The 50,794-nt window shown below is 44.2% G+C and carries 42 protein-coding genes and 1 pseudogene; 23 read left to right on the top strand and 20 right to left on the bottom strand.

Annotation, left to right across the window (positions count from 1 at the left end; translation table 11 throughout):
• Positions 1 to 112 precede the first annotated feature (112 nt).
• The 16 genes and pseudogenes from AC2TDN_RS23565 (at position 113) to AC2TDN_RS23490 (ending at position 17,187) form a co-directional block, all read left to right on the top strand.
• Complete coding sequence (locus AC2TDN_RS23565; RefSeq protein ID WP_484690377.1) at positions 113 to 655, top strand: phosphotransferase enzyme family protein; 543 nt, start codon at positions 113 to 115, stop codon at positions 653 to 655.
• A gap of 397 nt (positions 656 to 1,052) precedes the next feature.
• Positions 1,053 to 2,519, top strand: coding sequence for a zinc metalloprotease (locus AC2TDN_RS23560; protein WP_484690376.1), 1,467 nt, complete (start codon positions 1,053 to 1,055; stop codon positions 2,517 to 2,519).
• Positions 2,520 to 2,719: 200 nt separating this feature from the next.
• A complete protein-coding gene (locus AC2TDN_RS23555) occupies positions 2,720 to 3,442 on the top strand; it encodes a hypothetical protein (RefSeq protein WP_482069600.1) in 723 nt (240 codons plus the stop codon).
• Positions 3,443 to 3,723: 281 nt separating this feature from the next.
• On the top strand, positions 3,724 to 4,053 hold the full coding sequence (locus AC2TDN_RS23550) for an ArsR/SmtB family transcription factor (RefSeq protein ID WP_482069601.1): 330 nt from the start codon (positions 3,724 to 3,726) through the stop codon (positions 4,051 to 4,053).
• Entirely contained in the window at positions 4,050 to 4,472 is a 423-nt protein-coding gene (locus AC2TDN_RS23545; protein ID WP_484690375.1) for an SRPBCC family protein, read from the top strand. The genes AC2TDN_RS23550 and AC2TDN_RS23545 overlap by 4 nt, the downstream gene beginning before the upstream one ends.
• A 238-nt stretch (positions 4,473 to 4,710) precedes the next feature.
• The gene (locus AC2TDN_RS23540) at positions 4,711 to 6,966 is read left to right on the top strand and encodes an ATP-binding cassette domain-containing protein (protein WP_484690374.1); all 2,256 of its coding nucleotides are present in this window, start codon (positions 4,711 to 4,713) and stop codon (positions 6,964 to 6,966) included.
• Positions 6,967 to 7,684: 718 nt separating this feature from the next.
• Positions 7,685 to 8,053, top strand: coding sequence for a hypothetical protein (locus AC2TDN_RS23535; protein WP_484690373.1), 369 nt, complete (start codon positions 7,685 to 7,687; stop codon positions 8,051 to 8,053).
• 135 nt (positions 8,054 to 8,188) lie between these two features.
• Positions 8,189 to 8,770: pseudogene (locus AC2TDN_RS23530) on the top strand (gfo/Idh/MocA family oxidoreductase); the annotation flags it as partial.
• Between the two features lie 511 nt (positions 8,771 to 9,281).
• Positions 9,282 to 9,611, top strand: coding sequence for a PadR family transcriptional regulator (locus AC2TDN_RS23525; protein WP_482069605.1), 330 nt, complete (start codon positions 9,282 to 9,284; stop codon positions 9,609 to 9,611).
• 13 nt (positions 9,612 to 9,624) lie between these two features.
• Positions 9,625 to 10,491 carry a pentapeptide repeat-containing protein gene (locus AC2TDN_RS23520; RefSeq protein WP_484690372.1) on the top strand — a complete coding sequence of 289 codons (867 nt, stop codon included), beginning with the start codon at positions 9,625 to 9,627 and terminating at the stop codon, positions 10,489 to 10,491.
• 14 nt (positions 10,492 to 10,505) lie between these two features.
• Entirely contained in the window at positions 10,506 to 11,267 is a 762-nt protein-coding gene (locus tag AC2TDN_RS23515; protein WP_482069607.1) for an ABC transporter ATP-binding protein, read from the top strand.
• Positions 11,268 to 12,035 (top strand): ABC transporter permease, encoded by a 768-nt coding sequence (locus AC2TDN_RS23510; protein ID WP_484690371.1) that lies wholly within the window; start codon positions 11,268 to 11,270, stop codon positions 12,033 to 12,035.
• A gap of 753 nt (positions 12,036 to 12,788) precedes the next feature.
• The gene (locus AC2TDN_RS23505; protein ID WP_484690370.1) at positions 12,789 to 14,054 is read left to right on the top strand and encodes an acyltransferase; all 1,266 of its coding nucleotides are present in this window, start codon (positions 12,789 to 12,791) and stop codon (positions 14,052 to 14,054) included.
• A 156-nt stretch (positions 14,055 to 14,210) separates the two neighbouring features.
• On the top strand, positions 14,211 to 14,549 hold the full coding sequence (locus AC2TDN_RS23500) for a DUF4190 domain-containing protein (protein ID WP_484690369.1): 339 nt from the start codon (positions 14,211 to 14,213) through the stop codon (positions 14,547 to 14,549).
• Positions 14,550 to 15,094: 545 nt separating this feature from the next.
• Positions 15,095 to 16,468, top strand: coding sequence for a hypothetical protein (locus AC2TDN_RS23495; RefSeq protein ID WP_484690368.1), 1,374 nt, complete (start codon positions 15,095 to 15,097; stop codon positions 16,466 to 16,468).
• Positions 16,469 to 16,656: 188 nt separating this feature from the next.
• The gene (locus AC2TDN_RS23490) at positions 16,657 to 17,187 is read left to right on the top strand and encodes an SMI1/KNR4 family protein (RefSeq protein ID WP_484690367.1); all 531 of its coding nucleotides are present in this window, start codon (positions 16,657 to 16,659) and stop codon (positions 17,185 to 17,187) included.
• Between the two features lie 423 nt (positions 17,188 to 17,610).
• Here AC2TDN_RS23490 and AC2TDN_RS23485 read toward each other — a convergent pair whose 3' ends face one another.
• The 8 genes from AC2TDN_RS23485 to AC2TDN_RS23450 all read right to left on the bottom strand — a co-directional run bounded on the left by AC2TDN_RS23485 (position 17,611) and on the right by AC2TDN_RS23450 (position 33,978).
• Complete coding sequence (locus AC2TDN_RS23485; protein WP_484690366.1) at positions 17,611 to 23,217, bottom strand: golvesin C-terminal-like domain-containing protein; 5,607 nt, start codon at positions 23,215 to 23,217, stop codon at positions 17,611 to 17,613.
• A gap of 273 nt (positions 23,218 to 23,490) precedes the next feature.
• Entirely contained in the window at positions 23,491 to 24,699 is a 1,209-nt protein-coding gene (locus AC2TDN_RS23480; RefSeq protein ID WP_484690365.1) for an SGNH/GDSL hydrolase family protein, read from the bottom strand.
• A gap of 17 nt (positions 24,700 to 24,716) precedes the next feature.
• Entirely contained in the window at positions 24,717 to 26,933 is a 2,217-nt protein-coding gene (locus AC2TDN_RS23475; RefSeq protein ID WP_484690364.1) for an FAD-dependent oxidoreductase, read from the bottom strand.
• A gap of 101 nt (positions 26,934 to 27,034) precedes the next feature.
• Entirely contained in the window at positions 27,035 to 28,657 is a 1,623-nt protein-coding gene (locus AC2TDN_RS23470) for a response regulator transcription factor (protein ID WP_484690363.1), read from the bottom strand.
• The gene (locus AC2TDN_RS23465; RefSeq protein ID WP_484690362.1) at positions 28,657 to 30,228 is read right to left on the bottom strand and encodes a sensor histidine kinase; all 1,572 of its coding nucleotides are present in this window, start codon (positions 30,226 to 30,228) and stop codon (positions 28,657 to 28,659) included. The genes AC2TDN_RS23470 and AC2TDN_RS23465 overlap by 1 nt, the downstream gene beginning before the upstream one ends.
• A 265-nt stretch (positions 30,229 to 30,493) precedes the next feature.
• Entirely contained in the window at positions 30,494 to 32,080 is a 1,587-nt protein-coding gene (locus AC2TDN_RS23460) for an extracellular solute-binding protein (RefSeq protein WP_484690361.1), read from the bottom strand.
• 67 nt (positions 32,081 to 32,147) lie between these two features.
• Complete coding sequence (locus AC2TDN_RS23455; protein ID WP_484690360.1) at positions 32,148 to 33,017, bottom strand: carbohydrate ABC transporter permease; 870 nt, start codon at positions 33,015 to 33,017, stop codon at positions 32,148 to 32,150.
• Positions 33,018 to 33,030: 13 nt separating this feature from the next.
• On the bottom strand, positions 33,031 to 33,978 hold the full coding sequence (locus AC2TDN_RS23450) for an ABC transporter permease (RefSeq protein ID WP_484690359.1): 948 nt from the start codon (positions 33,976 to 33,978) through the stop codon (positions 33,031 to 33,033).
• Between the two features lie 500 nt (positions 33,979 to 34,478).
• On the opposite strand from AC2TDN_RS23450, the gene AC2TDN_RS23445 reads away from it, so the two are divergent.
• The 3 genes from AC2TDN_RS23445 to AC2TDN_RS23435 all read left to right on the top strand — a co-directional run bounded on the left by AC2TDN_RS23445 (position 34,479) and on the right by AC2TDN_RS23435 (position 36,673).
• On the top strand, positions 34,479 to 34,727 hold the full coding sequence (locus AC2TDN_RS23445; RefSeq protein ID WP_484690358.1) for a hypothetical protein: 249 nt from the start codon (positions 34,479 to 34,481) through the stop codon (positions 34,725 to 34,727).
• 74 nt (positions 34,728 to 34,801) lie between these two features.
• Positions 34,802 to 35,206 (top strand): CBS domain-containing protein, encoded by a 405-nt coding sequence (locus AC2TDN_RS23440; RefSeq protein ID WP_482065339.1) that lies wholly within the window; start codon positions 34,802 to 34,804, stop codon positions 35,204 to 35,206.
• Between the two features lie 462 nt (positions 35,207 to 35,668).
• Complete coding sequence (locus AC2TDN_RS23435) at positions 35,669 to 36,673, top strand: aminoglycoside phosphotransferase family protein (RefSeq protein WP_484690357.1); 1,005 nt, start codon at positions 35,669 to 35,671, stop codon at positions 36,671 to 36,673.
• 107 nt (positions 36,674 to 36,780) lie between these two features.
• Here AC2TDN_RS23435 and AC2TDN_RS23430 read toward each other — a convergent pair whose 3' ends face one another.
• Entirely contained in the window at positions 36,781 to 37,152 is a 372-nt protein-coding gene (locus AC2TDN_RS23430) for a hypothetical protein (RefSeq protein ID WP_482065341.1), read from the bottom strand.
• 147 nt (positions 37,153 to 37,299) lie between these two features.
• Positions 37,300 to 38,145, bottom strand: a complete 846-nt coding sequence (locus tag AC2TDN_RS23425; RefSeq protein ID WP_484690356.1) for an EamA family transporter — start codon at positions 38,143 to 38,145, stop codon at positions 37,300 to 37,302.
• Between the two features lie 316 nt (positions 38,146 to 38,461).
• Between AC2TDN_RS23425 and AC2TDN_RS23420 the strand changes: the two genes are divergently transcribed.
• The 3 genes from AC2TDN_RS23420 (at position 38,462) to AC2TDN_RS23410 (ending at position 41,043) form a co-directional block, all read left to right on the top strand.
• Positions 38,462 to 39,058 carry an SRPBCC family protein gene (locus tag AC2TDN_RS23420; RefSeq protein ID WP_484690355.1) on the top strand — a complete coding sequence of 199 codons (597 nt, stop codon included), beginning with the start codon at positions 38,462 to 38,464 and terminating at the stop codon, positions 39,056 to 39,058.
• Positions 39,059 to 39,659: 601 nt separating this feature from the next.
• Positions 39,660 to 40,196 carry a MerR family transcriptional regulator gene (locus AC2TDN_RS23415; protein WP_484690354.1) on the top strand — a complete coding sequence of 179 codons (537 nt, stop codon included), beginning with the start codon at positions 39,660 to 39,662 and terminating at the stop codon, positions 40,194 to 40,196.
• 208 nt (positions 40,197 to 40,404) lie between these two features.
• On the top strand, positions 40,405 to 41,043 hold the full coding sequence (locus AC2TDN_RS23410) for an HAD hydrolase-like protein (protein ID WP_484690353.1): 639 nt from the start codon (positions 40,405 to 40,407) through the stop codon (positions 41,041 to 41,043).
• 63 nt (positions 41,044 to 41,106) lie between these two features.
• Here the strand turns inward: AC2TDN_RS23410 and AC2TDN_RS23405 are convergent, their stop codons facing one another.
• Entirely contained in the window at positions 41,107 to 42,849 is a 1,743-nt protein-coding gene (locus tag AC2TDN_RS23405) for a fibronectin type III domain-containing protein (RefSeq protein WP_484690352.1), read from the bottom strand.
• A gap of 328 nt (positions 42,850 to 43,177) precedes the next feature.
• Between AC2TDN_RS23405 and AC2TDN_RS23400 the strand changes: the two genes are divergently transcribed.
• Positions 43,178 to 43,702 (top strand): superoxide dismutase family protein, encoded by a 525-nt coding sequence (locus AC2TDN_RS23400; protein WP_482065347.1) that lies wholly within the window; start codon positions 43,178 to 43,180, stop codon positions 43,700 to 43,702.
• Positions 43,703 to 43,932: 230 nt separating this feature from the next.
• Here AC2TDN_RS23400 and AC2TDN_RS23395 read toward each other — a convergent pair whose 3' ends face one another.
• The 9 genes from AC2TDN_RS23395 to thyA all read right to left on the bottom strand — a co-directional run bounded on the left by AC2TDN_RS23395 (position 43,933) and on the right by thyA (position 50,572).
• Complete coding sequence (locus tag AC2TDN_RS23395) at positions 43,933 to 44,076, bottom strand: hypothetical protein (RefSeq protein WP_482065348.1); 144 nt, start codon at positions 44,074 to 44,076, stop codon at positions 43,933 to 43,935.
• Between the two features lie 452 nt (positions 44,077 to 44,528).
• Entirely contained in the window at positions 44,529 to 45,041 is a 513-nt protein-coding gene (locus AC2TDN_RS23390) for an acyl-CoA thioesterase (RefSeq protein ID WP_482065350.1), read from the bottom strand.
• Between the two features lie 2 nt (positions 45,042 to 45,043).
• Entirely contained in the window at positions 45,044 to 46,009 is a 966-nt protein-coding gene (locus tag AC2TDN_RS23385; RefSeq protein ID WP_484690351.1) for a nucleoside hydrolase, read from the bottom strand.
• 104 nt (positions 46,010 to 46,113) lie between these two features.
• The gene (locus tag AC2TDN_RS23380; protein ID WP_484690379.1) at positions 46,114 to 46,569 is read right to left on the bottom strand and encodes an SRPBCC family protein; all 456 of its coding nucleotides are present in this window, start codon (positions 46,567 to 46,569) and stop codon (positions 46,114 to 46,116) included.
• Positions 46,570 to 46,632: 63 nt separating this feature from the next.
• Positions 46,633 to 47,490: an inositol monophosphatase family protein gene (locus AC2TDN_RS23375; RefSeq protein WP_484690350.1), complete on the bottom strand. Its 858-nt coding sequence runs from the start codon at positions 47,488 to 47,490 to the stop codon at positions 46,633 to 46,635.
• A complete protein-coding gene (locus tag AC2TDN_RS23370; protein ID WP_484690349.1) occupies positions 47,480 to 47,854 on the bottom strand; it encodes a glyoxalase superfamily protein in 375 nt (124 codons plus the stop codon). The genes AC2TDN_RS23375 and AC2TDN_RS23370 overlap by 11 nt, the downstream gene beginning before the upstream one ends.
• Before the next feature lie 144 nt (positions 47,855 to 47,998).
• Positions 47,999 to 48,934 (bottom strand): iron-hydroxamate ABC transporter substrate-binding protein, encoded by a 936-nt coding sequence (locus AC2TDN_RS23365; protein WP_484690378.1) that lies wholly within the window; start codon positions 48,932 to 48,934, stop codon positions 47,999 to 48,001.
• A 287-nt stretch (positions 48,935 to 49,221) separates the two neighbouring features.
• Entirely contained in the window at positions 49,222 to 49,749 is a 528-nt protein-coding gene (locus tag AC2TDN_RS23360) for a GNAT family N-acetyltransferase (protein WP_484690348.1), read from the bottom strand.
• A complete protein-coding gene (thyA, locus tag AC2TDN_RS23355) occupies positions 49,739 to 50,572 on the bottom strand; it encodes a thymidylate synthase (protein ID WP_484690347.1) in 834 nt (277 codons plus the stop codon). Before thyA ends, AC2TDN_RS23360 begins: the two co-directional genes overlap by 11 nt.
• Positions 50,573 to 50,794: the final 222 nt, after the last annotated feature.

The raw sequence follows: 50,794 nt of genomic DNA, 5'->3' as shown, positions 1-50,794 counted from the left end.
AAACGCTAGACAAGCTGTTGCCTTGGTCAACATCGCTACCGCTGACTTGCCACGTGTTTAAATCTTAATCCAGCTTATCTTAGCTCTCATCTGATGACAAGGTGGGGGCTATTTGACGCTTACCTTCATACGCCCTTTTTGGGGTGAGGAAAGCTTTAGGCAAGCTATGACTCGGTTATCGCAACATTATGATCGGTTCCTGATAGATACCGAATTCCAGTTGTATCAATCAGCGGCTGAAAGGATACTCTCTTGGATTAACAATCTTAGCAAAGATGATGAAAGCTATGGATTAATTCATGGCGATTTGCACCAAGGGAACATTGTATTTCATAATGGAGAACCTCGTCCAATTGATTTTGGGAGATGTGGATTTGGATACTTCCTATATGATATAGCACATGCGATTTTGGGGCTTTATCCATGGCAAAGGGAGTTACTGATTAAAGGTTATGAAAGCAAGAGGAGACTAGAAGGCGACTGGCTTCCCGCACTAGAAAGTTTTACAGTGATGGTCATGATAGAGAATTATTGTCACCATGCCCCTGATCCAAGGGAAACCGAATGGCTAAAAGAAGAACAGCCCTATGCACAAGCTATAATAAAAAAATATTTAGCAGGGGCACCGTTTCTTTTTAATCCGATAGAAATTTGAAAGAAAAAAATCCTTTTTTTACTATGGAAAAATTATGCAGATTTATTACGTTAGATACAGTATACTTAAGGTGTGTTTTCTATAATTTGAACTGGAGGTGTCAGCAATGTGCAGTATACCCCCATCCAGAACAACTCACTTATCCGACTCAATCATGTGCACCCTCAAAGAACTACCTTCCGAACTTCAGGTAAAAGCGGCAGCGAAAGCGATCGAGATTAACCCAGAGAACGCGCCGAAAGCCCACCAGGTCCTACTTTTATCACAACAGGAGCAAGCAAACCCCATCAAATTGGCTTTACTGACATTGAAGCGCTGGAGTAGAAGGGGGGTAAACCTGACCGTCGGATTCATCGGGAATCCATCTGCTGAATTGAAAGCACGGATTATTAGCCACATGAATGCATGGAACGTGACCGGAAACATCGTGTTTACGGAATCATCTGACAATCCTCAAGTCCGAATCAGTTTTGATGGTAAAGGATATTGGTCCTATACCGGGACCGATATTCTGCTGATTCCTCCTGACAAGGCCACGATGAATCTTGAAGGATTCAGTATGGATACGCCTGAATCAGAATTCCGACGTGTCGTTCGTCACGAAACTGGTCATACACTTGGCTTTCCTCATGAGCATCGCCGTCCTGAGATCGTGAATCTCATTGACTCGGAAAAGGCAATCGCCTATTTTGCAGAGCGTTATAATTGGTCTCGCGAGAAGACAATAGGACAGGTACTTACTCCACTTGACCCGCTCGTTAGTGAAACGGTGGTGGCGGACCCTAACTCCATCATGTGCTACAAATTGCCAGCGTCCATCATGAAGGATGGCATTGCTGTCGCAGGAGGCACGGACATTGACGCTTCAGATATGCAGTTAGTTGCAATTTTGTATCCCAAGTCTAATGCAAGCAAGAGCCTCATGCATACTGTGCGCAACTCGGACGGAAGCTGGCAGCCTCTGGTGGAGCTGCATAATAAATTCAATATTCAAAGTCCGATCCTTTCTGTTGCAGGTGCAAAAGGCGAAAACGGCGATACGCATTTAGCTTTCGCCACGATCTGGGGAGGACCTGAGGAAATTGGCGAATTGTGGCACACGATTCGCCACTCGGATGGCAGTTGGTCGGCGCCGGACAATCTTTCTCGGTTGCTTGAAATTCCCAAAGGTGTTGCAGCAGTCGCAGCGGCGAGCGGGGCGAATGGAACGACACAAATCATTTTTGCAACCAGCGATGGACATCTATGGCGCACGATTCGTGAAGCGCACGGGAATTGGCAGCCGATTGGCGACCTTCGAAGTGAAGTTAAGGTGCCTGGGAACGTGGTGGCTCTCAGCGGAACTAACGGTGCCGATGGGACTACGCAATATGCGTTCACTACAAATGACGGACACCTCTGGCACACCATTCGGCGTGCTAACGGAAGCTGGCAGACGCTAGGCAACCTATCGGCCGAGCTTTCAACTAAATGGTCTGGAGTAGTTACCACGATTGCAGGGGCTGCAGGTCCAAGTAACGGGGATGCGGTGTTTGTCTTCGCTACAAACCGCGCACATCTATGGCATACTCTTCGCCTTAGAAATGGCGGGAAGTGGAAGGGTTTGAATGATCTAGGAAAAGAATTGCAGGTGGAGAAACGAGTCATCGCAATAGGTGGCTGCTCCGGTTCTGACGGACAAACGCAATTCGTCTTTACTACCGAGGATGGACAGGCATGGCATACCATCCGTTATGCTGATGGAGGCTGGCAAAAGGCTGTTCCACTAAACTGGGTACTGCCAATCAGAGGCTCTATGCCAACTTTGACAGGTGTGACCGGCGACAACGGAGAGACGCACTTTATCTTTTCAACGTACCAGTAACAGAGATTGCTATGGCGGATTTGCTCCCAAGGGCTTATCCGCTATCACTTACTAATGCGCTGTCGAATGGCAGCGCATTATTTGTATGTTAATAAGGTGTGAAATCAATAATCCGGGTAACGATATATGTTCTTGTCCTCCGACAGCTATAGGGTTATAACTATATTGAAGCAATTCGTACATTTTGAGGGGTATGTTTAATGAAGAAAAGAATGAAAATAAGGGATCTGATCTATGTAAGCGGCGAGCATCAAACGAATTGTTTTTATTCGTATGGAATTGAATTTTATGAATTCATGAACGGTGTAGACAACAGGCCGGAGAATCTTTTGCTGCTTAGGCATAATTTTGATAATGCTCAATGGAATCAACACTCTAGATTTGATTATGTCATGAAGGAAGAAATTAATGAATTGATTGAGGATTCTGTTTATGACTATGGAGATTTTTGCTGGGTGGATTTTTCGAAAGAAGAGGATTTGGATGCCTTAAGCAACAATCAGATTGCTGAATTATTGTTTTTTGGTCATCTTGCTAAGCCATTACATAATATTCCAAAGATAAGATTTGCCTATTATGCACATGATGACGGCTGGTTTAACAAGCTCTATGTTACAAACCTTTATGATTATGAAACTCTTCTGGCCAGAGTGATTACTTTGAAACTTCATAAGTTAACCGGAAGAAAATTTTGCGATATACCAAAGGACATAACATCGGCACTATTAGAATGCACGAGAGATGGATTATTCATTGACTTATCGAGAGTTATTAAGAGCACAGTTCAATTAAAAATACCGATTACTACTATTGGACATTACACGGATATGGACAGAGTATACAATTTTAGGGAAGAAATAAGTGATTACAAGTTCTGGTTAGTATATTCAAAAAAGTTATGGAGATTAATCAAGGAAATCTAAATTAGCCTGCTTGGCCAAGTGGATTCTGTTTCCTATTATAGGATGAGGTTTTCATTTCGCTTCATAATAATTGACACTCATAGCTTACTGACAGAATTCATGTGGAGTTTAAAGATGTTGTTGACACGACACTGAATGGTGACCTATAATCAAAGCGACACTGAAAGGTGTCAAATTAGCGATTCACGCCTCAAGGGGCCTACGTTCAAAGAGCCGCATACGCTTAGGAGGTTGTGAAATTAACGGCTGACCTAGGTAATCATATTTTAGGAGAGGGTGTTGTGAGAGATAACGACCAGCTGCGGGATGTGTATGACGCGATTGCAGATCCAACTAGGCGCCGACTGATTCGTCTGTTAGCAGAGGCAGAGGAGATACCGCTGCATGAATTAACGGCACAGTTTCAAATGGGCCGTACAGCAGTATCCAAGCATTTGACAATACTTAAAGAGGCTGGACTGGTACTTGACCGAAAAGTCGGCAGAGAAACGAGATTTAGGCTAAACGCCTCTCCACTTAGAGAAATTCAAGATTGGGTGGCTTTCTACACCAAGTTCTGGAGTACGAATATGTTGCGCTTAAACCAACTATTGGAGGAGGAAGAAGAATGAGTTTAGTATTAACCTTGGATTTTCAATACTCGACAACGATCGAGAAGCTTTGGTCCGCCATCACCGATTCAAGCAAGCTTGCCAAGTGGGTGGTCAACATCCACAATGGTCAGCCGATGGAAAATGATTTTGTGCCTGTCGTAGGACACCGTTTTCAGTTTCGTACTCAGCCGTCCGAATATTGGGATGGCATTATTGACGGGGAAGTGCTTATCGTGGACGCACCAAACCGGGTGTCCTATACTTGGGCCAGCGGAGAGGAGAAGCACACGGTCACCTGGACGCTGCAGGATTTAGGGGACGGAAAGGTTAACCTTCATCTCGAGCAAACCGGATTCGCCAATGTTCATGGTCTCGAAGGCGCAAGGTATGGCTGGGGTAAATGGTGCGGCGAGCTTGATAAGGTGTTGGAACAATAACTGCTTTCGATACTAAAACATCTCCTTCCCCCAGGCTAAATTAATGGGTACGATTGTTGAAAACTGTTTGACCCGAATAGACATAAACCGGCTGCATTTCGTTTGCAGCCGGTTTATGTCTACTTCTCACAATCTGACAAGTTCTTGTCGTTTCGGTAAAGTTCACACTAATTGAATATGGATAAAGCTAACAATGTGAATATTAGTAGAAATTAACACGATCGGAAGGATGTTAAGAATGAGCGAATCTAATCAGGAGTTTATTGTAATCTCTGGTGCGAGGGAAAACAATCTCAAGAACGTATCCTTGCGCATTCCCAAGCGGAAGATCACGATCTTCACAGGGGTATCCGGTTCCGGCAAGTCATCGATCGTCTTCGATACGATCGCCGCAGAATCCACGCGATTGCTGAATGAGAACTTCAGCATATTCGTGCGCAATTTCCTGCCCCGCGTTCCACAGCCGGATACGGACGCGATCGAAAACCTGAGCATGGCTGTTATTGTGGATCAGAAGCGTCTGGGCGGCGGTTCCCATTCTACGATGGGAACGATTACTGATATCTCTCCCATACTCCGTCTTTTCTTCTCCCGAGTTGGTAAGCCCTATGTTGGACAAGCGCACATGTTCTCGTTTAACGATCCGCAAGGCATGTGTCCCGAGTGCAACGGGATCGGTCGCAGGCTAGGCATCGACATGAGCAAGGCGCTGGACATGTCAAAGTCGTTGAATGAAGGGGCAATTATGCTGCCGGACTATCCGGTGAACGGCTGGGAATGGAACATGATCGTTCAGTCGGGAGACTTCGATCTCGACAAGAAGCTGAGCGATTATTCGGATGAGGAACTGGATCACCTGCTGTACGCCAAGGCAAGGAAAGTTAAGATGGATTTCGCCGGCAAGGCAACAAATATAACAGTGGAAGGCGTCATTGAGAAGTTCACCAACAAATACATCAAGCAGGATGTGAAGACGAAGTCCGAGCGCACACAAAAAACGGTTGCGCCGTACATATCCGAAGGTCCCTGCTCCAGCTGCCGCGGCGCGAGACTCAGTCAGGCTGCGCTAAGCTGCAGAATCAATGGACTCAACATTGCGGAGCTGTCCTCCATGGAGGTCGGACAGCTCATCCGGGTCATTCGGGAGATTGACGATCCTGTCGCGGCGCCGATCGTCAAGTCGCTGACGGAGCGGTTGCAGCATTTGGTGGATATCGGGCTTGACTACTTGACGCTGGACCGTGAGACTGATACTTTGTCAGGCGGCGAGTCGCAGCGCGTCAAGATGGTGAAGCACCTGAGCGGCAGTCTGGTGGATGTTACTTACATCTTCGATGAGCCCAGCGTTGGCTTGCACCCCCGGGATGTTCACCGGTTAAATGAATTGCTTCAGAAGCTGCGCGACAAGGGAAATACCGTGATTGTCGTCGAGCATGATCCCGATGTGATCAAGTTGGCGGACCATATCGTCGACGTCGGGCCTCACGCTGGCAGCCGAGGCGGTACCATCGTGTATGAAGGAAGCTTCCTAGGCCTGCTGGAGGCAGGTACACTGACAGGTACTCATATGAAGCGGCCGCTCCAGCTGAAGCACGAATGCAGGCAGTCATCCGGCAAGTTGTCTATCAAGGATGCCACACTGCACAACCTGCGGAACGTGAGTGTAGATATTCCAACCGGAGTGCTGACAGTCGTAACAGGTGTCGCAGGCTCGGGCAAGAGTACGTTGATTAATGATGTATTCCTCAGCCAGCATCCGGATGCGATCGTCATCGACCAATCGGCGGTAGGAGTGTCAACACGCTCGAATCCTGCTACCTACACGGGCATTATGGACGATGTGCGCAAGGCGTTTGCTTCCGCGAACAAGGTTAATCAAGGCTTGTTCAGCTTCAACTCCAAGGGGGCTTGCGAGAACTGCCAAGGGCTTGGTGTTGTGTATACAGACCTTGCATTCCTCGACAGCGTGAAGCTGCCATGTGAAGAATGCGGCGGTAGAAGGTTCAAGGAAGAGGTGCTCGCGTACAAGCTGAACGGCAAGTCAATTGCAGAAGTGCTGGAGATGACTGTGGAGCAGGCATTGGATTTTTTTCAGCTAATAGAGGTTGTGCGTAAGCTTCAGGCGATGAGTGATGTGGGACTGAACTATATTACACTCGGCCAGCCGCTCAGCACGCTCTCGGGCGGGGAATGCCAACGCATCAAGCTGGCAAGCGAGCTGCATAAGAAGGGCAGCATCTACGTGTTGGACGAGCCGACAACCGGCCTACATATGTCAGATATCGGTCACCTTCTGGAGATCATGAACCGCCTCGTGGATGCCGGCAATACGGTGATCGTCATCGAGCACAACCTAGATGTAATCAGCCATGCGGATTGGATCATCGATATGGGACCAGATGGAGGCAGCAAAGGCGGCCAGGTGGTGTTCGAGGGCACACCTCAGCAGATCATCCATACGGAGCAGTCGATCACGGGAAAATACTTGTTGTAGATGCAGTCGAATGACATGAATATGTAACCATATAACTCCAAGCGCTGTGTGATTTTTTATTATAATATATGGTTTTGAGCTAACGAGGAAAAATTGTTGAATAACACACATAGATGAGCAGTCGCTACGGCGGCCTGCTCATTTTTATTTTGCTTTGAAGATAAGGCTCTGGAAAATAAGTGGTAAAATGATGTCTAGTAGGAGGGGAATTGATGGACAAAACACTGGTGAACTTTCTAATCCTGACAGACTATAGTTTGCATCGAACGTTTATTCTGCATGTAAGAGCCCACTTACCCGCAGAAGTTAAAGCATCGTGTTCGTAGTATTAAAGCATTTTATTAACCAGTACCTTGAAAATGAAACGGTAACAAGCCGAAAAAGCCTCCAAATCTTGACTTACATTAGCGGACATCAAGTATATGCTTTGAAAACACATAATGACCGCTAATCTAAATTAGCGGTCATTTGAAACCTGGAGGTAAGTCACGGGACCACACATTGAATAAGTGGCTTGCTGGAGCTTTGATTTGTTATGAGCCACTTGATGGACACAATTGATGTTCCCGGTATTACTCACCGGAAGCCGGAGTTGCAGACTAAGCTTAGTCAGTACGAGGGTATAAGCCAGCATTGGCTTCTATTACCACCTCGGCGGAAATAATCGTACGAAGTCGTGCTAATTTGAGTTCAAATACGCATAGGTGGTGAAATAATTTTGAGGAAACCTTGGAAAGTCGCGGTATTCGGAATTATTGGAATCGTTGTTCTTGTCGTTATACTCGCTGCTGCCTATATCAATAATATTGGATTCTATAACATTAAGCTCATGTACACATTAGGTACAACGGATAAACAAATAGTCGTGATGGATGGGGAGGGGCATTATCTTGCAAAAGAGAATCGTTCCATTGAGTCTCTTCTTAAAGAACGAATGAGCAGCGAAGGCTGGACCTATGTCGAGCAAGAAGGCTCTAATTATTTTTTTAAAAAGGGGGATGAAGAAACGAACGTTACCGTGCAGCAATGGAATCATAACTATATCATTTATCAAGTTAAAGATAACGTCGTCAATATAGCGGACTAGTACGTAATTATGTTGTACACTTTAAATAAACAAAACCCCACCATTGTTATATCAAATGGTAGGGCAGGGCTTTTGTTTATTTAATTATCAGCTTTATCAATTTCATATCCATACACTGTGTAACCTGCGCTATACCGATGCCTGGACTGCGCAGCAGAAGCAGCTTGCCCCTATTCTGCGCCACGATTCTATTTAAGCAATCAGTATAAAGGCAGGGCGAGACACTTCTCTCCTGATCTGACCAAAGAGAATATTATTATTGGTCTTCGTGAGACGGATTATGGTCGATGTGTATATCGCAGTGATAACAACGTTGTCGATCATCAAGTTGTTAACATGGAATTTGAAGGAGGTGCAACAGCGATGTTCAGCATGTGCGGGTTTACGTTCGAGCAGGAACGGAGAATTCAAATCATGGGAACAAGTGGTGAGCTTCGGGCTGAAGGGGATACCATAACGCTGTATGACTTTCTGACCCACCAGAAGACAGAGCTTACAATTCCGCCTCAAGTGACTGGTCATGGGGGCGGCGATGCTGGAATTGTTCGCAGCTTCTTAAAGGAAGTCCGGAATTATACAGGACAAGAAAGCTTGACCTCAGCAGCCGCATCGGTAAGGAGTCACTTAATGGCCTTTGCAGCGGAGGAATCACGCTTAGATAATGGCAGGATGATCGTATTATCAGACTATGCCGAGGCGTTAGCGGCAGCGAAATAGCTCCATCAACATGCATCTGAGTGATGAAGAGTTAATCAATATTTGTTGGAATATAAGAAGTTTATAAAGGTTGTTCGCCGCTGCCTCGCCAATCGCAGGAATGAGAGCGGCGGACAAGGACTGCGTAATAAAGCTTGGCATGAACAGCAGTGGAAACACATAGCCGGCCAGCTGGCCGAACACCAAGGGTGTCAGGTGACAAGAAAATAGTCCGATTGAAGTCCGCGTAAATCGTGGGCTTTTTTTAGTTATAGGACCAAATTCTCGTCATTATGCGATGTCAAAAACTTGATTCGATTACCATTTTGCGACAAGAGCATTGTCCGATTATCTACTTCTACGAAAGAAACTGCATGTGATACGTGCAGAGCTCTCAACGTTCGTTCTACCTAGTGGCATTTCATAAAGTTACTGAATGAACATGCAACATTTCAGAAAAAGTATTTTATTTATAACACTACCTTGACTGTCATGGTACTGTGTTGTATCATTTAGATGCGGAGGTGATTAAATGAGCGAGAACAAAATTACATCCGACCTGTTGCGCGGACATACCGACACGATGATCTTACGGCTCTTATCCGAAGCTGACCGCTACGGATACGAAATTGTCAAGCTGATTGCCGAGCGCTCGGGCGGCGAATATGAATTAAAGGAAGCCACGATGTACTCCAGCGTCAGACGGCTTGAGACAGAAGGCGATATCGAGTGGTATTGGGGTGATGAATCTCAGGGTGGACGTCGTAAATATTTTAGAATTACCGAAAAGGGTAAGACTGCTTACGCCCGCAATATAAGCAACTGGGAGTACGCGAAGCGCGTTCTTGAAAGCTTATTATAAGGAGAGATGATGTATGAATCAGAAATTGACGAATTATTTGAACGGCGTATTTACGCCATACGATGGAGTAAAAAGCGTCACCGAATTAAAGACTGACCTGCACTCCGATTTACAGGAGCGATTCCGTGAACTCAAAGCTGAAGGCAAGGACGATGAAACAGCGTTTAAGATGACTATTGAGAGTATCGGCGACATCGAACAAACGATCCTGGAGGTCGCCAACCTCTCACGCTCGCTGGAACGTCAGGTGGTGACAAACCTTAGCGGAAGCAACCTGGCGAAAAGCGACTTTGCAGGCGTTACGGCCCATAAAGGACAGTTTACAGGCAGCGCGTTGCACGGTTCCGACTTTTCGGGCGCAGATTTGACTGGCAGTTCGTTTAAGAGCAGCGACGTACGCGAAGCTAATTTTAACGGCGCGAATCTGACGGACTGCAGCCTATCCGCACTTGACCTGACAAATGCAAGCTTCAATAAGACGATCCTTGTACGAACCAATTTCAGCAAGTCGGGGCTTGACGGAGCCAAATTCACAGGAGTAAGACTGACCGATGTGACGTTAACGCTGACCGATCTTAGCAAAACGATTTTTGAAGGTTGTTTATTTGATGGGGTTGACTTCAAGTACTCTGCCTTAGGCGGGCAGCGTTTTGACGGACAGACGTTTATCGGCGTTACGTTTGACAAGGCGGCATTAAACGAAGTTTCGTTTAGGGGAGCAACGCTTAAAAATGTGTCTTTTAATTCAGGTTTTACGTTAACGAAGAAATATTATCGCATCATTAAAACGATCTGCTTTGACGGAGCGATGATGGATAAGTTGACTTATGCCTCTCTTAAGGGCATGGAGGCCGATCTGTCTAAGGTTACCGTAATTTAAGGGGGGATAATAATATGCCAAACCAATCAATTAAAGTAACAGGGCTCATAAAGTCCTATAAGGATCTACAGGTTCTAAAGGGCGTAGATTTCGAGGTGGAAGAGGGCAGTATTTTCGCATTGCTCGGGTCCAACGGGGCAGGCAAGACTACGGTTGTCAAAATCCTCACGACGCTGCTCAAACATGATGGCGGATCCGTTGCCGTAAACGGATTCGATGTTGCTTCAAAACCCGAGAATGTGCGACAAGCGATCAGTCTGACCGGTCAATTTGCCGCCGTTGATGAATTATTGACCGGACGGGAAAATCTTATCTTGATTGCCAAGCTGCGATACCTTAAAAACCCACGACAGGTTGCAGACGATTTGCTTAAAAGCTTCGGCCTGACAGAAGCCGCAGACCGCAGAGTATCCACTTATTCGGGTGGTATGCGCCGCAGGCTCGACATCGCCTTGAGCCTTGTGGGAAAACCAAAGATCATATTCCTCGACGAGCCGACCACAGGACTCGACCCTGAGGCACGTATCGAGGTATGGAACATTGTGAAAGAGCTTGCGAACGGCGGTACGACGGTTCTTTTAACCACGCAGTATCTGGAAGAAGCAGAGCAGCTTGCCGACAAAATTGCCATTTTGCATGAAGGTAAGATTATTGCCAGCGGCACGCTTCCGGAACTGAAAAAGATGTTCCCTCTCGCAAAGGTGGAGTATGTTGAAAAACAGCCGACATTAGAGGATATATTCCTTGCAATCGTCAGCAAAAGGGAGGGAAAGTAAATGGAGAGAGTACAGAAACATTTCTTCAGAGATATGAGCATTCTGCTAGGACGTTCTATGCGTCATATTTCTCGCAGCATGGACACCATCATTACGGTTGCCATTACGCCGATTGCGTTGATGCTGCTGTTCGTCTATGTGTTCGGCGGTGCCATTCAAACCGGAACGGATAACTATGTAAATTACCTGCTGCCAGGCATACTTCTAATTGCTATTGCTAGCGGAATATCCTACACGGCTTTTCGACTGTTCAACGATGTGCAGAAGGGCATATTCGAGCGGTTTCAATCCATGCCCATTTCACGTTCCGCATTTCTTTGGGGACATGTGCTGACCTCACTAGTATCGAACGCTATATCCCTTATCGTAATCATTCTCATTGCTTTGATTATGGGCTTTCATTCGTCTGCGGGGATCCTGTCGTGGCTTGCGGTTGTCGGCATACTCGCGCTGTTTACGCTGGCATTAACTTGGATAGCAGCGATTGCAGGCCTGTCTGCTAAAACGGTCGAGGGCGCAAGCGCCTTTTCCTACCCGCTTATCTTCCTGCCGTTTATCAGCTCGGCGTTTGTGCCAACCGAGTCGATGCCGACTGTCGTTCGCGCCTTCGCTGAAAATCAGCCGGTGACCTCGATCGTGGAAGCCATTCGTGCACTGCTGTCGGATCAGCCGGTGGGCAATGATATATGGGTCGCTCTTGCTTGGTGCGTCGGAATTTTGATCGTAGCCTACTTCTTTGCAATGAAGGTATATAAAAAGAAAGTTTGAAAAAGGACATGATCGTCCGGATGAAGTCCGCGGCGCGGAAACCGCGGGCTTTATTTTGTTCTCAGTTTATAGTGCAGGGAAGGATGGAATTTATTGGCATGCTGCAGGAAAATAAGTCTAACAACGTCTCCGTAGATTATTACGCTAACTGGACACGATTGTTCAACTATGCGAAAGCGTAATAAGTGTGATAATTGATCTTATAAGAGTAATATGAGTGGAGGTAATTCCCAAATGTTCAAATTGAAAGAAATAATCATTGGTGTAATAATTTCAGCTTTATTACCATTATTGTTTATAGCAATTTTTAAGAACAATTCATCCACTGAAGTTGTCAATTCTGATGGATCTGTTACCATGACTGCACAGTGGATTAGCTTCACGTTTACATCATACTTGTTTACAGTGGTATGTATTCTAATCATATACATGACTATAAGTGCGGTAATTAAAGTGTTGAGAAAGAAAAGATAATTTATCCAACCGACAAATCGGATGTTATTTCTAATGCTACATTACTGTGATGTAACATAATTTCGGTAACTATCATTTTGTACCTACTGCTACGGCTCAACAATAATGGGAACAACGAACTATTCAAGCTAAAGGTAATAGAGAAATATTTCCGGTCTGGCTGGATCGATGAAGGGGTAAGAGCACCGGAAAGCGTTAATTTGTGCCAGTTAATCTTCCTCTAATGATTGTCCGCTATAATCAGTTTATCTTTTGCCAACTGAGAATAGAGGTGACATCATGGAAAATATGCAAGCGGAAATGGAACGGCAAGCGCCTCGGCCGGAGGTTCGTCAGAAAAAAGAGCGGATTGAAGAAGTGACGCTGCTTCGCTCGTTTGCTTTTTTGGCGGTGGCGCTTCAGCACTGCATTGCGGAGTATATTTATCGGCCCGACATCCTGCCGGCTGACTCGATCATGCTGGCGATGCTGTTTCATTTCACCCGGTTCGGGACACCAACGTTCGTATTTCTGTCCGGTCTGATTTTGTTTTACAATTACAGCGGGAAGCTGCATTACCGTTCGTTTATCCGAAAAAGATTCGGCGATATTTTTATTCCTTTTCTAAGCTGGACGATCATTTACTGGATAGCGGTGGAAGGGGTATTCGGCGGAAAGCTCATGCAGCCATCGGCTTGGACGAATATCTTTCAGCAGCTGATCAAACCGACATACGGCTACCATCTGTGGTTTATCCTAATGATTTTTCAGTTTTATTTGTTATTCCCGTTGTTTTCCCGGTTGGTCGGAACAATCCGATCACGGCTGCGGCACAATTCGGAAGATGAATTATTTTCCAAGGTTGCGGGGATATCCCTGGCGCTTGGTCTGCTGCATGGAGCGCTGATGTGGCTGTCGTACTACAAAATGCCTGGCTGGGCCGCTTCCGTAGGCGGTTTTTGGGCGGAGCTGATCGCGAACCGTTCTTATTATTTTGTCATGTACTTATTTTACTTCCTGATGGGGAGCGTATGCGCCTTCGGCTTGAACCGGTTTCGGAAGTTCGTAGGAGATGCTATGGGCTGGACGATGATTGCTTTCATCGGGGCATATATTTGGCTCGGCTATGATGTATTGCGCTTCTCATCGGAGCGGATCAATTTGAATATTTCCTCCTATTTGAAGCCTTCTACTTTTGCGATTATCGTCTCCCAGCTGCTGTTGCTGTACGGAGCCGCGCTGCTGCTGCAGAAAAGGAAAGGCGCGCTTTACCGCATCCTGCTGTTTATCGGACGGCATTCATTCGGCGGTTTTCTGGCTCACGCATTTGTGCTCATGCTGGCGAGCGGGATAACACGGCCCCTGCATCTCACCGGGTATCATCTTCCGGCGGCGTTGATTACATTTATATTGGTTGCAGCAGGAGCGATCGGATTATCCTGTTTACTGGAAAAGCTGCCGTTCGGACGATGGTTGGTCGGCCCAACGGGCCGCCGAAAGCCGAAGGCGTCTGAGGCAAGCCGTTCCGTTATGCAAAACAAACGCCGGCTGAATTTGGAGAAATAGTCAAATGTTGAAGGGACGTCACTTTCGTGATGTCCCTTTTTTGACGATATTAAATCTGTTATTTTATTACTATTAAGCGTGATTTTTGCTGGATGCTCATCTTGTGGGAAAAGATATTGACTGGTAAAATACGGTTAGAGCGAAAGGAGGAATCAAATGGATCAAATTCCGAACGAGCCGCATAATCAATATTACCAACCGATGCAGCAACTGCCGAAAACAAACAGTAAATCGATTGTGGCGCTTGTACTTGGTATTCTCGCTATAGTTGTGCCTTATCTTGGATTTTTTATCGGTATTGTTTCTATCGTGTATGCAAGTTTATCTTTTAAGGAAATCAAAAAAAACGGAGAACAAGGCCGCGGCTTGGCGATTGCCGGACTTGTATGCGGAATTATAGGTACTGCTTCCTATGCCATTTTTTTACTAATCGCCATAATTGCTTTAATCTTTATTGCAAGCACCGGTACAGATCTGAATTATTCATCGATATAGTCCACTTACGACAGAGAAATCAAGCAGTACTATGTAGTCCATTCTAATACAAAAGTGCTGCCGTAGTATTCATGAGAACACACCTCCAGATGTTACTTTATTTGCTGACCCTGCACAATCACACGGTGATGAGTACTATGGTTTTTTAACTGATTTTGGGAGTGTAACTGAATTAAAGGATGCATACATCGTTCGTGTGATACCACATAGTAAAGAACGTTCTATACAAATGATCTCCAAAAATTTGCGGGATTTTCTTTGATTGTGTCTGTATCATCCGATTGAGGCAAGTTTTTTTAAGCATTCATTCAATAAAAGAAGAATGTGAAGAATCAGCAGAAGGAAGTCGTGAATACAATGCGGTCCGAGCCCTAGTTAAGGCCGGCGTAGCGAAGCAAGGCGTTTCCATGCGCATAGCCGCTTGGATCACCTGCTTCTCCCAGCACACGAGCGACAATGAGTCTCCTGGGAATGCTAACGGACAGGAAAATCAAAACATATGACGAAAATATAGAAAAAGAGATCGTTTCGAAGGGGATCAGTATGTGCAAACAGAACAAATGACGGTCAAGAAACTAGTAGTCGGGATTGTTATCCTTAGCATAGTCGTTATTATGCTGGGTGGCTGTGGTGATAAACCCAATCCCCCTGAGAATATACAGAAGGCAGGAAAGCAATTGAATATTTACGTCGATGGGAATGAAATTCTTATAATTAACAAACCTTTTATAGAGGGAAGAAGGTTGTACCTTCCTCTTGATTCGGTGCTTATTGCTATGGGCTGGACGTACAATCACGAAGAAGATGACTCATTAGCTATCTCTTACAATACACTAAATGAAAGTAGTACGACCTATTTGCATGATGAGTGGGGAGATACGCTTCGACAAGTTGATGGGCATATTTATATCCACTCCAAACGATTAAGTGATTTAACGGATTCAGAGATCGTTTTTAATGCTGGGACAGGTGAAGTTACGATTACGACATCTCCAAACCCCGGCGATGTCACAGATGAAGAAATGGAGGAATTGCTAGCATGGCAAAAGCAACAAGAAACGGCAGGAGAGGATACAATGAGTGCCGAGGAAAGCGAGCAGATCAATTACGGAAAGTATTCTGCTCCGGATATATTCAACGACCTGTACACCTTAGATACGCAACTTAAAGAAGAAGGACTATCGTTATGGGACGAGCTCGGCTTTTACGGAGGTTATTACCAAAGTGAGTATGGGAATACCCCTTGGGATGTCATTACGTTTGGGTGGACGGGTGGAGATGGTGAACACTACGGCTTCTTAACGGAATTCGGATCTGTCCCGGATCTAAATAATGCCCCAATCGTAAGAGTTTCCCCAATGGGTGGGGATGAAGCTGCAGAAGTCATTGCCAACAATATCAGGGAGTTTTTGAGCGTAATTGCTATTGACAGTAGTTTTATATATATGTCGTTTGAAAGTGAAGAAGCCTACCAAAACTACTTGCAAGAAGAGGAGGAGGCGCAACATGAATGGGCACCAACAGAGGAAGAGCAAGCGATTCGCCGTAAGGTCATGTCCAGACTGGTAAATACACTAAATCTACCTAAAATCGATCATCCATATGCATACCTTGATCGCGTAAAAGCTATGAGGGAGAAACAAATCGTTGTTGCCACGCCTGATGGACTCGGGGTAACTAATGTACTCCCTGGGGACAATGGTCGGCAACACGAAACACTTCTGGTGGATGATGATTTGGAAGCCGAAGAATTGAAAGGCTTTTTGAAGCGAGCTACCTATGCCGGTAAACTAGTATTGGCACGTACATTTAACGCAAAGGAATTCCATAGTGTGGAAGTCGAAGAGGCGATGGTAGAAGAAATGACCAGACTCGGACTTACCGATGAAATCGCCAGAATGAACGCATCAGCTTGGTAGATGTTGGGGTGTCGTTCAGATTAGAACAGCAAAAAACAGTTTTACAATGAAAATGTTACAACTGACACAGGGGGCTGGATATAAGAACGGATTTAGATTTTTTACGAGAAGCTATAATCAACGTACAATAAGGGTATTACATTCGATCTTGTTGATGATATTAAGAAGAACATAGTTAGGAGGAATTTATGACCGACCGACTTGCTTTAGAACTAGTTATCAATACTCTGAAAGAGCGGTTGAAACAAAATGGAGACTTTATTGGTATTGATAACGGAGACGGTTCAGTAAAAAAAGTTACGATTCTGTTTCATCCTCCTTGCTTGGAAGATGAACTGGACGATTTTATGAACCAATATGATTTAGTTTTGCCACCAGATTATTATCGGTTTTTATTAATGCATGACGGCGCGAAGTTGTTTTATCACCCCTATTATGGCGGAGAATTCTCATTATTCAATATCGATGCCATTATGGATATCATGAATAGCCGGGATTTTCCGAATGAGTGGTTGATGATCGGTTATCATTATGGTCAAGATTTGCTTATTGATATGGATCGAGTAATAGATGGAAGAAAAGACTACATGCTCTATCGGGATTCAATGGCTCCAATTGATGAAGCACATGATATGGGACTAGATTTTGAAACCTGGTTTAGCCTTGTTTTAGAGAACCAGGGATCAAGTTTTTGGGAAAAAAATAAATTTTGTATCTAGTCGCTATAACGCAAAAAAGTACCGTAGGTCAAAGAAGTCTAGACCGAGGTACTTTTTTTTATAACTCGAGCCAATTTTCGTTGCTCCAGGTGTAGATATTCTAAGTACGACCATTAACAGAGCATATGGTAAATGTCGGGCACATCCATGGCCGTTTATAATAAAAAAGTTCTTGTCAAATTGCAAGTGGGTTTATTTCAATCTACAGACATATGTACAAAATACGAGTTTTGTGAAGAAGTATGTAAAGTAGAAAATCAATTTACGCTTACTCAAGTCTTTTCGTTGTCTATGGACAAAAAAACTCCCTACATCAATGACAACAGGAATCGGAATAGATAAATGCTTTTTGCAAAGTTCAATACTAAATTCCAAGAAATAAAAAAGCCGAATGGATCGTTCTCATCCACTCAGCTCTTAGCTTTATTTTACAATAATTTGTAAAATATCACTTGCCGTTGTTCCACTTCCATTTATAAACTCGCCGCGATATTGATAAATGCCTGGAACTTTCCCTGAAATTTGTGTAATGGCCGATTGGGCACTTGGTGTTTGTGAAGATAAAGATTGCGTTTCAATAAGTTCGCCATTTTCATATAATCGATATTGTGCTGCGTTCGTGCCCCACCACATATTAGCAGTAATGGTATAGTTCCCGCCTTGATTCCAATTGTCGCTGGACAACACAGGTTTGCCAGGATTCACATCAGCCACGGTGACGGTGTGTGGATCACATGAAGTCGTTCCAAACAAATTCGATAACTCACATGTATACACATAGGTTCCGTTTGGCTTACCTTGAATAGGAATAATGGAAGTCTGGGTTGCCGGCGATGCATCGGGCAGTGCCTTCGTTTGGATCAATTGGCCATTCTCGTACAACTTATACTGTGAGCCATTGTTTCCCCACCACATATTCATCGTAACCTCATAATTGCCATCATGTAAGCCTGTCGCAACACCACTATTATTCGAAAGTGTCGGTTTGCCTGGCACCCCGCTCGCAAGCATTGCCTCATTGACGGAATGCCGTTCGAACTTGACTGCATCAGCCCTCGTATAGATCATATCGGCAGGAAGGGTTGGCGGATCTACAGTTGTCGGAGTTTCCCTGGTTAAACGAACATACTCGCTGCCGTCTCCTGTAAAGTCGAACGTTCCAAGATTAACCCAACCCGACGAGCCGACTGTCGCATCGATATACGTGACCTCGGTAACCGACTTGTGCTTTACTTCTACTTTGACATGACTATCGTTTGCCGTTGTATGGACGAGCTTATAGATGGAGACCGTATATCTCCCCTCTGGAAACATCGCCTTCCACGTCGCCGATGATCCTTGAACGGTAGAGTAACGGGACTTAACACCAATTTTGTATCCGGCTAAATTGCTTTGGCTCCAAGATCCTTCCGTAGCGTACAACCCGGTCGTATTCGTGCTGTCGACAATAACCGTCAGGTCCCTGATCGTAATTGTCAAAGGAGGTGTTGTTAAGGTCACTCCGTCAATCGTTACAGTGGCCCACACCTCGATGTGATCTGTTTCCCCATCGAGGCTTTGAAGGGTCAACAAACCGTTACTGTCTACTTCAGCCAGTTCGGTTCTATCAACGAAATACTGCAAGTTTGCATGTGACAAATCACCGATCAGGCCGTTATCCAAATAACCGGTTACGCTCAGTTGAGCCGTTTGAGTCATTTGCAATTCGTCCCGATCCGACATGATGGCCACAGACTCCAATTGCGGCGTCCTATTAGGGTCCACCCACATCATTGCATCGGCAACTACCCGTGACTTGTTGGCCTTATTGGTTAATTCGACATACCCGCTATCGCCTGCTGCAAAAGGATAAGCTCCCAGGAACACCCACGTCCCATTGGCCGTTGTCTCATCAACGCTAACTGTCTCGGAGCCCCCGCTATAATAAACGGTAAAAGAGGCATTCGTTGCCCAATTTTCGCTTGTGGCGGTTATTTGCGGAAGCTTGTAATACACGCTATAAGTGACACTTCCGGGCAGTTCCGGCCGCCAGTGAATCTTGCTTGTCGCTGTGCCGGAAGTTGATTTCGCATATACATAATTATCGTAGTAATAGTCATTGGCCGTTGTATCTCGTATCCAGACGCCTTCTGTATCCGCCTCTGTATTATCCACAATGATGGATGCTCCATCCTGCCAATCCGGTTGGACCGGAGTTGCCGTTACCTGATCAGGCAGATATAGCGTCCGCTTGCGGGTCTGTTTTTCGTCCGATTCCACATAATAAGTGAAGGTTTGGGATAAATCATTTACCCGTATCGACCATTCCATCGGATATATCGTATCTGGAACGGTTGTGTACGTGGCCCCGCCATCCAAGGAGTAATGGATCGTCGCTGGTTTCGTCGTTTTTGCCTGCACGTAAGCATCGTAAGACGTTTCGTCGGGCTTGACGATTAGCATGCCTTTAACAGCATCAATTGGACTGTGGATATCGAAGAAATAGCTTGCATCCGATGTATCGGCAGTTCTGACCTTGTGCAGCGGCACAGAGATATCCAGCCCCTCCACAATGATAGCGGTTATTCCCTTGCTTGAGACTGTGGCGTTAATGATTCCGCCACTCATAACTGCTTGCTCTGGTGTGCCATTATCGCGAATGATGGTTACGGTATAATCTTGAGCCGGGTTGAACCCAATGATTTGCGCATTCAATTCGATCGGAGTCTGTACTTCAGCTGTTGATTCGTTGCTTAATCCGATGTAGAATTTATTTCCGCTCTCTCCCGTTATCCAGTTCAATTGAGGATGATTGGTCTGGATAATCCCCTTGGGCATCCAGAGCCAAACGTCGGAATTGCCGTAAAAATGACCTGGTTTATTCCCATAGAGATGATATTTGAACCATAAAAAATTAGTTTCGAATACGGAAGGGAATGAAATACTCCCATTCGATTTCAGCGTTTGTTCGCTGATCAGATAATCCATCGTTTGCCCGAGCTGCGCAGGCATATGGTGATAATAGATGGATGTAGCCCCGCTAGGACCTTCCAGAGGAAATTCCGGCTCCAATTGACTAATGGCGAAGCCCTTGTAGTAATAACCTGGATAGCTGGAATATCGTCCGATGACCGCATTATGAGCGATATCCTGCAGCAGTTTATCGCCTGTATAGAGCGACAATCTCAGCATGAAAGGAGCCTCCTGCGCATTCATCCGATAATAGCCAGTTGTACTTCCCGCCTCAAATGTCAACCCGTTGGGTGAAACAAGCCAACTTTCCGCTTGTACGCCTCCGGCTACGTCTTCAGGGAGCTTGCTTCTAGGATAATCGTATTTACCACTTTCCGGCCAGTGGAACGACTCCGCGTAATTATACGTCATCGGCTGCGGAATCGTAACCGTGCCTTCAGGTACCGGACGAGCAACAAACATCGTGGCGTACTGTTTGGCTTCCTTGTACGCGGCATTCAAGTATTTGGGATCCTTCGTTTCCTCGTAAAGCTCCAAGATCTCCATCCACAGCTTGCTATAATAATAAATAAACTCATTTTTATTCACATTCACGGTTTCAGGAGTATCGATATGTTGAATGATATAGCTGTCAGCTGCAGCCTTGGCAGCCTGTAAATACTGCGCATCTCCCGTCATACGATACATCATTAGGGGCTGAATGACAGGCCCCCGATCTTTCTGGTCAGGATCACGCACAAGGTACTCTTCCTGCGCCAGCGCCTCAATTCCTGCCGAAGTACCCATCATTTGATTGACAGCGGATACGCTTGAAAAATCGAACGGCAAGGTTGCCATTTTCCATAACGAAGGCACGCCGTATACTTTCTTCTGCGTCGGCGACCAACCGATACCATTTCGAGATACACCATACTGGATGGACGGCAGCGCTCTCGTATCGTAAAGCTGGTCATCCCCGGTCAAATAGTAAGCCCCCAGAAGAACCGCATTCGATGTTGTTCGAACGCTATCCTCGTTCTCGATATCAATAAAGCCCTTTGCACGGCTCCACCACCCGCTAGGTGACGGGACATAATTAACAGAGTCGTCCCCCTGCGGCTCTATCTTAAGCAGATCGATCATATTGAACATCGCGTCAGTAAGCGACTGATCGGCGACATTTTCCCGGTATGCCGAATAACCGTATTCACTGCGGAGAATATCCTCGTAGACCTCATATAGACTGCTGTTTTCAGCGATTAGCCCCATATGAAATTGATAGGTGCTTTCTGCGGTCATTTGCGAATAAGCTCCTAGCTGAGGAGCATAAAGGATCGGCTGCACGCTGCCTTCGTTGTTGACAAGACTCATGCCAAGCCGTTGTTTGGAAACGCCACCCGTCGGTTCAAACTCGATTGGAAGCTCTTCCGACGGTACAAATACGCCATATGAAAAAGCGTTTCCCGCGCCGTCGTTCTTTTCAACCAGACTCATCGGAGCGCTCAGCTCCCTTAAACTTGTTGATTCCACCGAACCTACCATTTTTGCATGCGACCTGAAACCATTTAACACTTCATTGACGCCAGAGATTTGCTCTGTTGTGAAAGACTGATAGCCGATCACATAATTGCCATCCCGTCGAGGTGTAAAGGCGAAGGAAACATCAGGTTTATCCCCTGACATGGACCAGTTCACTTGTAAATCGTATTCGCTTCCATGTGAAGAATCCGTTAATAACGCCGTGTGGCTGTCAGGGAATTCGATCTCGTCGAATGTAATCCAGCGTTTGTTCATCGTATCGTAGTAATTGGTTCGACTTCCCGCATTCCCATCCAATAAGACCCATTGTTCTTCAAGTCTTTCCGCCACATTATTGACAGGCACCCAGTTCCCCGAATCCGTGTCCTTGTAGAACATATCACGAACGATGGATTTGCCTCCATCCCAAGCAGCTTCATAGAAGGTCGCCTTATAGCCAGCATTCTCGATGCTGCCTTTTTCCGTATAACTGAGATTCGCCAATGTACGGCTGCGCAGCGGAGGCAACGGCGGAGCTTGCTGCCGAATATTCCCTTCGAACTTGACCGCATCGGCCCGCGTAATGATCGTTCCGGTCGTAGGTTGCGTTCGAGTCAGCCTGACAAATTCACTATCATCACCGCTGAAATAATAGGACCCTAAATCAACCCATCCGACCGATGGGCCTGACGAAGGCCTCAGATCCATAAACATGACATCCGTAATCCCGTTGTGAACAATTTCGATTTTCACATTACTATCTGCTTTATCCGCCCAATTTAGCTTGTTGAACGAAATTCTCGCCGTCCCTGCTTCCAATCGCGGATTCCATGTGATGCTTCTTCCCACAGCATCGGTATATTGGGAACTGGAATTATGATATCCCTTCACTCCCGTACTTGTGGTCCAATAAGGAGCGGAGTACCCGTTATTCGCGTTATTTACATCGGTGGTGACGACACCCTCAATCGTGATGCTTCCATCATCAATGATGATCGTCTTATGAGGCTCTTTTTGCTGAATATTCCCTTCGAACTTGACTGCATCAGCACGAGTAAGTATCGTACTGGTGGTGCTGGTAGACCGAGTCAATTTAACGAATTCTTCACCAACCCCGGAAAAATAGTACTCTCCCAAATCAACCCATCCCGGAGGCGCACCGGATGAAGGTCTCAAATCCATAAAAAGAACATCCGTTATCCCGTTATGAACGATTTCGATTTTTACATTGTTATCCGCTTTGTCCTCCCAGTTAAGCTTGTACAACGATATTTTTGCCGTTCCTGCTTCCAATCGTGGATTCCATGATACGGTTCTACCTGCTGTACTCGTATATTTGGAACTGGAATGATCATACCCTTTCACCGCTGTACTTGTGGTCCAATTCGGAGCCGAGTATCCGTTATTCGCGTTATCCGGATCAGGGGTCACAACACCATCGATCGTGATGCTCCCGTCATCGATGATGATCGTCTTATACGGCAAGGTCTCCGCATTAGCGGTCCCTATTCCGAATAGGCTTAAAGGAACTATCATCGTCATGATGAAAACGATTAACAAAAACAGCTTCCTTTTTATCATACAACTCACATCCTCTCTATACTTTGACAGCGCTTACAAAATAATATTAACCTCCTTTGTTCGAATGATCGTAAAGAAGCAATTATCTGTATCCGTCTGGTTAATCCCCTCTGTCATTTTCATCATAGCATGTCACATAATCGTGAAATTTCTTTAATTTCATCAATTTCTTATAAGATTTTAAGTAAAAAAAGAAACCTACATCGTATCTGAATGCTCAACAGCAGTCAGATACGATGTAGGTCTTCCAAGTAGATAAAGCCTAATTATCAATTATAATGGAGGCTGCACCAACAACAACTTCCCAAGCTGGATAACGGTTTGATCGTACCAATCCGGATGCTGCCGAACATGCTCCATACTTCGTTCATTGTTGCATGCCTCAAACACTGCCGCTTTGTCTGTCTTCTCGGTATCGAGTTCGAAGCGAACCGTATGGTTCCCATTCGGGAGCTCCGGCAAGAAAACATACTGATTCCGATTATGATCGTTGTATGTTGTGAATCGATCGACAAGGAAGGGTTCCCCTCCATCAACCGTCACCTTCAATCTGCCGGAATCAGGCCCCCCGATATCGAACAGCCCGATGTGAGTGCCTTTGAACTGCACCGAGATCGCCTCTCCGGGATCGACTGCTCGCCATAGACCGGGGAACAACCAATTGTACTCGCGGACCAAAGCGAAATCATCGGGGGTCATATAGGACCATCCTGCCGAAAAATCGGCATGGCCTTCCAGCGGCAGCATAGCGGCGTATTCCCATGGATTGTCCGGGACCAAAGGGTCCTGAGGCAAGTTATGCTCGACTCTTCCCACGCGACCTCGAAGTTCGCTAATTTTTTCAAACGACCGGGTGATGGTATCCGTGTAAATCTGATGTCCTTCGGGAATGGTCGGATGGATCGAATCATGCGTAAAAACAACTGCTCCGGGAATGGACACGTCTTCCTTTGCGGTAAAAACGAGCTTTCCCTCCGACACCAAGTGACTGACCGCTACACCCAGATGAATCGAAGGAATGCCGTAATAGTCGGCCACAGCCTCCTGCATAAGAGCTCCCTTCTGGTATTCCCCGGACTGAAATAGGGCCACATCCCGCTCCTTCAGCGTATAGACGAAGAGGATATCGGTAAACCGGCTCCGCTTGCGGATTTGACGGACGATTCCTTCGATCCGCGCCTTGGAATTGAAATCTCCGCCATCGTTGCCGACAAATTCAACAAACACTAGATCAGGCTGATGACGCAGTACATCTGTTTCCAAACGGGCGCAGCCCAAATCCGATCCTGTCCCAGAAATGCCTGCATTCACAGAGCGGATATCCGCCATGGGATATTGCTCACGAAGCCAATCCGCCGTCATGACCCTGTATCCATCAGAACGGGTATTACTGCCGCCGAAATAAACGATTGTCACGGTTTCCCCATTTTCCAGCTTCTGAATGACATTAGGCAGCCCTCTTCGAGGGAATAATTCCTTCATCGCGACTTCACCTGACCTCACTTATCGTTTTTAGGAGCAAACAATTTCACAGCAAACACTTCAAAATAAGGCGAACCATAAGTTGCACAGAAATCAAAACGGATTCGGGTTACACATTTCGCATCCACCTTATGTTTATTCAACGTAAGATAATTCCCACGGATTTTCATTTCTCTCTCGGTTCCGTCTTCTAAGGTCAAGGTCACATCATAATCTAGGATAAGTGGCTCGATAGGATCGTCGAAATGCTCCAAATCCAGCTGCGAATTGAAAACAAGATGGATTTCGTCCAGATTTTTGGGGCTTGCAAACAACAATTCCAACCATTCCTGTCTTTCCGTACGTTCAGAAATCCAGCCGTTCGGCAGGCCATAAGGTCTGGAATAGCCATTGACGACATTCTCAGGATGATACATATTCTGGGATGGCAGAAGGTCCTTAAAGCAAATGCTCTTATTGAATTTCTTCAGCCTGGACGGCTCTTCCGGCCTATAATGGAAGCTAACCGCTCCAGTCATTTTCTCTTCATTGCTGTATACGGCAATGCTAGCTGTGCCTTCTAGTACGATGTAAATTTTGTCGTCCGCCGGCTTCTTGCAGCCCAAGTCCAGCGTGATCCAGTCGTCATGACCGGCTGCAATAGCCAAGCGGTAATCTTTCAACTCGCAGGCGGGAATGTAGTTTTCCTTCCGTTCCCCGCCAAACAGCTTCACATGCAGCGTTTCCGAATGCTCGGAAACATTTTTAACTTTGATCCGTACGCTTTCCGCCTCGGATGTATGAATCGGCAAGACCAAGCATAAGCCTTTCTCCAAGGGAATCTCTTCGGTTGGATGAGGATTGGCATAGCTGCGCTGAGACGAGGCACGAATACTTAATCCGTCAGCGAAGTAAGGATCCAATTCCTCTTGAAGCCCTACAATCGTTTGCCCGTCTCGAAGCAACAGCGCTTGCAGTTCTCCCATATGAGCTTCGACTATCGCTGCGGGGTCTACCTCATATTTCAAGCATAATGAAGCAGCCGTTCCAACCGCCTGCCCCATACAACCGCAGGTTGCCATTACCCTTGTAGATCCGAAAGCAACATGGGTAGCACTTATATTGCGACCAGCGAACATCAGATTGGGAATATTTTTGGAATATAAGCTGCGGAATGGAATATTGTACAATCCAGGCACGAAATTCCATGCTGTAGCCGGTCCCTCATCATAGATGCCCTTAGCAGCATGCAAATCCATATACCATCCCCCGACGGATACGGCATCTTCGAAATGCGGCTTTGTTGTGAGATCGTTCTGAGACAACATGTAATCCCCAATAAACCGCCTCGATTCCCGTTTTCCCGGAATTGGGCATACATAATCCAAGATTAGATGGTCCACATCATCAAATTCGCCGCTATTTTTGATATAATCCCAAATCCCGTAAACCAACTTCCTAAGCTCCAATGCGATGTCTTCATTGTTTTTGATAACATCCATATGCCCGCCGTACTCCAGCCACCACAATCCGCCAAGCCCATTGATTTTTCTAGGAAAAGACCGATGGTTCAAACCTTTTCTGATACTATCGAAAAAGCCCAATTTCGTAATATCATAGGCAAAGCCTGGCCTCTTGTACGGAACGGGATATCCTACGTCACGGGCTTGGAAAAGGATCGTGTCTCCCATGGTGTAATGGTCCGCCACTTCAGGAGCCAAGTCTTCCTTGTATTCATGCTTCGCTTCTCTCCCCCATCTGAAGAGAGCACCTGCCTGATATCCGACGACCCCGTCCCCGGAGCAATCGATGTAGGTAGGGCTTTCAAAACGAAATTTTCTTTCGGAAGCGAGTTGAAGGCCCTCCACCCATTTGATTCTACCGTTCTCCATTCCCGTTTCATGCACGCATGTATTCAGAAATAGAGAAATGTTAGGCTCATCATAGACCATATCCAACAAGACCGTATCCGAAAGCGAAAGCATAAGCTTCTTGTTATATAACGGATTGTAGTGGAAAATCTTCAGCTTGAGCTCTTCCACCACCCCGCCTTCACGCGCATAATAGGATGGACTGTTTCCGAGATAGGCTGACCCGTTGATATGAACCCTGACCTCGCTGCTGGCGTTCCCCCCAAGAACTGGCCGATCATTAATAAATGAAACTTGCAGCCCTTGACGTGCGGCAGCAATGGAGGCGCATAGCCCAGCAATACCGCCGCCTACGACGGTTACATCCGCTTTAATAATCTCCATTTTTGATAACCTCCATGATTAGATACATCTATCATGGTAGACCTTTTGATCCCCGTTTTTTTACATGATTTCGGGAAAAATTCATACATTTTTTTGCAACCTTATTTGGATTCATACCGAGTCATTTTTATCCGATATTGCTTGGGTGTATCACCCGTATATTCTTTAAATAATTTACAAAAATACCCTTCGTTCACAATCCCTACTTCATCGCACAATTCCAATAAAGAATAATCCTGAACATTTAACAGCTCAAGAGCCAATTGAACTTTTTTGCGATTGATGTAGCTGATAACGCCTTCGTTCATCGTTTTTTTAAATAAGCTGCTAAAATAGGAAGGAGATAAATTCACATCCTCGGCAATAGCCTCCAACGTTAAACGCTGCTTCAGATTTTTCTCGATAAACCGCATGGCTCTCATGATTTCTTCACGATGTAAAAGCTGGCCAGCGTGTACATATTCGAATGTGAAGTCGGCAATGTACGCTAGCTGCTCCCGAAATGCCATAAAATGTATGGGAAACTCTGCAACATCCGTAGTCAATGTGTTCCTCGATTTAAATTTCGCAGCAATGTCTCTGTACAAGTCTCGAAGCATAGGTGCCATGATGGACTTATGAATTTTATGTTCCGTAGCAAATTGGTTTAAATCAGAGATTTCTTTCTCCAGCTCTTCCTTGGAAACTTTTCTTTGCACCCAAGTGACAAAATCAGCCAGTTTCAGCTGAAAGTCCTCCTTTCTGTCATTACGGTAATGGAGTCGATGCACAGGTGTTTTGACTACTTTCTCTGCATGATAATAGAAATCCTCGCTCACATTATTAGCTTCCATATAGGCTTGTTTAATGGAATCCCAGCCTCGATGCGGTCTGCCAAAAGCTACGGATACCCTTTGATTCAAATATTGATGCAAATGGGAGACGATCTGATTACCCAATGTATGGCAAGCAAATTCCGTATCCATATCACTGCGATTATTTTCCCAGGAAAGAAAGCCAATAAAACGATTATCGGATAAATCCGTTGCTAAACCGCTGCCACAATTCATAACCGTTTCTTCGATTACATTCGTAATCGCATATTTCAAGATGTTTTGGTCAACTGCAGAATATTCACTTCGGAAACTTTCATACTGATTCATTTCAACAATAAAACAGCAATAGTTGGCTTGAAAGAAATGAAACTGCATACGATTGGCAAAATCCGATGCCCGATGAGAAGGTATTTCGCCTCTGATCAGCTCGTTAAAAAATTGCTTGCGGACTCTATACTTATTTTCAAGAACAGACACGTTTAAAGATTGTAATTCCTTTTCTTTTTTCATAACCTCATCCAATATTCCGGCTGCCTTATCCAAAGCTCGATTCAAATCCGCTTCCCTGAGCGGAACCTTAACAATGTACTCCAATACGTTGGCATGAATAGCTCTCTGTGCGTATTCAAAAGACGAATAGGCGGTCAAAAGAATGTATTGAGTATGGGGCAGCTCCGGCTTTAACTGCTCAATCATCGAAATCCCATCCATTCGCGGCATAACGATATCGGATATCACGATATCCGGCTTAAGCTTTAAGATCTCCTCTATCCCCTCCAGCCCATTATTCGCTTTACCCACTAGATGGAATCGCCTTTCCTTATGATAGAGCTCTCTAAAAAACAGTTCCAATCTTTGAATGATTAGATCTTCATCGTCAACGATGAAGCAGGTGTACTCTCTCAACATTATGCATCTCCTTTAAACAAACCTGCCGGGAAAACGGCACGGACACGGGTTATTTCCTTAGGTATGCTTATGATTTGCAGCCCGAACTGTTCCCCGTAATGAAGTCTTATTCGACCATGAATATTATTTAACCCGATTCTTTTCCTTTTTACTTCCAAATCACTCGGTTCTGAAATTAAAATATGGTTTATTTTTTCCGTGGGAATTCCCTCGCCTTGATCAACTACTTCTATCATGACGATGCCGCTCTCCCTGTACGCATGAATAGTAATAGGGCCTTCGATCCCTCCTCCGTTATAGCCATGGAAGATACTATTCTCCACAATGGGCTGCAGCAGCATTCGAAACACCGGAAAATCCATTAACCCTTCTTCGATATTCTCAATCAAGCGGAAATGCCTGTTATAACGAATGTTCTGGATCGCGATATAGTCCGATACATTTTGCAATTCCTGACGTAGTGAAACCTTCTCCGAAGCGTCGGCTATCCCATATTCCAATATTGAAATAAGAGACTCGATTACCACATCTACTTTCTCTATTTGTCCGAGACGTATGACATTGCTGATAGAACCAAGCGTGTTATATAGAAAATGAGGGTTTATTTGAGACTGCAGCACTTGGATTTCCAGCTTCCGCTCAAGTTCATTATGAAGCTCCGCTCGCCAAATCAGCTCCACAATTTGCTGCAGCATACGGTCAAATGCTCGGGAAAGATCGCCGAATTCATCATTTCGGTTAATGGTAATTGTCGTTGTCAAATCGCCCTGCTCCACCCGTTTCATTTTCTTCTTGAGATCATAGAGCGGATTCCTTATATATTTGGCAATAAAAAACGAAATGAACAGACTTAATAGAAGGCCTGCAACTAGAAGCCCGATATAATAGGTTTCCAATCTGGACAACGCAGCTCCCATACGAGATTCATCGTTAATCGAGATGATGAACCAATTGAATTTCTCCGTCGGTTTCTTCAGAATGGAGACCGGCATGCCCGCTTTCGTATGCAGTTGAAGGCTTGTTCCCGTAGTATCAAGAATTTGTTCCGCTGACATTTGCCCGATTGAAAAAGTATGATCTTGAATATTCAGGGGTCCTCTATTTTCAGAAAATCCGGCAATGATTTTACCCGATGCGGTGATGAGGGCCAAATTCATTTGTTCTTTTTTATTAATCTTGAACAAGGTTTCTTCAATGGCATTAAGGTCCAAATCTACCGCGATGGCCATAGGAAACGGAGAGCCGTTCAAATATCGCACCATCGTAACTGTCCAACCGGAATACTTAGATTTATAAGGATCACTGACAAATGTAGTCCGTCTGTTCTTGTCGGCCGCATCAAATAAAGGTTTTCTGTCAGATAGAGGTTCATCGAAAATTCGAGTAGGCGTACTACCGCCTAGAATGGATAAATCGCTTTTGATCAAGTAAATGTTGCTGACGTAATTACTATTGAGCTCATACAGCTCTCTTAATTGCTTTTTAATCACTTCCGTATTATGTATGTTTGCTTTCACCGATGTTTCGACCGAGAACAAGATCGTCTGGAAGGAGGAAAAATTAATCGTCAAATATTGGTCAACCTTGTCCAGTATTTGGTTTGTGTAAAAAATGTCATTGGTTCTTATTTCTTTTTGGACATATCGATAGGACAATTGGCTTATCAAGATTAGGCAGCTTAATACAAACGCCAACACGATAAAAAATAATTTTAAAGGCAAGCTGATTCTTCTTCGCATCGGTCATCTTCCTTTTAAATCTAAATTAAACTAAGAATAACATAGGACAACAAAGAGAGGGGCTGCTTATCGCCACTCTCTTTGTTTATTTATTTATTTACTTGAGTAAACCTGCTTCTTTAAATTGCTTGATTGCTGTGTCCTTATATTTCTGCATGTCAAACTTGGTCTCCAACGTGTTGAGGAAATGATCCCAGTTGGTTAGAGGGTCTTTGCCAGTCATAAATTTGACCAAGCTTTCATTAATGAAGCGTTGGCGGTCAGCTGCCAAAGTATCGCTCGGGTCTGCAGTCAATAAATTCCCGGGCAAAGTAGGCGCCACATATTGCTGATTATTCTTAAATGCTTCTGTCGTCTTTGGATTCTGGAAGCTGAAATACTCGGCATCATCACCACGACGCGGCATTCTATAATGATCGACCCACAAGTATTTTTCTTTCATTTCTTTCGTTAAATCGGGGGTTTTGTTTTTGACCTTGCCGTCCACCAGATCCCAATGAATACCTTTAAGGCCATATGCGAAATACGGGTATGCTTCTTTGTCCGTAAAGAGATATTCCAGCATAGACAGGATTCGAATGATTTTGTCCTTGTCAGCTTTCTTGGAAATGGCCCATGAATTGCCTTGGAACGATTTTCTCTCCACGATTTGATCGCCGTAAGGCCCTTTCATCGGAGGAACGACGATCCATTCCGGCACCTCTCCGCTAGTTTCTTTCATTTTCTGCTGAGCATCCGGTTCCAGCCTGCGGGCATCCCGTATCATGAAGCCGATTTTCCCCTTATATAACTTTTGGTCCAACAAATCTGGCGTATTCATCGTCACCCAGTCTGGATCTACAACTTTGGCTTCCATCATTTTATTAATATAAGCGAGCGCTTCTTTCATTTTTGGATCGGTAAACAAGAACACTGGTTCATTGTCTTTCACTTCAATGGCTGAGGGAGGATTGACGCCAAACATCCACATCAAACTATCAAAGCCGTAGGTTTGCAGATTGCCTTCTTTATTCATTCCGCCTATGAACCCATACGTATCGTTCTTGCCGTTTCCGTCAGGGTCTTTATCTGTAAAGGCTTTCATCACTTCGAACAGCTCGTCAGAGGTTGTCGGTACTTTCATATTCAACTTTGTCAGCCAATCGTTTCGGATGAAGAAGCTTCGACTGATCCCGTTTACATTATCATAACCTGGAACGGCAATGGTTTTTCCTAGATAGGACATCGCTTCCCATGAGTCTTTGCCAAAACGCTTTTTCAATTCGGGAAATTGATCCAAGTATGGTGTCAAATCCGCAAGAACGCCTTGGTCATAATATTGCGCGAGATCAGCTCGGCTCTTCAAGAAGATCAAATCTGGAATATCTCCGCCAGCAATAAGCGTATTTAATTTAGTCGTTGCTTGCCCTGATTGAGGAATCATCATTTCCAAGTCGATATTCACTGCTTTTTCCAACATTTGACGTTGTATATCTTCTTCACGGGGAGGAAGCGGAGCAGCAGCGTTGAAAGTGCCTTGGTTAAACATCGAGATTTTCATTTTGGTTGCAAACTGGCTAGGCTGGCCTTGCGAATTACTTGAAGCTGTCGATTTAACTTCTCCTTGTTCCCCACAGCCTGACAATACCGTTCCCACACCCACTACTGCTGCCAGAATAATAAATGAAATTTTTTTACGCTGCATATTGACCTCTCCCTTTGCTTATATATTATCACGGTTTCCCCGTAATAACTTAGGTTGGAATGCCTTTTTAACCTTTAACCGATCCCAAGAGCACACCTTTGGTAAAATGCTTTTGCATAAATGGGTAAACGATCAAAATCGGAACCGTAGTCACGACAACAGCAGCCATTTGCACTGCGAACGTACTAACAGCTCCGGAATTGGCGAGCGAGTCAGCGCTTTGTGTTGCGACGTTAAGCAGGATGTTGCGCAAAATAACTTGAAGCGGCATTAGGTTGGAATCATTGATATAAACAATAGCATCGAAATAACTGTTCCAATGGCCGACTGCGTAAAATAAGGAAATGGTGGAAAGGACGGGCAAGGACAGGGGTAAAATGATCCGCCATAACGACTGTATCTCACTTGCACCGTCTACCCTCGCTGATTCCTCGATTTCAGCAGGCAATTGCTCGAAAAAGCCTTTAATGATCACCAGATTAAATGCACTAATGAGATGTGGAATAATCAATACCCACGGACTGTCTAGCAATCCCAGAGTGCGGATTAATAAATAAGTCGGAATTAATCCTCCTCCAAACATCATGGTAAAGACAATGAATAGTAAAAATGGGCTTCGTCCCGGCAAATATTTTTTGGATAACGGATAAGCCGCTATTACCGTAAAAAACACATTAAGCACAGTGCCTACAATCGTTCGAAACAACGTAATTTTATACGCCTGCCCGATACCATGAGAAATGAATACTTCTTTATAGGCTAGAAAGGTAAAGGATTCTGGTATAATAACAATTCCTCTTCTTAACACTTCCGATTCTGGCGTCACTGAAACAGCAACCACATATAAAAAGGGAAGTAAGCAAAGTAGGGATAGCAAAATAAGAATAAAATAAACGACTGCTTGCCAGACTTTTTCCCCGATTGTCAAATTGATCATTTTGAAAACCACCTCACCAAATTTGCCCATCGAATTTTTTGGCGAGCTTATTCGCAGCCAAAACTAAACCAAATCCGATGACAGCTTTAAACAATCCCACAGCAGTAGCCAAGCCAATCTTAAGGCGCTCCAACCCTTCTCGGTATACCCATGTGTCGATAATGTCGACCTTCTCCTGGTTAAAGCTGTTGGCAAACATAAATATTTGGTCAAAGCCAGCATCCAGAATATGGCTTAATTTAAGGATCAGCATCAGAATTATGACTCCTCGAATGCCGGGAAATGTTACATGCCATAGCTGTCTCCACTTGGAGGCGCCATCAATCCGAGCTGCTTCATATAAGCTTGGATCGATTCCTGCTAACGCTGCAAGGTACAATATCGCTCCCCATCCAATATCCTTCCATATTTCAGATAAGATGATCAGCAGTCTGCCCCAGGCAGGCTCCGTTAGAAATGAGATGGGTTGAACACCAATTTCCTTCAGAATCATGTTAAAAAGACCATCCCCTGGGGCTAATAATGCCACCATCATTCCATAAACAATGACCCAAGACAGAAAATGGGGCAAATAAGTGATCGTTTGTACGATCTTCTTAAACCATTGGGTATAAACTTCATTGAGCAGCAAAGCAAGTACGATTGGAGCGGAGAAACCGAACAAAAGCTTATACAGCGATATGATAATCGTATTTCTCATGATGTCCCAGAAATAAACACCGTTCATAAAATCTGTAAAATTTTTAAATCCCACCCATGGGCTATCCCATAGTCCCAACGCTAGGTTATAGTTTTTAAAAGCAATAATGATTCCCGCCATAGGAATGTATTTGAATACGGCAAAGTAAACTAATGCCGGGAATAAGAGAGCGTACATCACTTTATACTTTTGTATCGTTCTTATCCATGAATTCCGTTTTTTGGGGAGGGGAATGGCGTCCGCTGCCAATTTCGCTTGCATATCATCACCTCGTCTTTATTTATATTTGAATAATAGCATCCCCCTATCGTATAAATTTCTATAATTTCCACAATTTCTTATAAGATTTTAAGTAAGTGAGGCCTTGGATAATTCCAATACAATAGGCATGAAAAAAAGGACAGAGTGAGCGCCACCGTTTCTAGGTGCTTTCACTTGTCCGTAATTTTTTTTCATATTCGCTGCATTCATACAAAAAAAGAGACAGGTCAGCAAGATATGGCCCTGCATCTACGTTAAGGTCCAACCTAACGAAGCTAAAAGTGCCACCCCTCCTCATAATCCACACTTAATACGTAAATCACTAGTTAGTGAGAAAACCGTTTTTCTCATATCGTATCGAGTTAGTTGAGATAGATGTTGGCCAAAATACAGTCCCCTCCTATCAAAGGACAAAATATGACTTTCTGAGGACTTTATTTGCTTAATCCTATGATACAATTAAGACATAAAACTTACCAATACGAGAGAAGCTGGGAAAAGTGACTAATTGGGAAAAGGAGAAAAAGTCTCTGGAAAAAGCTAAAACGAAAATTGAAACAGCCGAGGTCATAACTTCGATTGTGTATAAGGTCAGCCCCGAGCAAAAATTGCAGCTCGATCGCCTGGCAGAGGAGAGACTCGAAAAGGCTCGTGAAGAGGCAAAACCGAAGATACGCGAGCGGTACGAACAACGGGTTAAGCTCCGGGAGGAGATCCGGCAGCTCCAACAACCAAAAGACGAATGCTAAGATAGTACCCCCAGTCACTTCCACATGCGCCTCGCGACGAAATATGCTTTAATATACCAAAGGAGCGTGATTCAATGGACATCAAATCGTTTCTATATCCCAAGAACAAGGTCTCTTACCTCATGACTTCCTCTAATATGAAAGAAGCCTTGGATAAATTGGAGGCGAGCCATTATACAGCCATTCCGATCTTGGACGATAACGGCTTATATTTCGGAACGCTATCCGAGGGAGATTTATTATGGAAGCTGAAAGGTACACCCGGCCTCGGCTTCGATACGATGGACGAAATTCCTGTCGTCTCCATCAAAAAGCGGTTGAAAGTCGAATGCGTCGAGATCAGCGCCGATTTGGACGATATGCTGACGCTGGCGGCCGATCAGAACTTCGTTCCGGTCGTAGACGCCGATCGCGTCTTCCTCGGTATTATTCGCCGCAAAGATATTATCGAATATTATACCCGGAATATTGCTGATTAGTTGGAAAGACCTGATCTTGCGGATCATGAAGGCTGCCGTTCGCCGGTAGCCTTATCTTTGTTCATAATGTTTAGCGAGCTATCGTTACCCGTCGCGAGATAGAGATAATACTTATCTTTTCAGTCTCCTTTTGATCTATAACATTTATTAAACTTTTTAGAATGTACTCGATCGGAAGTATATTTTGATAAATCCTTTTCATATTTTTAGCTCCTTCAAACAATCTTATCTTCTTAAGTTCAGAGATAATAGTTGCTTTGTATGTGTGATCTTTAACTATTTTCAATTCATTTATTAACTTTCGAATTGAACTATGATTAATTTTTAAGTCCTCATGAAACCAGTATTGGTACTTTTGTAAAAGTTGATATAGTACAGGATTCTGTGGTTCAAACCTAATAAAAATAAAAAGATAATATAATGAATCCATTAAGTTTTTGGCCAAGGAGGCATATTGTAGATATGCAGGTACAACTAGCAGAACGAATGATTGCCGAGTGGGCATCGGCGAACGCCGATGCAATTGGCTTAGTCCCGAATAAGATCCAGGCGTCATATATATATAACCCCGGAGGCTTCGGCAATTTGTCTATCCGTTTGACAGACGACCGCACGCGGCTTCACGTTAAGCTAGCCCCACCTGACAAAGCCGCTCGGCTGCGGCAGTGGGCAGGCGTCAGCGATTATCTTGCTGAGCACTACGCCGCGCCCAAGCTGGTTCATGCGATTGACCGCGAGATCGTGCCAGGATATCCCTACGGCCTAGTTTTCGAATATATCGAAGATGCGACCCCACTTGCGGAAGTACGGAATCCCGAGGTCGCAATGACAGGTGTCATAGCGACCGTCGCTAAGCTCCATCACGACGATCGTCTTCGCGGAATGCTGCCTAAGGCTGAGACGCGTACTTATGCGGAGGCATTCGAGGACGAGTATATTTCCCGGTTTACGGATGATCTCGACGGAATCCGAAAGTCACGCGATCTGCTCAGGGATTTCGTGTCGGACGAGGCGATTTCGTGGTTTGGGGAAGAGATCAGAAGGTTGAGGGAAACAGTCCGTCAGACACCTGCATTTCAACTCCCTGCGGTCGATGTTGTTCATAACGACCTTAACGACAACAACGTACTAACTTGCGGCAGGGACGGTTTCCGGATCATCGACTGGGACGACCTTTCCGGCCAAGGCGATGCGGCGATGGACTACTCGGTACTGCTTTGGCCACTAACGCATGATCCGTCATGGCAGATATGGATAGAGAAAGTACTGGCAGGAGCAGGTGCTGCGGCAGTCAAACGGTTGGAACTGTATTTTCGGGCGAAGCTGCTCGACGATGTCATCGACGTGCTGGCTGATTATGTCGAGGCTGAGCAGGTGCCGGAGTATCGGGAGGAGTCCCAGCGCAAGGCCAGGGCCATTCATCTTCATTCGTACCCGCTGTATCTCGCCAAATATGGCGACAGTTAAAGCGGCGGCCGCACCGCGATCACCTGCTTGTTACATCAATAAAGGCTGTCGGTTGGCCGGCAGCCTTGTGCATGGTGCTATCATTAACCGTTGGCTTTTCACCAACTCTATTCAAACTCTCCATCTTCCCACATGTGAATCCCCATACACAAACCATCACCATCTGGGGCCAATTCGATTTCTTCTAAATATTCTCTAGTATTTTGATCATATACTCTTGCAACCAATGCAAATTCAACGCCATGATCCTTATCGATAGTACTTTCGATAACTCCATCCAATAGCATCATTAAACCATACAAGGTATCGCTGATAGCTTTTTCTGCAACATCTTTTTCTTCTAAAGAGCAATTAGGATTAATTTTCCCTTTTGCATACCCTTTAACTTCATCCATTAGTGTCTTACCGAAGAAATGCCCCATTTTGATCCATCTAGCATGTTCGTTGGATGGCCACTCTTGATAAATACTATCTTTCATTTTACTCATCATCCTTCTATGCTTTTAATTAGGATCAGTTGTTGAACAAACTATCGTTGCTCGTACGCCAGTCAAATTACAATTGAACGCTCGTCCTTAGTTAGCGTAACAAAATATGTTCAGAAATGAATTGATTCTTTTTGGAAATCACCCCCATACTCCTACGATGATAACTCCTAGCGTAATTAAAATGGATGTAAGTAGCCGTCTTGTGCCTTGTTTTTCTTGGAGAATAATTATTCCCATGACCGTACCAAATACTGTTCCTATTTCTCTCATAGAAGCGAGCTGAGCTACAGGGGCAAGTGATAAGGCAAACAAGAACAATAGATAACCAGCGGGTGCTATAATCCCACCAAACAAAATGATCTTCCAGTTGATGTTGAGTTCTTTTCGTATGCCTTGGGAGTTAAAAGTTGTCCATGAAAGAGCTAGTAAATTTCCTATATTTGTTGCTTCGTTTAAAACTACCGGTGAAACATAGTTTAATGCTATCTTATCAATAACAATGTAACTAGCGATGCATACCCCCACTGCCAATGCCAATAACGGTGCCTTTAATGATGATAATTCATTACTCTTGAGTGTTATGTTACTTAGCAAAACGATTCCTAAAACAATACAGGTTACACCTATCCAACCAAAGGTAGTTAACTTTTCGTTAAGTAAAGTCACTCCTAAAAGTGGTACTAATAATGGGCTAGTTCCTCGCATTATTGGATAAACCTGTGACAAGTCACCTACTGAATATGTAGCAGCTAGTAATTTGATATACAGTCCGTGCAGGAACATGGATGCAAATATTGCCCAACACCCAGTAATCGTTATGCTGCTATCCCATTCAACTATAGCCCACGGCAAAAATATGATAATTGCGACAAGTTGACAAAACCAAAGAAAAACATTCTTATTTATGCTTCTTTTAGTATAAAGATTCCAAATGGAATGAAGGCAACCAGAACAGAGTACGAGTATCACAGCTAAACTAAACACTAGATCTGCCACCATCCAATATCAGTCTGAATAATTCAACATTTTACCATAAAATCCACATACAGCGTGAGTTGTCTTCTAAAATAATTCATTAATGTATACTCCCTCTATCCATCGTGTTAGCCTCTATTTCTTCGTGCTTGTTTTGAAACCATTCGTTGATTAATGCGTTCATTTTGAGTAGAATTCATCTTGTAGTCTCTTTGGTTTTTTTTGGTCCGGTCGCCGGCCAGCTCTGGGACCCACTAACATCACCAATGACTCTTTTTCTTTCTCGAACCTCGTATTTCCTCATAATAGGAATGGAGCCAATGTCATGATCAGCACAACTGCCACGATAAGCAGCTTGCCTTTGCACCATGCCCGGGAGACGTGGAAGGATCTGCAAATGAGAGGAATACAAAAAAAGATTATTGGAGGAATCGCAATGTCAACTCAAATCGAAATTACTTATACTTTCAACGCTCCACGAGAACTTGTGTTTAAGGCATTCACTGAATCACAACATCTGCGGAACTGGTGGGGGCCAAAAGGTTGGGCGTTTCATGTTGAGAAAGCAGATTTCCAGCCGGGCGGTGTCTTTCACTACAGCCAGAAACCTGCTGACGGCGACATCATGTGGGTTAAATTTGTATATAGTGAAATTGTTGCATCGGAGAAAATCGTATACACCAGTTTCTTTTCTGATGAGGAAGGTAACGTTGTACGTGCACCCTTTGACGTAAATTGGCCACTTGAAACCTTGAATACCATGACGTTCATCGAGGACAATGGAAAAACAACTCTTACAACGATTATTGTTCCCGTGTCCCCGTCTGAGGAAGAGAATAAAACCTTCAATTCTTCACGTGAGATCGTTCAGAACGGATTTACCGGAACCTTCGATCAATTAGCCGAATACCTGAAGATATAAACAATTTGATATTGCTGAAGCTAAAAACACCGACCACCGGTGTTTTTTTGTTTATAACTATCCTCCCTCTATGAAGAATCACTTTACTCTAAAATGTTCACATTTTCTGTAAAAAGTGGATACAGCCGTAAAGTATGGTTGCGACTATGGATCTCCATTTGGACTCATGGTGATCAACTCTCCCACATCTCGCAGTGCCTATGCTCCCACATTCCATCAAGAAAGCCACTCTCTTAATATTTGTTTCCATCAAGAAAATCTCCGATCCTCCTCCCTGTCGGCCTGTGGCGTGTACCCGAGTCATTTTTAACAAGTTAGATAAACAATCTCCAAAATGCCATAAGCGAACCTAGGTACATATTTCTGTAATGGACCTTTATCCAGAACGTCGATGTTTTGGTTGTCTTGTTTTGGATCATCGGTATTTTTATTAAACTATCCCTTTATTTGGTTCCATTCGTAAAAAAAACAGGTTACAATAGCCTTTTCGCTCGTATTAACACTTTATTTATCGAATCAGCACTTCCTTTGTCACCCGTGCAGGGAGTCTCTTACCAACAGCGAATATCCATAACAGAACACCTGAAACGGAGGGATCGAAATGGGTATTTTGAAAACGAAAGATGCCGCAGATCTGCTTTCTGTCAGCCAAACGACTATCAAACGTTGGGCTTCCACTTTTCCCGATTTTTTTCAAAAAGATCGGTCTGGCCACTATATATTCTCGGAGCAGGAAATTGACCTGCTTATTCACATTAAAGACCGAATCGATCATGGCGAAACGTTGGACCGCATTGTTCTCATGACTAACAAGCAGCCGCATCAGACTTTGCACGATGAGACTCCGGTACACACACATAATCCGTCAATGGAATTGTTAACCCGTGTCGAGGATATCGAGCGCTCGCTAGATCAGAAAGCCGACGAAGTCGTCTCGGTGCAGTTGCTTCAGCAGCGCGAGGAACTGGAGGAGCTGCGCCAAATGATCGTACAGCTAGCTGCATCCATAGAAACGATACAAATTTCAAGCAGCAAAACCAATTTGTCACCCGAGGTGATTCACCCCGCTCCCATCGCCGAACATCAGGCTTCGCCAAGGAAGCGCGGCCTTTTGAAATCCATTTTCTCATTCTTGTAAATGGCTTTCGCTCATTTCGAAAAAAGAGGCAGCCTGGACTCGATTAGTCCAAGGCTGCCTCTTTTATTTATGCGCACATGATCCGATCCCCTATCGATCGAAATGATCAAATAGCTAGTATTGACTTGCCTGAGCTGCGAAAGAGATAATGATCTGAAATTAGTTTACTGGTTACACTACAAAAATTTGCAACGAGGTGAAGCTGCGAATGGTACGAATTGTATTTGATTTTGATGGAACGATGGTAAATAGTAAACCACTTGCTATTGAGATCTATAACGAATTAGCTGGTGCAAGAGGTTATAAACGAATTGAGCAGCATCATGTACCTCATCTTAGTTCCTTAAGTATTCCAAATCGAATAAAAGAACTAAATATTCCGGCTGTTCATTTGCCAAAGCTTGTTCTTGATATTAAGAGATGTTACAAGGATAAAGTACATACGTTATCTGCAGTGAAAGGAATTTCCGACTTATTTGCATCCTTATCGGCCAACGGATTTAAACCAGATATTATCTCATCTAACACCGTCGAAAATATTAAGACATTTTCAGAACGGAATCATTTATCGGATACGATTGGTTCAATATTTAGTGGGAATAATATTTTTGGTAAACATCGAGTTATAAATAATTACCTCAAATTACATCATATATCCAAAGAACAAATGATTTACGTTGGTGATGAGTTAAGAGATATAGATACATGCAAACGGGTGGGCATAAAAATGATTGCCGTTACTTGGGGTTATGATTCAATTGAGCTGCTTCAAAGTTACAATCCAGATTTTATAGTAAATGAACCTCACGAAATCATGGAATTACTTCCTCACGATTTTCTCATATAAAAGGCGACACAATGATCATCCCATGTGCCGCCTAAATTCTTCATACGTTGACGATATTATAAATTATGGCATATTTGTTAAGAAAGGCTTCACCGTGTTTGCAAAAGCATAGTTGCTTTTTGCATCCCAGTTAATCGACCACGTCATCGCGCCGCGAATATCCGCATATTTCGCAACAGGTTTATACGTTCCGCAATTATTCCCTGTTGCTAAGCAGCTAAGCGCATTGTTTACGACAGTAGGACTGACATAACCTCCACCAGCTGCGGATGCCGTAGCTGGAAGACCAAGACCAAGCTGCGAAGGCGCTACCCACTGCAGCGACAAGTCGGACAACGCTGTTAAGAAATTAACTGTGCCTTGAGCATAACATACGCCATCACGGCCGAGCATACAGCCGGAATTGTAGTACTGTACATTAATAACCGTCGTAATATCCTTGAGGTTCTTATAGAGCTGCATATAAGTTGTATTTTGACTTTGCATATCAATCGTTTGCGGAGCCATCGTTAAGATGAAGCTTGGTCCAACTTTTTGTTGAAGCTGACGAACTGCGCTAGTTAAATTGGCAACGTTCATCCCATTTTCTAAATCGATATCAATGCCGTCAAAGCCGAACTGCGTAATTAAGCTGTACATGCTGTTTACAAAATTGGCTACATTCGGAGACGAGCTGCTCAAATCAATGTTGCCATTTTGCCCTCCAATAGCGAGGATAACCTTCTTGCCTTGCGAACGCTTAGCTTGAATATCGCTAATAAGATTGGCATTCGTATAGCCTCCAAGTGCCGAGGACAATGAAGAATCTACATTGAAAGTGACTCCGCCTGGTTTGGACATGTCCATATCTGCAAAAGACACCACAATGATATCATATTGACTTGGCACTGCGCTAAGTTTGAGATTCGTTGCGCCATTTACGAAGTTTTGCCAGTAGCCTGTGAGGATATGTTTTGGCAGTGACCCTCCTCCGCCTGAGCTATTGGTTTTGCCGCTAACCGCTGAGCTTGCGGCTGAAGCATTGCCTGCGGCATCCTTCGCCTTCACTGTAAAAGAATAAGTAGTGTTTGCTGCAAGTCCTGTTACAGTAGCCGTTGTACCCGTTGCTGTCGCAGACAATGAACCTCCTCTGTATACGTCATACCCCGTTACTCCAACATTATCGGTAGATGCAGTCCAAGATAAGGTAACGCTGGACGATGTTGTTCCCGATACGCTAACATTTTTCGGAACCGTTGGAGCGATTGTGTCGCCTCCCCCGCTTTTGGTAGCGACGCTAAGAGAGTTGCTGGCAGCGGACAAATTGCCTGCCGCATCTTTCGCTTTGACTGTGTACGTATAAGTCGTGCTTGCACTTAACCCCGTTTCCGTGAAGGTCAATGTACTGCCTGACACACTGCCAACGAGTGCAGAAGCCCGATACAAATGGTATCCAGTAACACCGACTTGATCAGTTGATGCATTCCAGGCTAACGATATGCTGGATGTAGTTGATCCGGTTGCACGTAAATTTGAAGGAACAGTTGGCGCTTGCGTATCGCCGCCTCCTCCTCCTTGGACGAGTCCCCATAAAGCAGGCACGTTAGACGGTTCCCAACCTGTTAAAGATGTATGCGCTTGTATGCACTTATAGCTTGCTCCGCCATAAGTTACGGTATCATTTACGGCATAAGATGTGTTAGGCGCCCAAGCACCTCGGTCAGCTGCATTGGCCATTCCTGGCATTAAAGCGATGATTAAAACTGCAATTAGCAAAATAGCTGAAATTTTCTTCAAAGTCGATGGGCTGTTCGAAACAATCTTCATAAGATTCCTCCTTAAATTGTCAATACAGTTGCCAAAACGCTATCCGAAAAAATACTGCAGCCTAAACCACCGCCTCTCTCAGAAATCCAAAATAATACCGTCATGATCATCATCCACTCAAGAAGCCCCGTACATTTCCACTTTAATCCATCCCCTCTTTTCTTCTCAAGAGCAAAAATGGATAAAAGAGGGATAAAATACTCTCAAATACAGTCGCCAATTACTTTTGGAGGAGGAATAGCTAAACGCATAAAATATTAATTATTGTTAAAAATAGGTAGGTGACCACAAATAGAAATCCCATTAATTAGAAACCAGGAGGAATGATATGAAGAAAATAATGGTGTTAATCGGTTTGATCATATCCGCTCTTACTCTCGCAACTGCAATGAACCATGCGAGCGCAAATGCGGTCCACGTAAATATCATCAATGGTGAAGGGAAGCAGATAGGTACAGCGGAGCTCTCGCAAAAAGCTAATAAAGTACATATCCTCATTGAGGCTGAAAATCTTGCTCCAGGGACCCATGGCATCCATTTCCACGCTGTAGGCAAATGCGATGTCCCTGATTTCACGACTGCCGGCGCCCATCTCAACCCTCAAAGCAAACAACATGGCTTCCATAACCCAAAAGGTTTCCATGATGGAGATTTGCCAAACATTGAGGTTGGTGCAGATGGTAAAGTAAAAGCTATGATCACTAGTGAAACCGTAACATTGGCACATGGGAAACCCAATTCGTTATTTCAACCTGAAGGAACATCCATCATTATTCATGAAAAAGCGGATGATTATGTGACAGATCCATCTGGAAACTCAGGAAATCGAATAGCATGCGGAGTTATCAAATAGAGAACTCCCTTCTCACTTGAACAACAAGAATAAACCGCGAAGTAATCAAACGATTACCTCGCGGTTTATTTTTATTGCTCCGTTTTCATTTCAAAGCTCCCTTTTCACTTCGAATCCCCTCTTACATCGTTCCGCCACCACCGCGTATGGATGCAGGGATCTTCTCAGGCCCTTCATTGATATAGCTATATTTAAAAGTGGCGATTTTCTCTTCATCATAGCAGAAAATTTCAACGTGCTGGCTTCTTTAGCGCCAGGCCGCGTTGAGCTTCGGTTAGCTCCATTGTTTTCGTCCAAGCTGTAATGACAACCTCTTTGCCGGCAGGAATATCTTTATTTGGAACTGCCAATACTCCTGCTCGCTGCCACCTCATGCTTGATTATCCTTTTTTAATTGTTGAATTTTCCGCTCAAGCTTGTCGATCAGAGCTGGAGGTGGGCTGCCTTCCCCTTCACACCATGAGAACATTTGTTCCTTGTAAGTTAAATGGTTTAATGTCAGATACATATCTTCCGAGCAGCAGTGTCTTCTATGCACATTTGATTTTTCGAATAAAATACCCTTTTTTTGCTAAAACATGCAAATAAAACAACAAATAGGTACCTGTCCGTTACTATACGATTGATTAGTTCATATTGTGGTTAATGTTGGAGGTGATCGTCGCTTTATGCATATAACTAGGCATCAATTAGCGAAAAACACGAAATTCGAGACGCCCTATTATGTTGTCCGGGGTGACTCGCAAGGTAAACAAGGTAATGATTACGGCTGGAGTCTTCATTTATTTTCAAATGGTATCACAAGCCTACCCTGCTATATCGCAAATCAGTCCCAAGGCTGCTTCACAGTCAAAAATCCAGCGAACTTCTTGCTCTCATCTCTTCGAATCTTGCGCATTTCTGCGCGGTGCGGAGCAGTCTCGAACAGCTTGAGCTCCTCTTCCGTTTCTGGAACGACTAACGGAACGGGAATGGGCTTCCGATTCTCATCCAATGCGACAAACGTCAAAAATGACGTTGCGGCAACTTTGCGCTCTCCGCTTAACAAATCTTCCTTAATCACCTTAACAAAAACCTCAACAGAAGTACGGCCTGTCCATGTTACGAATGACTCCAGGCATACGGAATCCGAAGGTCTAATGGGCTGGAGAAAATCGACGGAATCCGTTGAGGCTGTCACGACTGATCGCCTGCAATGCTTGGTTGCAGCAATGGAAGCAATGTCGTCAATGTAAGCCATTAGTTTACCACCAAATAACGTATTATGATTGTTAACGTCTGGGGGAAATACCCTTGCCGTTTTGTAGCATTTGGATTCACGCGAGTACCTTTGCTCCATGGTTATTTTTCCCCTTTAGTAAAAACGGATAATAGCTGCGCAATGGCTTTCTCTTGATCGACTTCTAAGCAAAAATCAATGGGGCGACCGACAGTTGAGCGCACTCTGCGATCCGTAATGATCATTCCAGCCGTATAGCCTGTCCCACAATCGATTACCGCATTCATCGTTTCGATTTGGACGAGTGACGGGTTAATGGCAACGAGAACAGCTAACGGATCATGCATCGCGCATTCCCCATCAAATTCGTTCGAGAACGCATAGAAATCAAAGTAAGGCTCTAATGCAACATTCAAAAAATCGAAAATTTCTCGTTTGTCCTCTGCAATCTCACGTGACAAATAGGCCATATGCTGCTTGCTTAACCGAGTCTTCTGCGTCACGTCAAGACCTACTATCGTAAGCGGAAGCTGCGATTCGAATACGATGGCAGCTGCTTCCGGATCGCCGTAAAAATTAGCTTCGCTGACAGGCGTACTATTTCCTGGTACGAATACGCTGCCTCCCATAATGACAACCTTCTTGATTTTGGTTTCAATCGTAGGGTCCAGCTGCAAAGCAAGAGCCAGATTCGTCTGTCTGCCTACGGTAACCAGAGTAAGCTCGCCAGGGCTCTCATTTACTTTTCGAACGATGAACTGTGCTGCAGTTTCCGTTTCCAGCTGCTGAGGAGACTGCGGCAAAATCGCATCTCCAATTCCATTATGCCCATGGATATGGGACACAGACCCAGGAAACACACGTTTAAGCGGCCCTGCAGCACCTTTAGCAACAGGAACCTCATACCCGCAATTCGCGACTTGAACGACGCGCAATGTATTTTCAGTCGCTTGTTCAACATCAATATTTCCGAATCCGGTCGTGATGCCCTCTACTTTTATCTCTGGAGATAAGAGCGCGTATAAAATGGCTAAGGCGTCATCGATGCCTGTATCTACGTCAAGCAGCATTCTGTTTATGTTTGACATGTCATAACTCCCCCTTCTGCTTTCGTTCATTGTAAACAATTAATGAATCAAAAACCAAGCCTAATTTAAAAATTATTCATTAATTAATAATAAGAATTCAAATTTTAGCTTAACTCGGCCAATTGCTTTAGCTGTTCATTGCGATGCTCCAAAAACTTAGTCATGTATGCCTTTAAAACCATGCGCTCCGTTATCCAACCAAGCCAGCCAAGTGGGGCCTCGAAGCGCAGCGTATCCGTCATTAGCGTGCCTTCCTCATGCTTTTCAAATGTGTGAACATGCCTTAGGCTCTTGAATGCTCCTTTTTGCGTTTCATCGACGAATAAATAAGGAACATTAAAATCTGTTATTTTCGATGTAAGCCGCTGTCTAATTCCAAAATGCGTCGCTTCAAACGTAACCAACTCACCTGCTCCTATACAGCCTGTCGTCACTCCGGCTACCGCTCGCTCACGCGTATGCTTCCAAACTGTTCTCGTATGTACATCAATATCTCGCGCCAAGTCGAAGCAGCGTTCTATCGGTGCCTTTATAATTATGCTCGTCGTTACTTCGACCAACCCATTCACCGCTCTTCTGTCTCAGCATTCTAAATCTGTATGCATATAATTAATTCATACAACTTAAGATAAGCCTTCTTTGATCATGTTCATAAAATAAGACTTATGCTCGGGATGGCAAGCGATCAAATAAGGCTGCCCGCTCATGCCAGTAAACGGATTACCGTCATAATCAAAGATGACGCCTCCTGCTTCCTTCACCATGAGAACACCCGAATACAAATCCTCGCCTTCCGAGTTATATACGATTATGGCATCCAAATCGCCCCTTGCGAGCATCGTCCATTGAAGCGTTGGCGCCCAAAGGCGCATCCTCCTCTTCGTATTGACGTCTATGTAATGTCTTAGCTTAACGGCTTGCTGTTCATTTTGAACCGCATGACCCTGAATCCAGCCTACTCTTGCTTTTTTAAATGCTTTTGCAGCGCCTATACTGACTGGCTTCGTATTGCAATAAGTACCTTCGTTCTCGCTTGAAACATAAAGCCGATCCGTCATCGGCTCGTAAATAACCGCAAGAACAACATTTCTCTCAAATACAAGCGTTATCGATATGCCAAACAAGGGCATGCCTATCGCAAAGTTATTCGTACCGTCTAGCGGATCAACCAGCCACATCCAATCGCTTTGCACATCATTTTCGCCATATTCCTCTGATCGAATCTTGTGGTCTGGAAATACACGCCTAATTTTATTCAAAATAATAGCTTCAGCCAAATGATCGACTTCCGTTGCAATTTCGCCGTGGTCATCCTTCTCTTCATAGTGATCCAGTGTTCCGAACTTCTCGCGCGTGAGCCGTCCCGCTTCGTATGCTGCAGCTATCGCCACTTCCCTTGCCCTATTCAACGTCACTTGGTCCAAAGTGCCGATCCCCGCTCTATTGATTTTTTCAATACTATCAGCCACATTACTGATCATTACTCTTTTTATCTGTATAGAAATGAAGCCGATTGCCGAACGGATCCGTTAAGATCACTTGATTCCATTCGTCATCAAAGCCCGGCCTCGCGAATTTATATTTTTTTCCAAGCAAATACTGCTGCAACCCCTTGGCATCATCAACCTGGATGCGTACAGCCGAGCCTGGTGAACAATCACCGTAATGCTCGGATAAATGGATGATGCAGTCACCATTCGAAATTTGCATATAAAGCGGCATGCCTGACTCAAAGCGATGCTCCCAGTCACATTTGAACTCCAAAAAATCAAAATAAAAATCTTTGGCCTTCTCTTCGTCAAATATCCGAAGTATAGGTACAGTACACTTCATCTGAAAAGTCATCGGTCACACCTCCTTATCCAGTGAGATATCCTCATGATTATACATTTATTCCTCGTGGGACGGAAGGTTGATCACAGGAAAAAGGACCGTTCCCGTTTGCGACAATCGCATACAGGTACAGTCCATTGTTCATCATAGCACCAATTATTTTACGATACCCTCCAGTACATCATCGATGATTTGTGAGTTTGCAATAGCGCCCGAATATAACCAGCTAGCCGTATTTGGATATTCGTAAAGCTTTCCATTTTTAACTGCAGGTATCGCTTGCCAGATCGGATCCTTCAATGCTTCAGAGCCAGAATCGACATCGCTGTTGATGAGGAAGATATGATCGGCATCCAGCTCTGCCAGCTTCTCTAGAGAAATAGCATTCCAGTTGCCAGTACCGGTTGCAGCGATTTCTTTCACGACTTCAGGAGCCGTTAGACCGAGGTCATTGTAAAGGACAGCGCCGCTCGATAATTTATCGCTAACGACGAAGAAGCTCTTTTGTACTAGCCAAATCGCTGCGGCGGATTCGCCTGCTGCTGCACTTTGAAGTTTTTCTTTTGCTTCTTTTGCTTTAAGCTCATAGTCAGCTAAAACCTTTTGAGCATCTTCACTCTTTCCTAGCAACTCGCCGATTTTCAACAATGATTTGCGCCAGTCGGCGTTAATTTCATCGCCAAGTGTATAGGTAGGAGCTATCTTTGAATATTGCGCATATTTGTCGCCCTCAACCGCACTATTGCCGCCTATTAGAATAAGATCAGGGTTAAAGCTTGTTACCGCTTCAAACGGAAGGTCATATGGAATGGGAGGAATGCCATCGAGTGAATCCTTTAAATAATCTTGCGTACCGTTTTGAACGGACCACTGTGCAACAGGCTTAACTCCCAAAGCTACAAGATGATCTTCCAAATATGAAGCGATAATGCGCTGTGGGTTTGCAGGTATCGTTACTTCGTTTCCAAGTGCATCCGTTAATTTAAGCTCAGTAGGCGTTTCTGCAGCAGGTGGTACTTCAGTAGTAGCCGGTTCATTGTTCTTGTTTCCTCCACATGCAGCCAGCCAAAGCGACATCACCATCAAACTCATAAGTACAAGTACAAATTTCTTCTTATTGCGAATAAACACGGTCGTTCCCCCTGAATAACTTATTATTGTTGAAGTGAATCTCATTCACCTCAAAGACAACTAATGATAACAATTATCATTTTCATTGTCAATCGCGCGGTTTAAATTTTTAAACCTGCGATCCAAGACACCGAGGTAGCTCATCTGATAAATTCTTGTTCGAAATGTTTATGCATGCACCTGCAACGTCATCACCCCACCATCGGGCGGCATCGTTTAAAGCACTTCCTTTCCTTCGAATGAACAATTTATATTATTGAGAGGTCATCCCATCCATATGCCATTTCGATCAAATGGCCGTAGCCAAATTGGATATCCTTTTCCGCAAAAACCTTGCCGCCTAATCTGGAATAAAAGGTTGTCTCGGGATTATCAGCTAAAACCCATACCATTAATGATCGATAGTTATGTTGTCTCAAATGATTTACGATAGTAGAAAACAATGCTTTTCCATAACCATTTCCTTGGTATTCTCTCAGCAAGTATATGGAATAGAGTTCTGCGTCGTATTTATATTGTTCGCTTCTGCACTTTCCGCCATTTGAGAAACCGACTATCTCTCCAGCGTCATTTTCCAATACGAAGATTGCTTCATCGGGATTCAAATGATGAAATACCCATTTCCAATTATTTATGCGCTCTTCAACGCTTAGATTGTTCAAATATTCATCCGAAATCATTCCTTTATATGTTGTCTTCCAACTAGCAACATGAACATGAGCAATGCCAGGGGCATCATCGATAGAAGCCTGCCGTATCCGCATTTCAAATAGCAATCTCCATCTTGATGGAAGGATGATACACATAATTTTTTAATTCAAAATCATCAATCGTAAAATCATCGAATCTTTTTATATTTGGATTTATCCAAAGCTCAGGCGCAGGGCAGGCAAGACGTTGAATCTGCTCCTTCAACGGATCTATATGTCTCTCATAAATATGAGCATCATTAATATTGAGCGTAAATGTTCCTAATTTATATCCCGTTACTTGGGCAATCATTCGTTGTAAAACGTAATATTGAAATACATTAAAAGGGTTTCCTAATCCGATATCGTTTGACCTTGCATTGACCACTAGATGGAGTGCTCCTTGTTTTATAAGCCATTGGTTGTTCCATACACATGGAAAAAGCTCCATTTGATCAAGATCATCAATGTTCCAAAGGGATATGACATGCCTTCTAGATGCAGGATTATGGATGAGTTGATCAATTAAATGATGAACTTGGTTTGTAATCTTACCTTTCAGCATGATAGGCTTACCTAGCTGATAACCATACGCCTTGCCGATATTATTATTCGTGTTTGTCCACTCTTTCCATATCTTCACATTATTTTCATCCAGATAGGTGCAATCGCTTGTTCGCTTAACATAAAACCACAACAGCTCATGTATGGCCGACTTCCACGGCACTCTTTTTGTTGTAAGGATAGGAACCTCAGTATTATCAAATTGGAGTTGTTTGGATATCAAACTTTTCGTATAGGCTGCTGTACCATCTGCCCATTTTGTCCTTATGTTCTGATCTTTGTCCCAATCCCCATTATGAAGAATTTCAGTGACTAATTCACTGTAAATCTGATCAGCTTTCCCCATCATAGAACCTCCATTATCATTCATGTGCTTACTAATTATATCGAAACAGACACCTAACATAAACTAAATGATACAATGTATGTAAATAATATCATTCATCATGACTTATGCAGTTCATGAGATTAACCGGTAATTGTGAGAATCTATGTTTGAATAAACCGGCCACATGGTCATGGAGAGATTCTTAGGCCAGTATGCTGAAATAAGGCTTGCAAAACGGCG

The sequence above is a fragment of the Paenibacillus sp. Y660 genome, assembly GCF_057221575.1.
Note: the sequence above shows the minus strand (reverse complement) of the source record. Positions and strands in the feature narration are given on the sequence as shown.

Coding starts and splice junctions, on each gene's coding strand:
- AC2TDN_RS23560 (WP_484690376.1), top strand. CDS start 1,053: ATGAATGCATGGAACGTGACCGGAAACATCGTGTTTACGGAATCATCT.
- AC2TDN_RS23555 (WP_482069600.1), top strand. CDS start 2,720: ATGAAGAAAAGAATGAAAATAAGGGATCTGATCTATGTAAGCGGCGAG.
- AC2TDN_RS23545 (WP_484690375.1), top strand. CDS start 4,050: ATGAGTTTAGTATTAACCTTGGATTTTCAATACTCGACAACGATCGAG.
- AC2TDN_RS23540 (WP_484690374.1), top strand. CDS start 4,711: ATGAGCGAATCTAATCAGGAGTTTATTGTAATCTCTGGTGCGAGGGAA.
- AC2TDN_RS23525 (WP_482069605.1), top strand. CDS start 9,282: ATGAGCGAGAACAAAATTACATCCGACCTGTTGCGCGGACATACCGAC.
- AC2TDN_RS23520 (WP_484690372.1), top strand. CDS start 9,625: ATGAATCAGAAATTGACGAATTATTTGAACGGCGTATTTACGCCATAC.
- AC2TDN_RS23515 (WP_482069607.1), top strand. CDS start 10,506: ATGCCAAACCAATCAATTAAAGTAACAGGGCTCATAAAGTCCTATAAG.
- AC2TDN_RS23510 (WP_484690371.1), top strand. CDS start 11,268: ATGGAGAGAGTACAGAAACATTTCTTCAGAGATATGAGCATTCTGCTA.
- AC2TDN_RS23505 (WP_484690370.1), top strand. CDS start 12,789: ATGGAAAATATGCAAGCGGAAATGGAACGGCAAGCGCCTCGGCCGGAG.
- AC2TDN_RS23500 (WP_484690369.1), top strand. CDS start 14,211: ATGGATCAAATTCCGAACGAGCCGCATAATCAATATTACCAACCGATG.
- AC2TDN_RS23490 (WP_484690367.1), top strand. CDS start 16,657: ATGACCGACCGACTTGCTTTAGAACTAGTTATCAATACTCTGAAAGAG.
- AC2TDN_RS23485 (WP_484690366.1), bottom strand. CDS start 23,217: ATGATAAAAAGGAAGCTGTTTTTGTTAATCGTTTTCATCATGACGATG.
- AC2TDN_RS23480 (WP_484690365.1), bottom strand. CDS start 24,699: ATGAAGGAATTATTCCCTCGAAGAGGGCTGCCTAATGTCATTCAGAAG.
- AC2TDN_RS23475 (WP_484690364.1), bottom strand. CDS start 26,933: ATGGAGATTATTAAAGCGGATGTAACCGTCGTAGGCGGCGGTATTGCT.
- AC2TDN_RS23470 (WP_484690363.1), bottom strand. CDS start 28,657: ATGTTGAGAGAGTACACCTGCTTCATCGTTGACGATGAAGATCTAATC.
- AC2TDN_RS23460 (WP_484690361.1), bottom strand. CDS start 32,080: ATGCAGCGTAAAAAAATTTCATTTATTATTCTGGCAGCAGTAGTGGGT.
- AC2TDN_RS23455 (WP_484690360.1), bottom strand. CDS start 33,017: ATGATCAATTTGACAATCGGGGAAAAAGTCTGGCAAGCAGTCGTTTAT.
- AC2TDN_RS23450 (WP_484690359.1), bottom strand. CDS start 33,978: ATGCAAGCGAAATTGGCAGCGGACGCCATTCCCCTCCCCAAAAAACGG.
- AC2TDN_RS23440 (WP_482065339.1), top strand. CDS start 34,802: ATGGACATCAAATCGTTTCTATATCCCAAGAACAAGGTCTCTTACCTC.
- AC2TDN_RS23435 (WP_484690357.1), top strand. CDS start 35,669: ATGCAGGTACAACTAGCAGAACGAATGATTGCCGAGTGGGCATCGGCG.
- AC2TDN_RS23430 (WP_482065341.1), bottom strand. CDS start 37,152: ATGAAAGATAGTATTTATCAAGAGTGGCCATCCAACGAACATGCTAGA.
- AC2TDN_RS23420 (WP_484690355.1), top strand. CDS start 38,462: ATGATCAGCACAACTGCCACGATAAGCAGCTTGCCTTTGCACCATGCC.
- AC2TDN_RS23415 (WP_484690354.1), top strand. CDS start 39,660: ATGGGTATTTTGAAAACGAAAGATGCCGCAGATCTGCTTTCTGTCAGC.
- AC2TDN_RS23410 (WP_484690353.1), top strand. CDS start 40,405: ATGGTACGAATTGTATTTGATTTTGATGGAACGATGGTAAATAGTAAA.
- AC2TDN_RS23405 (WP_484690352.1), bottom strand. CDS start 42,849: ATGAAGATTGTTTCGAACAGCCCATCGACTTTGAAGAAAATTTCAGCT.
- AC2TDN_RS23400 (WP_482065347.1), top strand. CDS start 43,178: ATGAAGAAAATAATGGTGTTAATCGGTTTGATCATATCCGCTCTTACT.
- AC2TDN_RS23395 (WP_482065348.1), bottom strand. CDS start 44,076: ATGAGGTGGCAGCGAGCAGGAGTATTGGCAGTTCCAAATAAAGATATT.
- AC2TDN_RS23390 (WP_482065350.1), bottom strand. CDS start 45,041: ATGGAGCAAAGGTACTCGCGTGAATCCAAATGCTACAAAACGGCAAGG.
- AC2TDN_RS23385 (WP_484690351.1), bottom strand. CDS start 46,009: ATGTCAAACATAAACAGAATGCTGCTTGACGTAGATACAGGCATCGAT.
- AC2TDN_RS23375 (WP_484690350.1), bottom strand. CDS start 47,490: ATGATCAGTAATGTGGCTGATAGTATTGAAAAAATCAATAGAGCGGGG.
- AC2TDN_RS23370 (WP_484690349.1), bottom strand. CDS start 47,854: ATGACTTTTCAGATGAAGTGTACTGTACCTATACTTCGGATATTTGAC.
- AC2TDN_RS23365 (WP_484690378.1), bottom strand. CDS start 48,934: ATGAGTTTGATGGTGATGTCGCTTTGGCTGGCTGCATGTGGAGGAAAC.
- thyA (WP_484690347.1), bottom strand. CDS start 50,572: ATGGGGAAAGCTGATCAGATTTACAGTGAATTAGTCACTGAAATTCTT.